Here is a 54866-nt window from a genome sequence, read left to right as displayed (position 1 = left end):
TACGAGGTGCAGGCCGGTGCCGAGCTGAAGCTTGGCCAGCGCTGGGGCGCGTGGGGCGGCGTGAGCGTGCAGCGTGGCGACGGCGGCTATCGCAACGTAGGTGGCCAAGTGGGTTTGCGCATGGCTTGGTAATCGGGCGTGCAGCGGGGTCGGATCCCATTGCCACGGCAATGGACTCTGACCCCTGGCTGCTGCCGTAGAGCCGAGCCTATGCTCGGCTCATCGCGATCTGAACGAAGAGCAGCCGAGCATGGCTCGGCCCTACAATCGCGTCACTCCGGGACCGGACCTGAACGATGTCCATGTCTGTCGCGATCGTCCATTGAATGACTGCGCAAACGGTAGCGATGCTGCCGGATCGCTCGCTGCCGGTCACCCGCATGTCTGCTCCCGAACGCTCCCACAACGCTGCCATCGACGGCCTGCGTGCATTGGCGGTGCTGGCCGTCATCCTGTTTCACACCAACGCAGCCTGGTTACCGGGTGGCTTCACCGGTGTGGATCTGTTCTTCGTGGTCTCCGGTTTCGTGATCAGCCAGTCGTTGGCTTCGCGCGCCCATGCGTCGCTGGGCGCGATGCTGCTCGATTTCTACCGGCGCCGCGTGCTGCGCCTGCTTCCCGCGCTGCTGGTGATGTTGATGGCCACCTTCGTGCTGTCGGCGCTGTTCATTCCCCGCGCGTGGCGCAATGAACAGTTCGACCAGACCGGCTGGGCCGCGCTGGTCGGCTTCAGCAACATCGTGCTGGCTGGCCAGCAGGACGATTACTTCTCACCCGGCGCGGAACTGAACCCGTTCCTGCACACGTGGACGCTGGGGGTGGAGGAGCAGTTCTACCTGGTCTTCCCGCTGCTGTTCTTCGTCTGGCTGCGCGGGCGTGAGCGCTGGCCGTGGTCGCGTTGGCTGTTGCCGGGGCTCACCGTGCTGTCGCTGGCGTGGGCGGGCTGGCAGGCGCAGACGGCACCGGCGGCAGCGTTCTATCTGCTGCCGGCGCGGTTCTGGGAGCTGGCTGCGGGCGCGCTGCTGTACCAGTGGATGCGTACTCGTACGCCGGGCCAGAACGGTGGTGCGGTTGCAGCGGCCGGCCTGACGCTGCTGGCCGCAGGCGTGGTGATCGCCCCGCAGCTGGCGATGCCGGTGCCGGGTGTGCTGGCCACCGTGGCCGGTACCCTGCTGCTGTTGGCAAGCGTGTCGGCGCCGGGGACATCGCGCCTCGCCCGCGCGCTGGGCTGCGCACCGCTGGCCTACCTGGGCCGGTTGTCCTATTCGCTGTACCTGTGGCATTGGCCGCTGCTGGTGCTGCTGCGCTGGACCTACGGCCTGCACGGTGCTGCGCTGTGGCTGTATCCGGTACTGCTGCTGGCGGTGTCGGCCGCGTCCTACCACTTCGTCGAACGCCCATTGCGCAGTGCGGCGCCGCTGCTGCGGCTGGCACCGGCCAAGGTGCTGGCGATGGCATTGCCGCTGGTGGCGCTGTGTGGTGCGGGCGCATGGGCCATGGTGGAGTACCACGAGCAGGTCTCGCTGAGCGTGACCCGCGACGGCTATGCGTGGCAGGCGCGTCGCTACCCCGCGTGGCGCCCATTGGAGCCGGTGAGTGCGCCGGCGCTTGAAGGGCGGCGACTGTTCGTGTCCGGCGATTCGCACGCGGCGGCGTATCGCACCATGACCAGCATGGTCGCGCGCCAGACCGGCATGGAGGTGCGCCAGCAGGATCGCGGCGGCTGCAGCTTCGTCAACCTGCTGCGGGCCAGCCCGTCCGACTGCCAGGGCTTCATTGAGGACGCGTTGTCGACCATCGAGCGCGAGGCACGCCCCGGTGACATCGTGCTGCTGGCGGCCTTGCGCATGCCGGAGCTGCGTGGATTCGACTGGCAGCGTCAGGATGCGCAGGAAATCTATCGTCAACTGCTCGCCGAGCGCACCCCGACCGATGCGCAGGCCGCGCGTGATGAGGCTGATCATGTTCTTGGACGCCTGCAGAAGCTGGGCGTGCAAGTGGTTTTGGATGCACCGCTGCCGTTGTTCAAGGCCGGTGCGTACCGCTGTTCGGACTGGTTCAACCGCCGCAACCCGGCGTGTGCCGGTGGCCTGAGCATGCCGCGCGATGATCTGGAGAGGCTGCGTGCGCCGCAGATGGCGTTGCTGGCCGAGCTGGCAGCGCGCTATCCATCGCTCACGGTGTGGGATCCGCTGCCGCTGCTGTGCGGGCCAACGACCTGTTCGGCGGTGGAAGACGGGGAGCCGCTGTTCTTCGACAACGACCACCTGAGTGGGCATGGCAACCGCGTGCTGTTGCCCAGTTTCCGGCAGACCCTGATCGATATTGCAGGCGACACGCCGGTGTAGAACCGAGCTCACGCTCGGCTTGCCACGCGGTGCGGGCTTCATCGCGATCTGGTCGAAGCGCAGCCGAGCATGGGCTCGGCTCTACAGGAGTGCGAAGGAGTGCGCGCGGTCTATGCCGGCGGCAGTACCTTGCCCGGGTTGAGGATACCGTCCGGGTCAAGCGCGGCTTTGATCGCGCGCATCGTCGCCAGCGTAGCCGGTGTGAACGCCCGCGCCATGAAATCGCGCTTGGCCAGGCCGATGCCGTGTTCGCCCGACAACGTGCCACCCAGTGCCAGCGTCAGCTCGAAGATCTTCGGCAGCGCGGCATGCGCGCGCGTGTTTTCATCTGCATCCTCCGGGTGATAGAGGATGTTGACGTGCAGGTTGCCGTTGCCGGCGTGGCCGAAGGTGACGATGGTGAGCGCGTAGTCCCGTGCCAGGGCCTGCACGCCGGCCACCAGTTCCGGAATGCGCGACACCGGAACCACCACGTCTTCATTGATCTTGCCCGGCGCGACGCTGCGCAGCGCAGGCGACAGCGCCTTGCGCGCCGCCCACAGCTGGTCGCGCGCGCGGCCTTCCATCGCCACGTCCAGCTCGATCATGCCGTTGCCTTCGGCGGCGCTGGCCAATGCCTGCAACAGATAGGGCAGGGTGTCGTGGTCACCATCGGCCTCGACCAGCAGCATCGCCCCTGCTTCCGGCACATCAGCACCATTCAGCCGCAGCAGTTCCAGGCTGCGCGCATCCATGAATTCCAGGCGGGTGGGTACCACCGGCTGCGACATCAACCGCGACACGGCGGCCGCAGCAGCATCGGCATCGCGGTACAGCACGCGCAGGCCGGCCTGGCTGACCGGCAGCGGGGTCAGTTTCAGCGTGGCTTCCACGATCAGTGCCAGCGTGCCTTCGCTGCCTACCAGCAGGTGGGTGAGGTCGTAGCCGGTGGCATCCTTGGTGTAGGCGCCACCGCAACGGATCACGTCGCCGGTTCCGGTCACCGCCACCAGGCCCAGCACGTTGTCGCGGCTGGTGCCGTACTTCACCGCGCGCGGGCCGCCCGCATTGCAGGCCAGGTTGCCGCCGATGCTGCAGATTTCGGCGCTGGACGGGTCCGGCGCCCAGAACAGGCCGTGCGACGCCAGCGCCTGCTGCAGCGTGCCGTTCAACACGCCCGGCTGCACGACCGCGCAGCGATCACCGGCGCGGATCTCGACGATGCGGTCCATGCGGGTGAACGAGAGTACGATGCTGCCCGGCTGCGGGACCGCGGCACCGGCGGTACCGGTGCCGGCACCGCGCGCGACCAGCGCCACGCCATGCGCGCGGCATGCACGCACCAGCGCCTGCACCTGCTCGATGTCCGCCGGAAACGCCACTGCAGCCGGCCGCTGATGGCGCCATGAGTTGTCCTGTGCGTTGGCCTCCAGCGCGCCGTCATCCATGCGCCAGCCCTCCGCGCCCAGCAGGGTGGACAGTTCAGTAACCAACGCGGTGGGCAGGGCAGGACTCATGACGGATCTCGTGGGGCAGCAGGAACGGGTTGGATCAGTTTCCAGGCGACAACGGCGCCGGCCAGTGGCAGCCACACCCAGCGCAGTTCGGAGAGCAGGGTAGCCACGCCGCGTGCGCTGAAGAACTGTGGCGCGAACGGTGACACGCGGATGGGGCGCCACGGCGCGAAGAAGCGGTGTTCGCTCCACGGCCAGGCCAGCGCAACGCCCAGGCCACCGGAGGTCATTGCATCCAGCAGCGGATGGCTGGCGGCGCAGACGAAGACGAATACCGCCGCTTGCACGGTAGATGCCAACCTTGGTTGGCACACATCCGCCGACCAAGGTCGGCGACTGCCCAAGAACGCCAACGCCGCGGCCAATGCTGCCAGCACGCCGGCGAACAGCAGTGAGTGGCTGGCGCCGCGATGGCCGAAGGCATCGGCATAGGGAATGTGCAGGGCAAAGGCCAGTACATCGGCATCGGGCAGCATGGCGGCGATCACGCCGGCGGCCAGCAGGCGCGGCGGGATGCGGCCACGATCCGCGGCGCACCACAGCGCCAGCGGCACAGCGGCATGGGTGATGATCGAAGGCATCAGTCACGCACCGTGGTCGTGCCGGCCGAGGGCCGGCTGCAGGTCCGACGGGTAGTGCCGGCCGCTGGCCGGCAAAGAGTAGCCATCAGCAGTCATCCAATCGGAACGCATCCCGCAGCCAGTGCAGCTGCGGCGGTTCGCCGGTGGCTTCCACCACATCGAAGCGGCAGGGTGCATTGGCCAGCGCCGGGTTGTCCTGCAGGTACAGTTGCGCGGCATGGGCCAGGCGCCGGCACTTGCGCGCATCCACCGAGGCCGCGCCGCCACCGAAATCGGATCGCGCGCGGTAACGCACTTCCACGAACACCACGGTGCCGGCATCGTCCATCACCAGGTCCAGTTCACCGCCGCGATAGCGCACATTGCGCGCACGCGGCTGCAGTCCGGCCTGTTGCAGATGCTGCTCGGCGGCGGCTTCCACCGCCGAGCCCCGTTGGCTGCGTTCAGCGACCACCGACGATCGGCATCGGCCGGCCGCCATTGAAGGTCGACCAGGCCGGCTGGCGCAGGATGTTGCCGTTGCTGTCCAGGAACAGGGTGCCGGTGGCACCGTCCAGGCCGCCTTCGTTGGACAGCTTGTCCAGGTAGGCGGTGATCTTCCAGGCGTCGGCACCGAAGGCGAACAGGCGGCCGGCCGCACCGCGTGCGCTCGGCAGGGTGCTGGCCACCTGGCTGGCCGACGGCAGGCCGGACACGCTGCGCACGTTCCAGGCTTCGTTCGGGTAGACAATGCCGTCCAGCGCCACGTCTTCTTCCACCTTGCCGCTGCCAACGGTCAGCTGCGAGGTGCCGACGCGGGTCGCGCCGCCTGCACCGGCCAGCGCCAGCTGCGGCGCCAGCAGGCGCGCCTGCGGCGCACGCACGGCGAGGAACACGGCATCGACCTGGCCGGCGTTGCGCACCTGCGCGCCGACATCGCCGACGGCATCGGTGACGCCGATCGTGGCCACCACCTGGCCACCGCGCTGCGCGAAGCGCTGGGCAAAGGCGGCGGCGGCACGGCGGCCGGTGTCGTCAGCGCTGTTGATCACCAGCGCCTTGCCGCGCTCGCGGCCACGCAGGTACTCGGCGGCGACGATGCCATCGTCTTCCGGTGCCAGCGAGAAGCCGGCACTGCCAGCCGGCGGTGCGTCCTTGCCGCGGTTCAAGGCCAGCACCGGCACCTGCAGCTGCTGGCGGCCGTACACCGCGTCCACTTCGTCGCGGCCCAGCGGGCCGACCACGAAGTCGGCACCGGAGGCGACGGCCTTGTCATAGGCGGCCAGGGCACCGGCCGGGGTGCCGGCGGTGTCGAAGAAGTTGATGTCCGGGCGGCGCCGGCTTTCACCGTAGTAGGCGCTCAACAGGCCATCGCGCACCGGCTGTGCGGCAGTGGCCAGGCGGCCGCTGAGCGGCAGCAGCACGGCCAGCTTGGCCGGCGGGCGGTAACCGTCGCTCATCGCCGGCGGGCGCTTGCTGGTGTCGAACTGGGCCGCGCCATCGCGGTCGAACGGGCGCGGCAGCGGCAGGCCGCGCGCGATCAGTGCACGGCCGGCGAAGTTGTAGAGCGGGTCGTTGGCCGGCAGGGCGGCGGCACGGCTGCGCAGGGTGGCGTCGTCGAGGGTGCCGAGCAGGCCGGCAATGGCGGCCTGGTTCTCGCTGCGCGCGCTGCCGGTCAGGCTGGAATGGGCGCGGGCCCGTTCGGTGGCGGCACCGAAGGCATCGCCGGTGCCCTGCAGGGCACTGGCACGGGCCAGGTACCAGCGTGTGCGCAGGGCCGGCAGCACGTTGTCGCCGTGGTCCTTCAGCAGGGCCAGCGCCTGCGCCGGCTGCTTGTCGGCCAGGGCCAGCTCGGCACTGGTCAGCTGGTAGCGCTGCAGGCTGGCGCCGGACAGCTGGCGTGCGGTGAGCTGGCCGAGCAGGCTGCGCGCGCGGGCACTGTCGCCGGCGAGGTGCCAGGCCCAGGCCGCATCGGCCAGTGCGTTGCTGCGGGCGCCGCCGCGCAGGGTGGAGGCCAGGCCTTCCAGCTGCAGCGCGGCATCGCGCGGCTTGCCCTGTTCGATCAGCGCCAGCGCCTGGCTCTGGGCCGGCGACTCGGGCGTGCTGGTCAGGCTGGTGGTGGCACAACCGGCCAGCAGCATCAGCGACAACGACAGGGCGGAGATCCGTGCGGCGGGCTTGTTCATGATCGGGTCCATGCGATGGGGGCAGCGGCCTTGGCCGGGTACACGCTACGATTCTACCCTTGCCCCGTGAGTACCGCTGAAATGAGTGTGCCAACCCTGTACGTCGTCGCCACGCCGATCGGCAACCTGGCCGATCTGAGCCCGCGCGCGCAGGAGGTGCTGCGTTCGGTGGCGGCCATCTGTGCCGAGGACACCCGCCGCAGCGGCCAGCTGCTGTCCCATTTCGGCATCCAGCAACCGCTGGTGGCCCTGCACGAACACAATGAAGAGGCCCTGGCGCAACGCCTGGTTTCGCGATTGCAGGCCGGCGAGTCGCTGGCGCTGGTCAGCGATGCCGGTACCCCGCTGGTCAGTGACCCCGGTTTCCGCCTGGTGCGTGCCGCGCGCGCGGCGGGCATCAAGGTCAGCCCGGTGCCCGGCGCCTGCGCCGCCATTGCCGCGCTGAGCGTGGCCGGCCTGCCCAGCGATCGATTCAGCTTCGAAGGTTTCCTGCCGGCCAAGGCCAGCGGTCGCCGCGACCGCCTGCAGGCGCTGGCCGGCGAAGTGCGCACGATGGTGTTCTACGAATCCTCGCACCGCATCGCCGAATCGCTGGCCGACATGGAGGCGATCTTCGGCGGCGAGCGCCCGGCGGTGCTGGCCCGCGAGCTGACCAAGCTGTTCGAGACCGTGCTTGATGGTGACCTGGCGGGCTTGTTGGCCAAGGTCGAAGCCGACGACAACCAGCGCAAGGGCGAGTTCGTGGTGATGGTGCAGGGCGCCGGCGACGACGAGGAAGCGCAGCTGGCGCATGGTCGCCGCGTCTACGCGAAGCTGAGCGAGCACCTGCCGCCGTCGACCGCCGCCAAGCTGGCCGCGGAACTGACCGGTGCGCCGCGCAAGGCGCTGTACGGCAGTTGATCGCTCGCTCCGGGCCATGCCCGGGCAGCGCGCGGCGCGAAATGCAAAACGGTTCGGATCCGCCGGAGGGTCGCCGATCTCTGGCGCGTGAATGTGCTCACGTGCGCAGCTGAGGGGCGAATCAGGGGCTAGGGAATGTCGTGATGAGCATCAATGACCGACCCACTGATGATCGTACGAACCCAGCAGCCTTTGGCAGTACGGGACGTCCTGCAGAGCGACATTGAGATCAGTCGAGCCCGCGCGGATACTCCCGATGCGGAAGGGTGTCCGTAGTGTGACCCCATTTCCGAGGCCTCTGACGCGTGAGGACCGGTGCTCGGGATGTCTTCAAATGCCTGTCCTGGGCGAAGACGCTCCGGCACACGCCTCTTCATTCCCCACTTGGGAGCAATTGTTCGAGATGGCATTGACAGCCTACCTTCAGGCTCATTTCCTGCCAAAGGATGTGTTCGCCGCATTCTGTAATGTGTCAGAAGAAAGGCTAAGTCGCCTGATTGCAGTGGGCGCGGTGCCGGAGCCCACCTGCACCTGCGAGGAAGGCACCATCTATGCGCGTGCGTCGATGCCGTTCTCGCCGGCCGAGTATGACCGTAGCAGTAGAAAGCGGTTGGTCGACGATCTTCGCCGGGAGCTGGGCGAAAAGTCCTGAGAAGCGTGCAGGCTGCATGGGTCATTCACAGCCTGGGACGCTGGAATGCGAATGAGCGGCGGAATTCTGGGGGGGGAAGAAATGAAGCTCTCAAATTTACTTGAGGGAGGGAAGACAGATGCTGGAAAAGGGACTGTTCCTGCTGTTCGCTCTGGCCGACGTGCCAGCTCCTGCAGCTGAAGCGCCGCCACCTGCAGCCATTACCGAAGCCGATCTGGGCCCGGACTATGTCGGCTACCTGCTGTTCGATCCGGGGTTGGTCGAGTTCAATCGGCTGCAGTCGGTTCGCGATTACGGCAATTACCTGACCTACCGCGCGGCACGTGACGCGTTGGAGAGCTACGAGGCATGTCTGCAGGTGGGGGCCGACAACCACGCACAGATCGAGGCGGCCTACCAGCAGTTGGTGAACAGCCAGCAGCGGTACGTCAGCGCGGCGCAATGGCGCGACCTGCGGCAGGCCCTGCGTGCGAGGCGCGAGCCGGTGCCCGAGCGCGCGTCGTGGCAATGCGCCGCATTCGTGGACAACGCGCCCTATTTCGATGCGGGGTTGGACGATGCACTGCTGGGCGCCACCGAATTGGCGCGCGAGCAGGCCGGGGAAGGGGATTCGCGTAGCGACGCGCTGCGCCCGGTCCTCGGCGTTCAGATGGGGGGCGCGACCGTGATCGAATCCGAGCCTGACGAGGGTCCGGCCCATCGCGCCGGCCTGCGCAAGGGGGATGAGGTGCTGGCCGTGGCGGGTACCCGAGTGAAGACCGTCTTCGGTGTCGGCCAAGCATTGAAAGCCTACGCGCCGGGCGATCGCGTGGACGTGCGCGTTCGCCGCATTGAATGGGACGGTTCGCAACCGCAGGTGCGGGAATTGATCGTAGGTGTGGTGCTGGAGTCGCGGGCGGTGGTGATGGCGAGGGCGAAGGGTCGCTAGAGCCACGCCACGCGTGGATGAACCGGCCGCCGCGATCGGCACGGCAGGAAGGGCGTGCGTACGCTAGAATACGCGCTGGCGGAGCCGGCCAGACAGTCGCGTCATCCCTTCGGGGGTGCCGAGGAAAGTCCGGGCTCCATAGGGCAAGGTGCCAGGTAACGCCTGGGCGGCGCAAGCCGACGGAAAGTGCAACAGAAAGATACCGCCTACGTCTTCTTCGGAAGGCCGGTAAGGGTGAAATGGTGCGGTAAGAGCGCACCGCGAGTCTGGCAACAGACCGGCACGGCAAACCCCACCTGGAGCAAGACCAAATAGGGATCCTTTGGCGCGGCCCGCGTTGGATCCGGGTAGGTTGCTTGAGCGTTGCGGTGACGTAACGCCTAGAGGAATGACTGTCCACGACAGAACCCGGCTTATCGGCCGGCTCCGCCTCTTTTTCCGGTAAGCCGAGCACGGCTCGGCTCTACAGTACAGCCGAGGCATGCTCGGCTGCTTTCCGTCCAGACGCTCGGGATGTTGTTCAGCCCGGCGTGCGGTACTGCCCGGCGGAAATGAACTGCGAGAAGCGCTCGCACCACACCACCACCGTGGTGTAGTCGTCCACGTCCACGTTCGCGGGCACATCCACCAGGAAGCGGTTGAAGGTCTTCACCTCGCCGATGCGTTGGGCCTGTGCCTTGATCTTCAGGAAGTCGGCCTTGTTGTCGACGAAATCGCGGACCAGGTACACCTTGTAGTCAGGGCCCGGGCCCATCTTGCCGTCAAAAGCGACCTGACCCGAGCTGACGCTGATCTTGCCTTCCGCCCAATGCACTGCATCGCTGCCCTTGAGGTCGCGGCGAAACGTGGTGCGGTAGGGGGCCTCATCCATGGCGGCCTGCACCTGCGCGACCGGCGGGTCATCGGGGGCGATCAGGATCGGCAGCAGATAGACGCCCAGGCCGAAGCCAAGGCCGAGGGTGAGCAGGTGGGTGGCAAGCAGAATGAGGATGCGGCGCATGGGGCCTCCTTGGGGTTGCGGTCGATTTGCGCGGCGCGGTGCCGGGCGCGACCACCCTGGGAGGTCGAGGGCGACATTTATAGACACAGTGCCGATTGCGAAAAGGGCACAGTCGGGTGGCGGCGATACTGAAACCCCTGGGGTGCGGACGGATCGTGGTCGCGGCTGGAAGCTGAATGACGTTTCAGGCCCGCTGCGATGGCGACGGCCGTCACGTGGATCGCGACAGCAAGCTGCGGGTAGTGCCCTCCGCTGGCCGGCAGCTTCATGGCGAATCCGAGCATCCAAAGGTTGCCGGCCAGCGGCCGGCACTACCCCGCTGGCAAGAGAATCCGCCCAGTGGCCGGGACGGCCTGGTCAGAAAATGACGTGGCTTTGTCCGCTCGGTGCACCCTGCGGGCCGAAACGGCGTTCGTGGATCTCGCCGTGGCCGTCGGCGTCGATCAGCAGTACGGTGCTGGCGCGGGTGCCGTAGTCGTCGCCGCGGATGAAGGCCGGGCTCAACCAGCGCTCGCGTTCCAGGCCAATGCCGGTGTCGGGCAGGTCGCTGTCGGCAGGGCGGTGTTCGTTGGCCAGCGCATTCCAGAGCGGGGTCAGGTTCGGGGTCAGATCCCTTTCGCGCTGCGAAAGGGATCTGACCCCATCTTCCTCAAGCCACGCCGAGAGCGCAGCCATCAACCTGCGGGTCTTCGGCCAGGGCGCGTCCAGCGCGCCGTTGGACATGCCGTGGACCCCCGGGCCAAGCGTCTGCCGTTCGGCGGGATGGTTGCCCAGGTACTCCAGGCTGTCGCCATCGGCCAGCAACAGATTGAATGGGGCGTAGGCACCCGCCACGGTTGCCAGCCGCTCGATATGCACGGCGGCCGGGTCGCGGCCGCGCAGGAAGTCGGCCACCAGCGCGCCCCGCGACGGTCCGGTCTGGGCCGCCAGCGGGTCGCGGACGTTGGTGACCACCGCCATCCGGCCCGAGGCGCCGACCCCGGCCCAGCCACCGCCGGAGCGCAGGTCGCGTCCCCCGATGACGGAGGTCTCATCCTGCCAGGGGGCCAGCGCCGCGGTGGGGCGGGCGTGGAACTCATCACGGTTGCCGGTCATTACCAGCCGCCAGCGCGGGTGGTGCATCCAGCCAAGAGCGAGCAGGCACATGGCCTCATTGTGCACCGTTTGCGCATTACGGCGCCGTTTCCGGCCAGGCCGGGATGAATGCGCGGTCGATGTTTCACGCCCCGTCCACGCCCCTGAACTTCCGTTCAATCTCAAAAATTGAGACGGATCAGCAACTTGTGGATAAGCCTTGAACAATTCTCTAAAGGTTGTTGCAAGCCATTGATGCGGCTGGCGATTTCCCTGCTGAAAAGTTGTTGACAACCCTCGGCCCGCTGCTAAGGTGGGCATCAGAGGGAAATCCGGGTGTTTTGTGGGTTTTCGTGGTTCAATGTTTCACCGGGCGAAGGACAAGGTGCAGGCGTCGTGTTCCAGGGCGAGACGGCCATCACAGTTGACGACAAGGGGCGCATGGCGGTTCCCACCGCTTACCGCGACCTCGTCGCGCGCGCCAGTAACAACCGTCTCGTGCTGACCTACAACCCGTTCGAAGCCGGCTGCCTGTGGCTGTACGCAGAGTCGGAATGGGAACGGGTCCGCGACGATGTGATGTCCAAGCCCAACACCCAGCGCGTCGTGCGCCTGTTGCAGCAGAAGCTGGTCGGCTCGGCCGCCCATCTGGAACTGGACGGCAACGGTCGCATCAGCATCCCCGCCAGCCACCGCGGTGCGGTGGGCATTGAGAAGAAGGCGGTATTGCTCGGCATGGGCGACAAGTTCGAATTGTGGAGCGAGCAGGCGCATCGGGCCCTGATCCAGCAGACGTTGTCTGACGAGGATCTGGGTGATGGGTTGCTCGACCTGAAGTTGTGAGCCGGGGTGCCCGGATGCGCCCAGAAGCGCAGACCGGTCACCTTCCGGTGTCGCAGTCGCCGGCGGTGCACCTGCCGGTCCTGTACACCCAGGTCCTTGAAGGCCTGAGGGTGATCGAAAACGGACGTTATCTGGATGGCACGTTCGGTCGTGGCGGTCATGCACGTGGCGTGCTTACCCAGCTCGGTCCCGAGGGGCGCCTGCTGGTCATGGACAAGGATCCGGAAGCCATCGCCGTTGCCGAGCGCGATTTCGCGCCGGATCCGCGCGTGTCCATCTTCCGTGGCAGCTTCGCCCAGCTGCTGCAGTGGGATGCCACGGCCGAAGGCCTGGACGGCGTGCTGTTCGACCTGGGCGTGTCGTCGCCGCAGCTGGATGTGGCCGAACGTGGCTTCAGCTTCGGCAAGGACGGCCCGCTGGACATGCGCATGGACCCGGACAGCGGTGAAAGCGCCGCGCAGTGGATCAACCGCGTGGAAGAGCGCGAGATCGCCGATGTGCTGTGGACCTACGGCGAAGAGCGCCAGAGCCGGCGCATCGCCCGCGCCATCGTGGCCCGCCGCGAGAAGCAGCCGTTCTCCCGCACCGCCGAACTGGCCGAGCTGATCGCCTCGGTGATGCCGCGTGGCAAGGACAAGATCCATCCCGCCACGCGCAGCTTCCAGGCCATCCGCATCCACATCAACCGCGAGCTGGCAGACCTGGAAGCGGGGCTCGATGCGGCGGTGGAACGGCTCAAGCCCGGTGGCCGTCTGGCGGTGATCAGCTTCCATTCGCTGGAAGACCGCATCGTCAAGCAGTACATGAACCGCCTGGCCAAGGCGCCACCGGCCAACCGCCGCCTGCCCGAGGCCGTTGCGTTCGTGCCGACGCTGGACCTGATCGGTGGGGCCATCAAGGCCACCGACGAAGAGCTGGCCGCCAACCCGCGCGCCCGCAGCGCGGTGCTGCGCGTGGCCCAGAAGCGGGAGGCCGACGCATGAGCCGGTTGCTGCTGATCATCCTGTTGGCCTGCACCGTGGCCTCGGCGATCGGCGTCGTGTTCGTGCGTCACCGTCATCGGCAGACGTTCATCGAGCTGTCGCGCGCCGAGCGCAAGCGCGATGACATCAACCTGGAATTCGGCCGCCTGCAGCTGGAGCAGGCCACGTTGGCCGAAGCCAACCGTGTCGATCGCATCGCCCGCGAAAAGCTCGGCATGAAGTTCCCCGAGGCCGCCGACATCGTGGTGGTGCGCCCATGAGCAAGGCCGGTCGCAACCGTCCACGCAATGCCTTCAACCTGCGCCAGCGCCTGCGCTGGGTCGCGCTGGCGCTCGGCCTGTGCTCGGTGTCGCTGGTCGGCCGCGCGGCCTACGTGCAGATCATCAACAGCGACTTCTACCAGCGCCAGGGCGAGGCCCGCTATCTGCGCGAGCTGCCGATCAAGACTTCGCGCGGCATGATCACCGACCGCAACGGCGAGCCGCTGGCGGTGTCCACGCCGGTTGCCTCGATCTGGGTCAACCCGCAGGACCTGCTGCGTTCGCCCGAGCGCATCCCCGAGCTGGCCCAGGCGGTCGGCATGTCGGTGGATGAGCTGAGCAGCCGCCTGTCGCAGAAGTCGGACAAGGAATTCATGTATCTGCGTCGCCGGATCAATCCGGACGAGGCAGAGAAGGTGGTCGCGCTGAAGATTCCGGGCGTGGCGGCTCAGCGCGAGTTCCGCCGCTTCTACCCGCAGGGTGAGGCGATGGCGCACGTGCTGGGCTTCACCAACATCGATGATCGCGGCCAGGAAGGCCTGGAACTGGCCTTCGACGAATGGCTGCGCGGCAAGCCCGGTGCGAAGCGGGTGATCCGCAACCGCAAGGGGGAAACCGTCGAAAGCGATCTGCTGCGTGCCGCTGAGCCGGGCAAGGACCTGACCCTCAGCATCGACCGCCGCATCCAGTACCTGGCGTTCAAGGAACTGCGCAACGCGCTGGTGGCCAACAAGGCGGCCGGCGGCTCGATGGTGATCATGGACGTGACCACCGGCGAGATCCTGGCCATGGTCAACCTGCCGACCTACAACCCGAATTCGTTGACCGGCGCGATCCCTGATACGCGCCGCAACCGTGCGGTGACCGACCTGGTCGAGCCGGGTTCGACGATGAAGCCGCTGACCATCGCCACCGCGCTGCAGGCCGGTGCGGTGACCAAGGACACCATCATCGACACCAACCCGGGCTACATGACGCTGGGTCGCTTCACCATCCGCGACGTGCCACGCAACAACGGCGTGCTGAACGTGACCGGCGTGATCACCCGCAGTTCGAACGTGGGTGCAGCCAAGGTTGCGGCGAAGATGCCGGACCAGACCTTCTATGACGGCGTGCGCCGCTTCGGCTATGGCTCGGCGCCGCACAGCGGTTTCCCCGGTGAATCGGCTGGTGTGGTGATGCGTCCGGCGCGCTGGTCGGGGACCACCAAGACCACCATGTCCTACGGCTACGGCCTGTCGGTCACGCCACTGCAGATTGCCACCGCCTACTCGGCGCTGGCCAACGGCGGGCGCCTGATCGCGCCGACCTTCGTCAAGGGCCAGCGCAACGAAGGCCAGCAGATCATCGACGAGAACGTCGCCAGGCAGGTGGTGGCGATGATGGAAACGGTGGTCACCCAGGGCGGCGCCAAGCAGGCGGCGGTGCTGGGCTACCGCGTGGCCGGCAAGACCGGCACTGCACGCAAGGCTGGCCCGGGCGGTTACGAGCGCGGGCATTACAACGCGCTGTTCGCCGGCGTGGTGCCGGCCACCAACCCGCGCTTCGCCACCGTCATCGTCATCAACGATCCGCAGGCCGGCAAGTTCTACGGCGGCCTGGTGTCGGCGCCGGTCTATCACAACGTGATGGAAGGCACCCTGCGCCTGATGGACGTGCCGCTGGATGACCTGCAGTCGTGGCTGGCCGCACAGCAGTCGGGCAAGGTCGGCCATTCGGCCTCGATCCTGCCCGCACCGCCGGCCGAGACCGCGCTGCCGGTCGATGCCGCCGCTGAATTCGATGCTGCGCTGCCGAGCGCGCAAGCCCAGACGCCGCCCGTTACGGGAGGCACGCAATGAGTCCTTCGATGTTGCTTTCGCAGTTGCTTCCGGACGTGGCCCTGGCGGGCCATGATCCCGTTCTGACCGGCCTGGTGCTGGACAGCCGCGCCGTGCGCCCCGGCAATGCCTTCGTCGCGATCGCCGGCTTCGGCGCGCATGGGCTGGGCTTTGTCGAGCAGGCCCGTGCGGCCGGTGCCAGCGTCATCCTGTTCGAGCCACCGGCACCGGCCGAGCTGCCGGCGCCGGCCGATGCGATCGCCGTGCCGGGCCTGCGGGCGCGCATGGGGGCGATGGCCGACCAGTTCCATGGCGCGCCGTCGCGGGCGATGGCGATGGTTGGCGTGACCGGTACCAACGGCAAGACCTCCACCGTGCAGCTGCTGGCCCAGGCCTGGCACCTGCTCGGAACGCCCAGTGGCAGTATCGGCACGTTGGGCGCCGGACTTTATGGTGCGGTCGAGCCGACTGGTTTCACCACGCCGCTGGTGCTGCAGATGCATGCGCTGCTGGCACAGCTGCGCGACGCCGGTGCGCGCGCGGTGGCGATGGAAGTCAGCTCGCACGCGCTGGACCAGGGCCGCGTGGATGCCGTGCACTACGACGTGGCGGTGTTCACCAACCTCACCCGCGATCATCTGGACTACCACGGTGACATGGCCAGCTACGGCGCGGCCAAGGCGCGGCTGTTCCATCGCCCGGGCCTGAAGGCGGCGGTGGTCAACCTGGACGACGCCTTCGGTCGCCAGCTGTTCGCTGGCCTGCCTGCTGGCGTGCAACCGATCGGCCTGAGCTCGCGCGCTGCCGCTGACGCCAGCGTGCGCGCCGAGGCGCTGCAACTGGATGGACGCGGCATTGCCTTCGAGCTGGTCATCGACGGCCAGCGTGCTGCGGTGCAGTCGCCGCTGCTGGGCCGCTTCAACGTGGACAACCTGCTGGCCGTGGCCGGTACTCTGCATGCGCAGGGCCAGCCGCTGCCGCGCATCGCCGAAGTGCTGTCGGCGCTGCAGCCGATCCGTGGCCGCATGAACCGCCTGGGTGGTGAAGACGGTCTGCCGACAGTGGTGGTCGATTACGCCCATACCCCGGACGCGCTGGAGCAGGCGCTGGACAGCCTGCACGGCCATCTGCAGGGCACGCTGTTCTGCGTGTTCGGTTGCGGTGGCGAGCGCGATACCGGCAAGCGTCCGCAGATGGCGGCGATTGCCGAGCGCCTGGCCAACCAGGTCATCGTCACCGACGACAACCCGCGCGGCGAGGATGGCGACGTGATCGTGGCCGACATCCTGGCCGGCTTCCAGCACGCCGATGCCGTGACCGTGCAGCGCAACCGCGCGCGTGCGATCGGCCTGGCGGTGAAGCGTGCCGGTGCCGGCGACATCATCCTGATTGCCGGCAAGGGCCATGAGCCGTACCAGGAAGTGAATGGCGTGCGCCATGACTTCGACGACACCGAAGTGGCTGCGGCTGCACTGGCGGCCAAGGCCGGTGTTCTGCAGGCAAAGGCCGGGGAGGGCGCCGCATGAAGCGCACTCTGCTTTCGCTGATCGCACACTGGGCCGGCGGCGAGATCCATGGCGACGACGTGGCCATCGATGCAGTCAGCAATGACACCCGTAGCCTGGGCCCGGGCAGCCTGTATGTGGCGCTGCGCGGCGAGCGTTTCGACGGCCATGACTTCGCTGCCGACGCGCAGGCGCGCGGTGCCAGTGCGCTGCTGGTCGAGCGGCTGCTGCCGATCGAGCTGCCGCAGGTACTGGTGGCCGACAGCGAGCTGGCACTGGCGAAGATCGCCACCGGCATGCAGCGTGACCGTGGCACCGAGGTGTTCGCGATCACCGGCAGCAATGGCAAGACCAGCGTGAAGAGCCTGCTGCTGTCGATCCTGCAGCAGGTGGCCCAGCACGCGCACAAGGTGGTCTACGCCAACCCGGGTAACCGCAACAACGAGATCGGCCTGCCGCTGGCGGTGATCGACGCGCCGGAAGATGCCGACTACGCCGTCTACGAGATGGGCGCTGGCAAGCCTGGCGATATCGCCTACCTGACCGACATCGCCCGCCCGCGCTATGCGCTGGTCAACAACATCGCCCCCGCCCACCTGGAGCGGATGGGCAGCCTGCTCGGGGTGGCGGTGACCAAGGGCGCGATCTATGCCGCGCTGCCGGCCGATGGCGTGGCGGTGATCAACGCCGACGATGCCTACGGCCGCTGGTTCGAGCAGCACTTCGTCGGTCGCCCGCAGCGTTGCCGCGTGCTGCGCTATGGGCTGGAACACTCGGCGGACGTGACCGCGCGCGACATCCGCGCCGGTGCACAGGGCAGCCAGTTCACCCTGGTCGCCCCGACCGGCGAAGCCCGCGTGGTGCTGGGCCTGCCGGGTCGCCACAACGTCAGCAATGCGCTGGCCGCCGCCAGCCTGGCGCTGGCGGCCGGTGTCGATCTGGCGCTGATTGCGGCCGGTCTGGCCGAGGCGCAGCCGGTACCGGGCCGCCAGATTGCCCATCAGCTGCGCAACGGCGCGGTGCTGGTGGACGACAGCTACAACGCCAATCCCGGCTCGCTGGCTGCGGCCATCGATGCCCTGGCCGCTGCCCCGGAAGAGGGCTGGCTGGTGCTGGGTGACATGCGCGAGCTGGGCCCGGACGCCGAGGCGCTGCATGCGCAGGCCGGCATCCGCGCACGCGCCGCCGGCCTGAAGCGCCTGTACGCGCTGGGCCCGCTCAGTGCCGCCGCCGCCACCGCCTTCGGCGACGGCGGCCGTCGTTTCGCCACCCACGACGCGCTGTCGCAGGCGCTGAAGGACGGGCTGCACGCCGGCGTGCGCTGCCTGGTCAAGGGTTCCCGTGGCAGCGCCATGGACACGATTGTCAAAGCGCTGCTGGCGCAAGGAGAGGAATCCCCGCATGTTGTATGAACTGGCTCGATGGTTGCAGCAGTTGGAGAGCCTGTTCGGGCTGTTCAACTACCAGACGTTCCGCGCCATCCTTGCCGCGCTGACGGCCCTGTTCCTGTCGCTGTGGCTTGGCCCGGCGATGATCCGCAAGCTCGCCCAGTTCAAGGGCGGCCAGCCGATCCGCCAGGACGGCCCGCAGACCCATTTCTCCAAGGCCGGCACGCCGACCATGGGCGGTTCGCTGATCCTGCTCACCATCACCCTGTCGGTGCTGATGTGGGCCGACCTGCGCAACCGCTACGTGTGGCTGGTGCTGGCGGTGATGCTGTGCTTCGGCGCCATCGGCTGGTATGACGACTGGATCAAGATCGTCCGCCGTGACCCGAACGGCCTGAAGTCGCGCTGGAAGTACCTGCTGCAGTCGATCTTCGGCCTGGCCGCGGGCCTGTTCCTGTTCTACACGGCCGACGTGCCGGCAGCGCTGACCTTCTACATCCCGATGTTCAAGTCGGTCGCGCTGCCGCTGGCCGGCATCGGCTTCGTGGCCATCGCCTACTTCTGGATCGTCGGCTTCTCCAACGCGGTGAACCTGACCGACGGCCTGGACGGCCTGGCAATCATGCCGACCGTGCTGGTGGCCTGCGCGCTGGGCGTGTTCGCCTATGCCTCGGGCAACGTGGTGTTCGCCAACTACCTGCAGATCCCGCAGATCCCGGGCGCCGGCGAGCTGGTCATCATCTGCGCGGCCATCGCCGGAGCCGGCCTGGGCTTCCTGTGGTTCAACACCTATCCGGCCATGGTCTTCATGGGCGACATCGGCGCGCTGGCGCTGGGTGCGGTGCTGGGCACCATCGCGGTGATCACCCGCCAGGAACTGGTGCTGGTGATCATGGGCGGCGTGTTCGTCATCGAAACCCTGTCGGTGATGATCCAGGTCGCCTCGTTCAAGCTGACCGGCAAGCGCGTGTTCCGCATGGCGCCGATCCACCACCATTTCGAACTGAAGGGCTGGCCGGAGCCGCGCGTGATCGTGCGCTTCTGGATCATCTCCGTCGTGCTCGTGCTGATCGGCCTGGCCACGTTGAAGGTGCGCTGAGATGAACGACCTGTCCCGCCAGGCAACACGCCTTGAAGCCATCGAAGGCAGCTACGACAAGTGGCTGCTGGGCGCGATCATCGCGCTCACCGGCGTGGGCGTGGTGATGGTGGCGTCCAGCTCGATCGCCTTGATGAGCAGCCCGTTCTACTACCTCAACCGCCACCTGATCTTCCTGGCGGTGGGTATCGTGCTGGCGGTCATCGCCGCCCGCACCGAGCTGAAGTCCATCGAGCAGTACAACCAGATGCTGCTGCTGGGCTGCTTCGTGCTGCTGCTGGCGGTGTTCGCGCCGGGCCTGGGCAGCACGGTCAACGGCGCACGCCGCTGGATCAACCTGGGCATCTCCAAGTTCCAGACGGTCGAGGCGGTGAAGGTGCTGTACATCGTCTGGCTGTCCAGCTACCTGGTGCGCTTCCGCGACGAGGTCAATGCGACCTGGCCGGCGATGCTCAAGCCGCTGGGCGTGGCCGGTGCGCTGGTGGTGCTGCTGCTGCTGCAGCCGGACTTTGGTTCTTCGACCCTGCTGCTGGCGATCACCGCCGGCATGCTGGTGCTGGGCGGGGTGAACATGCCGCGCATGTCGATGCCGGTGGTCATCGGCCTGGTCGGCATGAGCGCGCTGGCGATCATCGAGCCGTACCGCATGCGCCGCATCACCTCGTTCCTGGACCCGTGGGCCGACCAGCAGGGCGACGGCTACCAGCTGTCCAACGCGCTGATGGCGGTGGGCCGTGGCGAGTGGACCGGCGTCGGCCTGGGCAATTCGGTGCAGAAGCTCTACTACCTGCCGGAAGCGCATACCGACTTCATCTTCTCGGTCACCGCTGAGGAATTCGGTTTCCTGGGTACCTGCGTGATCGTGGCGCTGTACGCGCTGCTGGTCGGCCGTACCTTCTGGCTGGGCATGCGCTGCGTGGAAATGAAGCGCCACTTCTCCGGCTACATCGCCTTCGGCATCGGCCTGTGGATCAGCATGCAGACCTTCGTTTCGATCGGCGTGAACCTGGGTATCCTGCCGACCAAGGGCCTGACTCTGCCGCTGATCTCCTCCGGCGGCTCGTCGGTGCTGATGACCTGCGTGGCGATGGGCCTGCTGCTGCGCGTGTCCTATGAGCTCAAGCGCGCCGAGCGTCGCCAGGCCGTGCGCATCGGTGGCGCCGAAGAAACCGCTGCCGAGCCGATGGACGCCGCCGCCACGCCGGTGGCCGCCAGCGTGCCGGCGAGCGCCGAGCCGACGGCTGCCGCTGCGGCGAACGCAGCGCGCGGCACCAGCCGCCTGCAGTCGCGCATCGAACCGACCTTCGGGAGGCTGTCATGAGTGCAGCCAACGAGAAGGTGCGCCCGGTGATGATCCTGGCCGGTGGTACCGGCGGTCACATCTTCCCCGGCCTGGCCGTGGCCCGCGTGCTGCGCGAGCGTGGCGTGCCGGTCACCTGGATGGGCGCCGAAGGCGCGATGGAAACCCGCCTGGTGCCGCAGCACGACATCGCCATCGACACGCTGGCGATCACCGGCCTGCGCGGCAAGGGCAAGCTGGCGCTGCTGGCGGCGCCATGGCGGCTGATGCGCGCGCTGCGCGCGGCCGGCATGATCATCCGCAAGCGCCAGCCGCGTGCGGTGGTGGCCTTCGGTGGCTTCGCCTCCGGCCCGGGTGGCATGGCCACGCGCCTGCATGGCCTGCCGCTGATCGTGCATGAGCAGAACCGTGCACCGGGCCTGACCAACCGCATCCTGTCGCGCTATGCGCGCCGGCTGCTGACCGGCTTCCCGGGCACCTTCGCCCAGCGCGAGGAGTTCGTCGGCAACCCGGTGCGTGCGGAGATCGCCGCCATCGCTCCGCCGGAACAGCGCTTCGCCGACCGCAACGGCCCGCTGCGCGTGCTGGTGGTGGGCGGCAGCCAGGGTGCGCGCGCACTCAATGCCGGCGTGCCGCAGGCGATTGCCGCGCTGGGTGCCGGCGTGCCGGTCCAGGTGCGCCACCAGAGCGGCGAGAAAATGCATGCCGAGGCGGTCGAGGCGTATGCCAAGGCCGGCGTGCAGGCTGAAATCACCCCGTTCATCGCGGACATGGCCGAGGCCTTCGCCTGGGCCGATCTGGTCGTGTGCCGCTCCGGTGCGTCGACCCTGGCCGAGCTGTGCGCGGCCGGCGTCGGCAGCGTGCTGGTGCCATTCCCTGCTGCCGTCGACGATCACCAGACCCGCAATGCGGAGTACCTGGTCGAGCGCGGCGCGGCGGTGTTGCTGAAGCAGGACGGAACGCTGGCCGACGGCATTGCCGCACTGCTGCGCGATCTGTCCGAAAATCCCGCCCGCCGCATGCAGATGGCGCAAGCCGCGCGTGCCCTGGCCAAGGTCGATGCCGCCGAGCGCATCGCCGATATCATTCTCGAGGAAGCTGTATGAAGAAGGCATGCCACCGCGCCTGCCCTGCGCGAGGCCGCGCATGATCCGTCGCCTGCACGACACCAACGACCTGGTGCGCGCGTTCCCGCGCGTGCATTTCGTCGGCATCGGTGGCACCGGCATGAGTGGCATCGCCGAAGTGATGCTGACGCTGGGCTACGAAGTGTCCGGCTCGGACAACGCCGACAACGTAGCGACCCGCCGCCTGGCCAGCCTGGGTGCGCGCATCATGCGCGGCCACTCGGCAGCCAATGTGCTGGGCACCGACTGCGTGGTGGTCTCCAGCGCCATCCGCGAGGACAACCCGGAGCTGATGGAAGCGCGCAGCCAGCGCATTCCGATCATGCCGCGCGCGGCGATGCTGGCCGAGCTGATGCGCTTCCGCCGCGGCATCGCCGTGGCCGGTACCCATGGCAAGACCACCACCACCAGCCTGACCGCAGCGGTGCTGAGCGAAGGTGGCCTGGACCCGACGTTCGTGATCGGTGGCCAGCTGCTGGCTGCCGGTGCCAACGCCAAGCTGGGCGGTGGGCAGTGGCTGGTGGCCGAGGCCGACGAAAGCGATGGCAGCTTCCTGCGCCTGAACCCGCTGATGTCGATCATCACCAACATCGATGCGGACCACCTGGAGAACTACGGCAACGACTTTGCCCGCGTGCAGGCGGCGTTCGCCGAATTCCTGCAGCGCCTGCCGTTCTACGGCCTGGCGGTGCTGTGCATCGACGATCCGGAAGTGGCCGCGCTGGCTGCCAGGACCCCGCGCCACGTGATGAGCTACGGCATGAGCCCGCAGGCCGACGTGCGCGCCGAGAACGTGGTGCAGGAAGGATCGCGCATGCGCTTCACGCTGCGCCTGCCGCAGGGCACCAGCCAGGAAGTGGTGCTGGCGCTGCCGGGCAGGCACAACGTACTCAACGCGCTGGCCGCCGCCGCGGTGGGCTGGCAGCTGGGCGTGGCACCGGACGCCATCGCGCGCGCGCTGGAAGGCTTCGCCGGTGTCGGCCGCCGCTTCAATGACCTGGGCGAAGTGACCACCGCCAGCGGTGCCAAGGTGCGCATCATCGACGACTACGGCCATCACCCGAGCGAGCTGGAGGCGGTGTTCGCCGCCGCTCGCGGCGGCTGGGCTGACAAGCGCCTGGTGGTGGCCTTCCAGCCGCACCGCTACAGCCGCACCCGTGACCAGTTCGACAAGTTTGCCGCAGTGCTGTCCAGCGTCGACGCGCTGGTGCTGAGCGAGGTCTATCCGGCCGGTGAGGAACCCATTGCCGGTGCCGACTCGCATGCGCTGGCCCGCGCCATCCGCGCGCGTGGCCGCAGCGAGCCGGTGGTGGTGGGCAAGGCCGCCGAGCTGGCCAGCGTGCTGCCGGACGTGCTGCAGGACGGTGACCTGCTGCTGATGATGGGGGCCGGCGATATCGGTGCCGTGGCCGCCCATATCGCGGTGGAAGGCTTCCAGGGGGAGGGCCAGGCGTGAGCGCGCTGACTTTCCCGCCGCTGCGCGTGACCGACCCGGCCGTGTTCGGCCGCGTCGCCGTGCTGCTCGGCGGCAGTTCCAGCGAACGCGAGGTGTCGCTGGATTCGGGCCGCAACGTGCTCGAAGCCCTGCAGTCGCGCGGCGTCGATGCGTTCGCCGTCGATGGCATTCCGGCGCTGGCCAGCGCGCTCGCCGCCGGTGGCATCGACCGCGTGTTCAACATCCTGCATGGCCACAACGGTGGCGGTGAGGACGGCATCGTGCAGGGCCTGATGGACGCCTTCGGCGTGCCGTACACCGGCTCGGACGTGCTGGGTTCGGCGCTGAGCATGGACAAGATCCGCACCAAGCAGGTGTGGCTGTCGCTGGGCCTGCCAACGCCGCAGTACCGCAAGGTCGACGCGTCGAACGTGCATGCGCTGGCCGCCGAGCTGGGCCTGCCGGTGGTGGTGAAGCCGGCCAACGAAGGCTCCAGCGTGGGCATCAGCCGGGTCACCGACGAGGCCGGCCTGGACGAGGCCGTGGCCCTGGCCGCGCGCTACGACGGCCAGTTGCTGATGGAGCAGATGGTGGTGGGCGATGAGCTGACCGTCGCCATCCTTGGCGACGTTGCCCTGCCGTCGATCCGCATCGTGCCCAAGGGCCAGTGGTACGACTACAACGCCAAGTACATCGCCGAGGACACCCAGTACCTGTGCCCGGGCCTGGACGGTAGCGACGAAGACGAGATCCGCCGCATCGCGCTGGCCGCATTCCGCGCCGCCGGCTGCCGTGGCTGGGGCCGCGTGGACGTGATGCGTGACCGCGCCAGCGGCCGTTTCTTCCTGCTGGAAGTGAACACCGCGCCGGGCATGACCAGCCATTCGCTGGTACCCAAGGCGGCCCGCCAGGCCGGCATCGGTTTCGAGGAACTGGTGTGGCGCGTGCTGGAACAGACCCTGGAGGCCACGCACGCATGAACGCGCTGCTGCGCATCTTCGTCTGGCTGTTGGCACTGTCGGTGGTTGCACTGCCGGTGGTGGCCGTGGTCAATGGCTGGGTCGGCGCCGAGCGCTGGCCGCTGGCGAAGCTGCGCGTGCATGGCGAGTTCAAGCGGGTACCGGCCGAGCAGCTGCAGCAGGTGCTGCTGCCGTACGCGCGCGCCGGGTTCTTCGCGGTCAAGCTGCAGGATGCGCAGGACGCGCTGGAAAAGCTGCCGTGGGTGGAAAGCGCGCAGGTACGCAAGCAGTGGCCGGATGTGCTGGAAGTGACCCTGGTCGAGCACAAGCCGTTCGCACGCTGGGGCAACGACCGCCTGGTCTCCGAGCAGGGCAAGCTGTTCCCCACGCCGAAGAAACTGTCCGACCTGGAACTGCCGGAGCTGGATGGCCCGGACAGCCAGACCCAGGAAGTGATGAAGCTGTACAGCGACTCGCGTGCCTTGTTCGCACCGGCCGGCGTCGACGTGCGCCGGGTGACGATGGATGCTCGCGGCAGCTGGTCGCTGGTGCTGAGCAACGGCACCGAAGTGGTGGTCGGCCGTGACGACGCGCGCTCGCGCATGCAGCGCTTCGTCAAGGTGCTGCCGCAGCTCAACCGCCAGGACGCGCCGATCGAGCGCGCCGACCTCCGTTACACCAATGGTTTCACGCTGAGCTGGGGTACCCCGGCCACGCCGGCGAAAACGCCGGCGACCCCGGCCAGAAGCACGCAGGAAAGGACATGAATCGCAAGGGTGACAAATCGCTGATCGTTGGCCTGGACATTGGCACCTCCAAGGTGGTGGCGCTGGTGGGCGAGTATTCGCCGGGCAACCCGATCGAAGTGATCGGCATCGGCTCGCACGAATCGCGCGGGCTGAAGCGTGGCGTGGTGGTGGACATCGAATCGACCGTGCAGTCGATCCAGCGTGCGGTGGAAGAAGCCGAGCTGATGGCCGGCTGCGAGATCCGTTCGGTGTACGCCTCGATCTCCGGCAACCACGTGCAGTGCAAGAACTCGCCGGGCATCGTGCCGATCCGCGACGGTGAAGTGACCTGGGGCGACCTGGATCGCGTGCTCGACGCAGCCAAGGCGGTGGCGATCCCGGCCGACCAGAAGATCCTGCACGCGATTCCGCGCGAGTACGTGCTGGACGATTCGCAGGAGGGCATCCGCAACCCGGTCGGCATGACCGGCGTGCGCCTGGAGGTACATGCGCACCTGGTGGTGTGCGCGCAGTCGGCGGCGGCCAACATCAGCAAGTGCGTGCAGCGCTGCGGCCTGCAGGTGGACGACCTGGTGCTGTCCTCGCTGGCCTCCAGCGTGGCGGTGCTGACCGCCGACGAGCGCGAGCTGGGCGTGGTGCTGGTCGACATGGGCGCCGGTACCACCGACATCGCGGTGTTCGTGCAGGGCGCGATCTGCCACACCGCCTCGCTGCCGATCGCCGGCGACCACGTGACCAACGACATCGCGCACATGCTGCGCACGCCGACCCCGGAAGCCGAGCAGATCAAGGTGCGCTATGCCTGCGCTCTGGCCCAGCTGGCCACGGCCGAGGAGAGCATCCAGGTGCCGTCGGTCGGCGACCGCCCGCCGCGCCGCATGCCGCGCCATTCGCTGGCGCAGGCCGTGCAGGGCCGTTACGAGGAGATCTTCGAGATGGTGCAGGCCGAACTGCGCCGCTCCGGCTTCGAGGAACTGGTGCGCGCCGGCATGGTGCTGACCGGGGGCGCATCGAAGATGGAAGGCGTGGTCGAACTGGCCGAGGAAATGCTGCAGATGCCGGTGCGCGTGGGCATCCCGCAGCACGTCACCGGCCTGGGCGAAGTGGTCGGCAACCCGGTGCACGCCACCGGCGTGGGCCTGCTGCTGATGGGCAGCCAGATCGAGCACCCGCGGCGGCCGTCGCTGCCGACCGGGCGCGCTGGAAGCATGTTCAAGAAACTCAAGACCTGGTTCCGCGGCGAGTTCTGACGCGGAACCCGTAACTCCGGGCCCGGCCCGGCGCAACACCCGCAGTACCCGCATCACAACGCAACAACGCACTACACAACCCACACAGCCGCAACGGCAACATGACACGCGAAGGCAGGAGGCCCGACCGTCCATGCCACCGACAAGCGGATACAACGAGGACACGGACATGGCGCATTTTGAACTGATCGAAAAGATGGCACCCAATGCGGTGATCAAGGTGGTTGGCGTGGGCGGCGGCGGCGGCAATGCCGTGGCGCACATGGTCAACTCGGCGGTGGACGGCGTGGAGTTCATCACCGCCAACACCGACTCGCAGGCCATCAAGAATTGTGGTGCCAAGCTGCAGCTGCAGCTGGGTACCAACGTGACCAAGGGCCTGGGCGCAGGCGCGAACCCGGAAGTCGGCCGCCAGGCCGCGCTGGAAGACCGTGAGCGCATCATGGACGCGCTGCAGGGCGCGGACATGGTGTTCATCACCGCCGGCATGGGCGGCGGCACCGGCACCGGCGCTGCGCCGGTGGTGGCGCAGCTGGCCAAGGAAATGGGCATCCTGACCGTGGCCGTGGTCACCAAGCCGTTCCCGTTCGAAGGCCGTCGCCGCATGCAGGTGGCGCTGAAGGGCATCGAGGAACTGAGCCAGCACTGCGACTCGCTGATCACGATCCCGAACGAGAAGCTGATCACCGTGCTGGGTCGCAACGCGACCATGATCCAGGCCTTCCGCGCCGCCAACGACGTGCTGCAGGGCGCCGTGCAGGGCATCGCCGACCTGATCGTGCGTCCGGGCCTGATCAACGTCGACTTCGCCGACGTGCGCACCGTCATGTCCGAAATGGGCCTGGCGATGATGGGTACCGGCACCGCACGGGGCGATGACCGCGCCCAGGCCGCTGCCGAATCGGCGATCCAGAACCCGCTGCTGGACGATGTGAACCTGGCCGGTGCCAACGGCATCCTGGTCAACATCACCGCCGGCGCCGACTTCACCATGGCCGAGTTCGACGAGATCGGCCGCACCATCGACGGTTTCGCTTCGGAAGACGCCACCGTCGTGGTCGGCACCGTGCTGGACCCGGACATGCAGGACGAAGTGCGCGTGACCGTGGTGGCCACTGGCCTGAACCGCGTCTCGGCCAGCAAGACCCAGCGTCCGGGCGAGCGTGCACCGATCAAGCTGGTCCGTAACGCCACCACTGGCCAGCCGGAGTTCGGCGAGTTCGACAACGGCGGCGATGCCGTGTCCAAGGCCGTGGGCGGCATGGGCCTGGGCCTGCGTCGCGCCAGCAGCGATACCGCGGCGGCGTCGGCCCCGTCGGCCCCGTCGGCCCCGGCGGCTTCGGCCCCGGCAGCGGCGGAACTGCCGAACGACTACCTGGACATCCCGGCCTTCCTGCGCCGCCAGGCGGACTAAGCGGGGCGGCCCGGGGTTGTCCTCCCCGGGTTGCGCCACCATGTCCTGAAAATGCGGGCGCCGGGCCAGGATGGGCCCGGCCGCCCTGCTTCACGCGCTTTCCCAGCGGCGTGCCGGTGTGTCCTGCCGGTGGCTGTCACTGGCGTTTCAGCCAGGGTAGGGGAGTGCGCGTGTTAATCTAATGTGTCACTTCCGGTCCATCCCCATGATCCAGCAACGCACCCTCAAGAACACGATCCGCGCCACCGGCGTTGGCCTGCATAGTGGTGACAAGGTCTACATGACCCTGCGCCCGGCACCGGTCAACCATGGCATCGTGTTCCGCCGCGTGGACCTGGACCCGGTGGTGGAAGTGCCGGCCAAGGCCGAACTGGTCACCGAAGTGACCCTGTGCACCGGCCTGACCTGCAACGACGCCAAGATCCAGACCGTCGAACACCTGATGTCGGCGCTGGCCGGCCTGGGTGTGGACAACATCATCGTCGAGCTGTCCTCGGCCGAGCTGCCGATCATGGACGGTTCGGCCGGCCCGTTCGTGTTCCTGCTGCAGTCGGCAGGCATCGTGGAACAGGATGCGCCCAAGCGCTTCATCCGCGTGCTGAAGACCGTGGAAGTGACCGAGGGCGACAAGGTGGCCCGCTTCACCCCGTACGAGGGTTACAAGCTGGGTTTCACCATCCAGTTCAACCACCCGATGATTCCGGCCAAGCAGTCGCGCCAGGAAATCGAGTTCTCGACGCTGGCCTACACCAAGGAAATCTCCCGCGCGCGCACCTTTGGTTTCATGCGCGACCTGGAGTACATGCGCGAGCGCAACCTGGGCCTGGGCGGTTCGATGGACAACGCCATCGTGCTGGACGAGTTCCGCGTGCTCAACGAAGACGGCTTGCGCTACGCCGACGAATTCGTGCGCCACAAGATCCTTGACGCCATCGGCGACCTCTATCTGGCCGGTGGCCAGGTGTTGGGTGCCTACGAAGGCTTCAAGTCCGGCCACGCGCTCAACAACAAGCTGGTGCGGGCCCTGATGGCCGATGCCAGTGCCTGGGAATGGGTCAGCTTCGACTCGCCGGCCACCCCGGATCCGGTGGAATACGCCACCCCGGCGTACGCATGATTCCATAGGTTGTTGAATTTAAAGATAAAAACGCCGCCTTCCTGGGCGGCGTTCTTGTTTCCGGCGTTGGCGACGCATTCAGCGTGCTTGAAAGACGTCAAGGCTGGTTCAAGGTCACGGTTTTGTGAACCTGTTGGATCAGAAGCCTGAATTTAACGCAGTTTTAACAACAATCTAACGACAGGCCCCCGGATGGCCGCTAGGATGCGACCCGGCCCCCGAAATGTTTCACGCCGTGGTGACACGCGCGACGGGGAGCGGAGCCGGATGCTCCGTTGCCATCAGGACCGTTTCTTCGGCTTCGAGGGAACGTCCTGCAGGCAAGCCAAGGCGTCGCGTAGCCCTTTGTGCGTGGCGGCTGAAACTGCGTGGGGTCCATTCCGGTTGTCGAGCGCTGGGGAGCGCGTGGGAGTGGGAGACGCAGTCTTGATGGTCACCCTGGTGGCCTTCAGCCCGATGGAACGGGCCGCGTCGAGCAGCTGGGCTTCGGCAAGCCGCAACTTGGCATGCCAGACCGGGGACTCGACGAGAAAAACGAGGTGTTCCCCGTCCACATTGGCCAGCCGGCAACGGCTGCGCAGAGGTGGCGGCAACTGGGGGCGCAACTGACGGTCCAGCGCGTCGAGCCACAGGGCACGCCGCAGCGGGTTCCCGCTTTTGTCCGCCATTACCGCATCCAGCGCCGGTTTCGGTGCCGACGCGGGGCGAACGCTGGATTTCGGCTCAGACATGAAAACTCACTGATGGCATTCAAAAAGATCGTAATCAAAACGCGTGAAGGACAGGCCAAATCGTCGCCGATCACGCGTTTGCGGTTCTATTTCGAGGACCGCCCCCGCGCCCTGCTGGGCAGCGTGCTCGGGGTAGGCTGCATTATCGGCCTTGCTGGCGGCATTGGCGCCAGCGCGCTGAATGATTCCCGGCTGCAGGCCAAGGTCGAGCGCCAGGATGCGGAGCTGGCCAAGGTCAAGCGCGATGCGCAGACCCAGGTCAATGCGCTGGCGGCCCGCCTCGGCGAGCTGCAGGCCCAGGCGACCCGCCTCAACGCCCTCGGCGAACGGCTGACTCAGATGGGCAAGCTGGAGGACGGCGAGTTCGACTTCAACGAGACCCCCGGCCTCGGTGACGGTGACGCAGGCGGCCCGACCAGCGACATCCCGGTCAAGGACGTCAACGCCGACTTACAGGTGCTGGAGCAGCGCTTCGCTGCTTCAGGCCGCCAGCTGTCGGTGATGGAATCGCTGATGTTCGACCACCAGCTGCAGCAGAACGCCGTGCCGTCGCGCATGCCGATCCGCAACAGCTATGTGACGTCCGGCTTCGGCACCCGTGCCGACCCGTTCGGCCGCGGCGCCGCCACCCACAAGGGCATGGACTTCCACGCAAAGGTCGGTGACCCGGTGATGGCCGTGGCCGAGGGCGTGGTCAGCTTCGCCGGCGTGAAGGGCGGCTACGGCAATGTCGTCGATGTCGACCATGGCAATGGCTATGTCACCCGCTACGCGCACAATTCGCGCCTGGTGGTGAAGGCCGGCGACCTGGTCCGTGCCGGCCAGGAAGTGGCCAAGGCCGGTTCCACCGGCCGTTCGACCGGTGCCCACGTGCACTTCGAGGTGTGGGAGAACGGCAACGTGGTCAACCCGCGCAAGTTCCTCGGCGACGGCGGCAACACGCCGGTCGGGCGGGTCAGCCGCGGTTGATCCCCGGGTCGGATCCCTTCCGCGCCGCGCAAGGGCTCTGACCCGACTCGGTTGATCTGGTAGTGCCGGCCGCTGGCCGGCAACCTCATGGATTTCGGCAGCATCGCGGATTGCCGGCCAGCGGCCGGCACTACCGGGAATGTTCGGATGCCATTGCCGCCAAAGGGTTGAAACCCCTTGCGGCCGTCCCAAGCTACAATGGGTGTTGCCATCGACAGGGCGCCAGGCGCCCTGTTTCGTTTGCGGCGGACGGATCCCCAAGGGGAGGCCGGGCGTCGTGTCCATCCAACCCGGTTCCTTCAATGATCAACAGCCTGCTTACCCGCGTATTTGGCAGTCGTAACGAACGACAGCTGCGCCAGCTCAACCGCATCGTCGCCAAGATCAATGCGCTGGAGCCGGAGATCGAGAAGCTGTCCGACGAGCAGCTTCAGGCCAAGACGCCGGAGTTCAAGCAGCGCATTGCTGGCGGTGAAGCCCTGGACAAGGTGCTGCCGGAAGCGTTCGCGGTCTGCCGCGAAGCCGGTCGCCGCGTGCTGGGCATGCGCCACTACGACGTGCAGCTGATCGGCGGCATGGTGCTTCACCTGGGCAAGATCGCAGAAATGCGCACCGGTGAAGGCAAGACCCTGGTGGCGACCCTGCCGGTGTACCTCAACGCGCTGGAAGGCAAGGGCGTGCACGTGGTCACCGTGAACGACTACCTGGCCCGCCGCGACGCCGCGCAGATGGGCAAGCTGTACAACTGGCTGGGCCTGAGCGTGGGCGTGGTGTACCCGGGCATGCCGCACAGCGACAAGCGCGAAGCCTACGCTGCGGACATCACCTACGGCACCAACAACGAATTCGGTTTCGACTACCTGCGCGACAACATGGCGCTGTCCAAGGCCGACCGCTACCAGCGCGGCCTGCACTACGCCATCGTCGACGAAGTCGACTCCATCCTGATCGACGAAGCGCGCACCCCGCTGATCATCTCCGGTCCGGCCGATGATTCCCCGGAGCTGTACATCCGCGTCAACCGTGTCGTGCCGCACCTGGTCAAGCAGGAAGCGGAAGACGGCGAAGGCGATTTCTGGGTCGACGAGAAGGGCAAGCAGGTGCACCTGTCCGAAGCGGGCATGGAGCACGCCGAGCAGCTGCTGGTCGAGGCCGGCATCCTCGATGGCGAGACCGAAGGCCTGTACGCGGCGCAGAACCTGACCGTGGTGCACCACCTCAACGCCGCCCTGCGCGCGCACGCGATCTACCAGCGTGACGTGGACTACATCGTGCGCGATGGCGAAGTGGTCATCGTCGACGAATTCACCGGCCGTACCCTGGCCGGCCGCCGCTGGTCCGATGGCCTGCACCAGGCGGTGGAAGCGAAGGAAGGCGTGCCGGTGCAGCGCGAGAACCAGACGCTGGCGAGCATCACCTTCCAGAACCTGTTCCGCATGTACAAGAAGCTGTCCGGCATGACCGGTACGGCCGATACCGAAGCGTTCGAGTTCCAGAGCATCTATGGCCTGGAAGTGGTGGTGATCCCGACCAACCGCCCGACCATCCGCAAGGACAGCCCGGACCAGGTGTTCCTCAACCGCAAGGGCAAGTTCAATGCGGTGCTGGCCGACATCGAAGAGTGCGCCAAGCGCGGCCAGCCGGTGCTGGTGGGTACCACCTCGATCGAAACCTCAGAAATGCTGTCCGAGCACCTGAGCAAGGCCGGCGTGAAGCACGAAGTGCTCAACGCCAAGCAGCATGACCGCGAAGCGACCATCGTCGCCAACGCGGGCCGCCCGGCGGCGGTGACCATCGCCACCAACATGGCCGGTCGTGGTACCGACATCGTGCTGGGCGGCTCGCTGGAAGCCGAGATCCACGCTCTGGGCGAGGACGCAACCGACGAGCAGAAGGCGGCGGTCAAGGCCGAATGGCAGAAGCGCCACGACGCAGTGAAGGCCGCTGGCGGCCTGCATATCGTCGGCACCGAGCGCCACGAGTCGCGTCGTATCGACAACCAGCTGCGCGGCCGTTCGGGCCGCCAGGGTGACCCGGGTTCGTCCCGTTTCTACCTGTCGCTGGAAGACAACCTGATGCGCATCTTCGCCTCCGACTGGGTGCAGAAGGCCATGCGCATGATGGGCATGAAGGAAGACGACGTCATCGAGGACCGCCTGGTCAGCCGCCAGATCGAAAAGGCGCAGCGCAAGGTCGAGGCCCACAACTTCGACATCCGCAAGAACCTGCTGGACTTCGACGACGTCAACAACGATCAGCGCAAGGTGATCTACGCCCAGCGCGACGAGCTGCTGGACGCCGAATCGGTGAAGGACAACGTCGACGGCATCCGTGACGACGTGATCTTCGACATCGTTGCGCGCTTCGTGCCGCCGAACTCGATCGACGAGCAGTGGGACCTGCGTGGCCTGGAAGCGACCCTGGAGTCGGACTTCGGCCTGCAGATGTCGCTGACCGACCTGGTCAAGCAGCATGAGGAACTGGACGCCGAGGCCATCGCCAGCAAGGTCCAGGAGCGCGTCAACCAGCACTTCGCCGAGAAGGAAGCCAGCCTGGGCGAAGAGACCATGCGCGCGCTGGAGAAGCACGTGATGCTGACCGTGCTGGACCAGAGCTGGAAGGAGCACCTGGCGCGCATGGATTACCTGCGCCAGGGCATCTACCTGCGTGGTTACGCGCAGAAGCAGCCCAAGCAGGAATACAAGAAGGAAGCCTTCGAGCTGTTCTCGGACATGCTGGAGAACGTCAAGCGCGAAGTGGTGACCCTGCTGGCCCGCGTGCGTATCCGCAGCGACGAGGAAGTGCAGGCCCTGGAGGCCGCCGAGCGGCAGCAGGCGCAGGCTCGCCTGAGCCAGTCGCAGTTCCAGCACCAGGATGCGGGCGGCTACAGTGCCGACGAGGAAGCCGCGCAGGTGCAGGCTGCGCAGCAGGGCGTCGCGCAGATGCAGCGCGACGAGCCGAAGATCGGCCGCAACGATCCGTGCCCGTGCGGCAGTGGCAAGAAGTACAAGCACTGCCACGGCCAGCTGAGCTGATCCCGAAGAGCCCCGCGAAAGCGGGGCTTTTCGTTTGTTGCGGGGGAGTTGCACCGGATCCGTGATTGCGCCGGCCGCACTGTTCTGGGCATGCTTCCCCCATGCCTTCCCCCACCCGATCGATCCACGTCGTGGCCGCCGTCATCACCGACGCCCGTGGCCGCGTGCTGCTCAACCGCCGTACCGAGAACCGCGACATGGCCGGCCTGTGGGAGTTCCCCGGCGGCAAGCGCGAATCCGGCGAGACCTCCGAACAGGCGCTGGCGCGTGAACTGCGCGAAGAGCTGGGCATCGAGGCCGATGTCGGGCCCTGGCTGATGGACGTGCCGCAGCGCTATCCGGACAAGCACCTGACCCTGGAAGTGCGCCATGTCCGCAGCTGGAAGGGCACCCCGCGCGGCCGCGAAGGCCAGGCGATCACCTGGGTGGCGCAGGACAAGCTGGGCCGCTATTCGATGCCGCCGGCCGACCTGCCGGTGGTGGCCGCACTGCGCCAACCGGACCGCTACCTGATCACGCCGGCGCCGGCTGACGATGCCAGCGGCGTGCAGCACTGGCATGACTGCCTGCAGCGCGCGGTCGCGGCGGGCCAGCAGCGCATCCAGCTGCGCCTGCCACCGGAACACCCGCAACGGCAGGCAATGATCGAACAGGCCGTGCGCGCGCATCGTCGCGGCGTGCAATGGCTGGTCAACCGCGATGTCGCGCTGGCACGCGCACTGGGCGTGGGTGTGCACCTGGGCAGCGAGCAGCTGCAGGACCTGCAGGAACGGCCCTTGCCGGAAGGGCAGCTTGTCGCCGCGTCCTGCCACGACCTGGAGCAGCTGCAGGCGGCGCAGCGGCTGGGCTGCGACTTCGTGGTGCTCGGCCCGGTGCAGGCCACGGCCAGCCACCCCGGGGCAGTGCCGCTGGGCTGGGAGGCCTTCGCCGCGCTGCGCGCGCAGGTGTCGCTGCCGATCTACGCGTTGGGTGGGATGGTTGCCGGCCATATCGCCGAAGCCCGTCGCCACGGTGGGCAGGGTATCGCTGCGATTGGCGGGTTGTGGCCGGCGTAAAGCCGCGTCGGTCGCCGGGCATCGCCCGGTGCTGGCGTGGAAGGGAGGCAGTAGATCCACGCCATGCGTGGATGGATGCCTGCGATCACAACGTGATCCAGAAACACCCGTACTGCCGCCGTAATCCCACCACCGTCGAGGCACGCGCCACGCTGCCTGGCAGGGTCTGCTCCAGACGCAGTCCGACCGGATGGCGAACATCCGTCGGCTCAGGGGCGGATCCCTGCGCAGCAGGGCCCTGACCCTCGTCAGTCACTGCGTCCTGGCCCTGTCCTGGATACACCGGTACCACGTCTACCAGCGGCCGCCGCGCCAGCGATTCCAGTTGACCGAGGATGCGCTGCGCACCGGCATCGGAGACCGCGCCCCACAGGTACAGCGACGACAACCGGTTCACATCGTTGCTGAGGATGCCGATGCGCAGCGCGTCCACCAGCTCGCTAAGGCGCCGTGGGCAGCGCGCCCCCAGGGTGTCTCGCCGCAGGGTGCTGCCGGTGGGCGCGGGCGGTGGCAATCGTGATCGGGCGCCGACGCTGTCGCAGGGCCGGTCGGTATACACGCTCTGGCCCTGCGCATCGGTGCAGCGGTTCAAGCGCGTGGACTGCGCATGGACAACGCTCGATGCCGAGCACAATGACAGCAGCAACAGCAGGAAGGAAAGCCGGTTCATCGACGCAGGGTAGCGCCGATCGCGGTGGCATGGCGTGCTTTCAGCCGTGCAGCAGCTTCAGCACCGACGTGGTCGGCTTGGCCAGGTTCAGGGTGTAGAAGTGCAGGCCCGGCGCGCCGCCCTCGACCAGGCGCTGGCACAGCCTGGCGACCACTTCGGTACCGAACGCCCGCACCGATTCGGCGTCATCGCCATAGGCCTGCATCTTGCGGCTGATCCAGCGCGGGATCTCCGCACCGCACTGCTCGGAGAAACGGCGCAGCTGGCTGAAGTTGGCGATCGGCATGATGCCGGGCGTGATCGGTACCTGTACGCCGAGCCGGCGCACGGCATCGACGAAGTGGAAGTACGCATCCGGGTTGTAGAAATACTGGGTGATCGCCGCGTCGGCGCCGGCATCGATCTTGGCCTTGAAGTGCTTCAGGTCGGCCAATGCATCGGAGGCCTGTGGGTGGGTCTCCGGGTAGGCACCTACCTCGATGCGGAACGCATCGCCGTGTTCGGCGCGGATGAACTCGATCAGCTCGGCGGCATAGCGCATGTCGCCGGGGAAGCCCATGCCGGAGGGCAGGTCGCCGCGCAGCGCGACCAGGCGATGGCAGCCGATGGCGCGGTACAGCTTGAGCAGTTCGCGGATTTCCTGGCGGGTGCCGCCGACACACGACAGATGCGGTGCGGCCTCGAAGCCATGGTGCTGGTTGAGATGGCGCACGGTCTCGGAGGTATAGCTCAGCGTCGAGCCACCAGCGCCGAAGGTACAGGACACGTACTCGGGGCCGTAGTCCTTCAGCTTGGCTGCGGCGCGATCGAGCTGGCTGCGCTGTTCGTCGGTCTTGGGCGGATAGAACTCGAAGCTGATGGCAGTCATGGCACGGGCGGCGGCGGCGGGTGTGGATCAGTATATCGCTTCATCAAGATGGATGTGCGCGAATATGTGGAAGCGTGGCCGCTGCCGGGCGCTCGCGCGGGACAGGCTGCTACAGCTCAGCGCTGACCGGGCTGGTGATGAAGCCCCACAGCAGGCGCGCCATCACCGCCGGCGAGCGTGCCTGTGCACGGGCGTACGCCCACAGTGCGTCCAGGCGCGGGCGGTCGTACAAGTGCCCGGCCAACAGCACGGCGTGGATGCGGCGCGTGTTGCCGGTGTCCAGCAGCGGATCGCCATCGAGCAACACCAGGTCGGCGGCCCGGCCGACCTCGACGCTGCCATGCGATGCCTGCAGCTGCAGATGACGCGCGGCCTGCAGCGTGGCCGCACGCAGCACGTCGGCCTGGCTCAGCCCCGCCTGCCGCAGCCACTGCAGTTCGTCGTGGTAACGCAGTCCACCCAGTCCGGTATCGGTGCCGACCAGTACGGTCACGCCAGCCCGATGGGCGGCGCCGGTGAGCGCCAGGCCATGGGTGAAGTAGGCCTTCAGCGCCTGTTCGCCGCGCGCGCCGGGATAGCGCGCCACGGTGGCCTTCAGATCGTCGCGCCATGCCCAGCGCGAGAGCGGATCCAGGTAGGCCAGGCGCGGGTCGTCGACGAACGCCGGATCGCGCGCGCGTGCATCCTCTTCGCGGGTGACATGGGTCGGTACGAACGCTGCACCGCTGGCCTGCATCAGGTCGAACGCCTGGGCGCAGAGGGCGGGCTGGTAGTCACCCACCATGGCTTCGGCGAGCGCGGTCGGGTTCCTGTCATCGAGCGAGCCTTCGCGCCAGGCGGCGGCACTGTCCACGCAATGGCGCACGAACAGATGGCCGTGCTCGAAGCTGCGCTGGCCCGCGTGCAATGCGGCTTCCAGCGGGACCGCCCTGGGCAGGTGTCCGACCAGGGGCAGATGCAGCTGCCGCGCTTCGCTGGCCAGCCGCTGGTAGGTCTCGGCGCGAAGGCGGTTGTAGACCTTGAACGCATCGACGCCGCGTGCGCGGTACGCGTGTGCACGTTCGCCCGCTGCATCCGGCGTCAGCGCCGGGTCTTCAAAATAGAAGCTGGCGATCTGTACGAAGCGCGGTGCAACCTGCTGCCCGGCAATGGCCTGTGCGGTCCAGCGGCGCTTGTCGGCCACGCAGGCGATCAGCGGATCGGTGGCCTGTGGGCAGTCCATCATGTCGCGGGTACCGGTGATGCCGTTGGCCAGCATCAACGGAAACTGCAGTTGCGGTGACAGCTGCAGTGCATGGGTGTGCATGTCCCAGAAACCGGGCAGCAGCCAGCGTCCGCCCGCATCGAGAACCGGCAACGTGGTCTCCGGCGGGTCTTCACCGATGGCGGTGATGGTGCCGTTGCGCACGGTCACCGTGGTGGGTTCGCTGGCCTGGCCGCGGGCGATGTCCACCACGCGTGCGTTGACGATCACGTGACTGTTGCCGGGGTGGGGCAGCGGTGGTGCAGACAGCGGCCAGAGCAGGGCGGCGGTGAACAACAGGGGTGGGACCAGCAGGAGCACGGCCAGCACGCGCGGCCAGCGGCGACGACGGGCGGAGCGGGGTAGTGCATCCATGAACCGGCAATCCTTGCATGGGGTCGCCTGCAGGGTGCGCCAACACGGGTGCCGATGCCAGTGACCATCGGCATCCCGCCCTCCATGCCGCGTGGGCAGGTACCCTGTGCAGCAGATTCCCTGATCACGCCGCGCCATGTCCATCGTTCTCACCGATTTCGCCCGTCCCCGCCTGTTCCCGCGCGTACCGCGTGGCAACACGATCCAGGACTGCACTGCCGAACAGTTCGAAGCGCACCTCAACGCGCACGCGCCGATGAAGGTACTGGACGGCTATGCGCCGTTCTGCAAACTGTTCGTCTACGAGAACTGGACCAGCACGCGCTGCCTGACCGTGCCGATCACCGAGGCCAACCGCCATCTGCTGCGCAGTGGTTACGAGGCACGCAATCGCGACGAACTGCCGGTGCTGGTGCGCTGGTTCGAGGGCGTGGAGTCGCCGCGTGCGAACTATCTGGTGGTGATCCTGTACAGCGCCGAGCAGCTGGCGAAGGAAGGCTCGCCGATCGAGGCCGACTGGGGCATCGTCGGCTGTATCTATACCGCCGAGCCGGAAGAGGTGCCGATGGCGCCGATCACGATGATGCGCAATGCGCTGGGCGTGGAAGAGGGCGGTTCCGGCGTGCCGTTGGACCGCGATGCCTACCGGCGTTCTGTCGAGTTCTGGGAGAGCAACGCGAACTGGCGGCCGTGAGCGATATTGGTCATCCACGCATCGCGTGAGTGTACGGACCGCAGTAGAGCCACGCCATGCTTGGCTGCCTGGCCTTCAGGCAGTTTTCCATTCCCACCACGGGTAGTGGTACTCGCGGTCGATGGCCTGCCAATGCTGGCCGCAGTGCATGCAGGCAACGTTGTGGCAATCGCCCCAACCATCCTCGGCCTCCTGCAACGCGAGCAGCTGCATCTGCCCTTGTTCGATCAGGCGGCGCGGATCGAAGAACGGGTAGCCGGGATTGAGCGCGCACAGGCAGCCTGCGTGCGCCTGCCAGTGACGCAGCCGTTTCAGGGCCGCCTCCAGATGCGCCTGGTTGCTGATCAGCATGCCGCCGAGGGTGATGCCGTGGCAGCTACGTTCAATCAGGTCCACATGCGCGGCCAATGCGTCCAGCGACGGTGCACTGAACAGTCGTGCGACGATGCGGGCGGCGTCGGTGATGCGCGTCGCGTCGCGCGATAGCAGGTCCTGCAGCAGCACATCGGCCTGCGCGTCTTCCAGCCTGGGCGGCGGTGCCGCAGACCACGGCCAGCGCATCAGCGTGCCTTGCCGATGGCAGCGTAGTGGCCGGCGGTCAGGCGCAGCAGGTCGGCCGGCGCCAGTTCCACTTCCAGGCCACGGCGGCCGGCGCTGACGTGCAGCGTGGGCAACACCTGCGCGCTGGCATCCAGGAACGTGCGCAGGCGCTTCTTCTGCCCCAGCGGGCTGATGCCGCCGACCAGGTAACCGGTCGCACGCTGCGCGGCGTCGGCGGCGGCCATCTCGCACTTCTTGCAGCCGGCCGCTTCGGCCAGCGCCTTCAGGTCCAGGTGGCCGGCCACCGGCACGATCGCCACCAGCAGTTCATGTGCTTCAGTGCTGGCCAGCAGGGTCTTGAAGACCTGGGCCGGGTCGAGGCCGAGCTTGTCGACGGCTTCGCCGCCATACGATTCGGCGTGGGCGTCGTGCACATAGCTGCGCACGGTGTGGGCGATCTTCTCGCGCTTGAGCAGGTTGATGGCCGGGGTCATGGACGCAATCCTAGCGCGGGGCAGGGGCGTTGCCTTGACCGAGACTCGCGCATCAACGCAGAACGGGCGCCCGAAGGCGCCCGTCCCGGCTGCGATCGGCTGCATCCAGCATCAGCGCGACATCGACTGCTGCGTCTGCATCTGTTCCTGGGTCTGTCGCTGCGACAGTTCGTTGTCCAGGGCCTGGCTCTGCCGCGTGCTGTCCTGCAGATTGTGGTTCACCGCCTGCGACAGGTCCACGTAGGTGCGATGCATGGCGGGATCGCCGAGCTGGCCCTGCACCGCGAACACGCCCTGGTTGTCCGGCCGCGCCAGCACAGTATCGACCTGGCTCATGCCGGCCAACTTTGCCTCGTAAGCCACCTGGCCTGCGGCGTTCTCGAGCTGGCTGCGGTCATTGAACAGCGGCGACAGGCCGCCCTGGCGCCGCTGTTCTTCCAGTGCTTCCAGCTTTTCCACGACCTGCTGGTAACGCGGGTTGTCGGCGTGGCCCGGGGAGGCCATGGTCGGTTCGGCAGCCGGTGCGCGCTGCTGCGTGGCCGCATCCAGTGCGGCCAGGGTAGTGCCGCCAGCCTTGCCGTCTACGGTGAGGTGGTGATCCCGCTGGAACTGCTTGACCGCTTCCAGGGTGCCGGGGCCGAAATCGCCATCGGCCACCAGCGGCTTGCCGTCCTTGCCCAGATAGCCCAGGTCGGACAGCTTCTGCTGCATGGCCTGCACCTCATCGCCCTTGCTGCCGTTGACCAGCACGCCGTTGCCCGCAGGCGTGCCCGGTGACCCGTGCGAGGGAGCATGGGTGGGGGTGATGCCGATCTGGACCATGGCCCGGTCGAAGCGCTCATCGCGGCTGGCTACGGCGGCCTGCGACTGGATGCCGTATTTGGTGGCATCGACGAAGTTCTGCACGTCGCCGCGCGTCGGCGGATTGCCGGCCTGGACCGTGCCGCCCTGCAGCTTTTCCGCATTGCCGGCCAGATAGCTGATGAACTGCGGGCCCATGCTGCCGAACTGGTTGTCATAGTCCGCCATGGCCAACTGCAACTCCGGGTTGGCGGCGATGGCATCGGCCGCGGCCGGATTGGTTGCACGCACCTTGGCGATGGCCTGATCGACACGCTCGATGGCGCTGTCCAGCTTGGCGTTGGTGAGCTCGTCCATCCTGGCCTGCGGAATGGCCTGCAACTTGGCGTCGAGCGCCGCCAGCTGCTGGGTGCTCAATCCGCCCTGCTGGGACAACAGTGCGATGTCACCATCGGTGAAGCCGTTGTCGCGCAGGAAGCGCCTGGCCTGCGGATTGCCGCCGACATCGAACTGCACCAGCCCGAACGAATAGGTGCTTGCGCCCTTCTGTGCGTATGAGAAGTGGTCCAGGTGGCGGGTGTCGCCGCCCAGCTCGGTGTTGAGGAACAGCGTGGACAGCTGTTCGCGCGTAAGGGTGGAATCCGTTGCCATGGTCATCGTCCTTCAATGAGAGAAAAGCGCCGGGCGTGCCCGGCGATTGTCAGCCGGCGCAGTGCTGCTGGGTGAAGCCGAGCAGCTGGCGGATAGCCTGGGTGCCGTAAGCAGCCGGCGCCGGTTCGAGGGCGAACTGGCCAACCATCTGGTTGCTGCACAGCTGTACGGTGCGCCTGCCGGCGGAGGTTTCCTGGGTGCAGTTGGCTGCGAGCAGGGCGTTGGCGCCGCCGCCCATGTTCGTGGCGGCCGTGCAGCCCAGCAGGCGGCCTTCCTGGCCGTTCTCACCCAGCAGCGCGTTGAAGTTAGCCAGCTGGCTGTTGGGATCGCGCAACACCAGCAGGTCCACGCACTGCTGCTGGCCGTCAGGGGCTTCGCATGCATCCTGATCGACCAGGCCGTCACGCGTAGCGGACAGCACCTTGAGGCGATCGGCGTACACCTGCCGCAGGCACTGTGCATCGGTGCACAGGTCGCGGGTGTGCTCCTGCCAGCGCTGCTGTTCGGCGTGCAGCTTGCTCTGCCCTGCTGCATCGAGCGTGGCCTGTGCGGCAGTGACCGCCTTGCCCATGTCCGCATCCAGGCCGGTCAGGGTCGGGTCCTTGCAGACCAGGGTCTGTGCCGGCGACGCTGCATCGGCGCAACCAGCGCTTGTGTCGGCAACCGTGGCGGGCGCGTCGGCGGCCTTGCCTGCGGGGCTGGCCTGTCCGCTGGCCGCAGCCGGAGCCGTAGCGCCGGCGTCGCCGGCAGGTGGGGTGCAGGCGGCCAGCAGGGCCACCCAGCACAGGGTCATCAGGGGCTTCATGGCCCGGTTCAGTCGTTCACGGTTGCGCGGCATGTCCTGTCCTTTGGTGTCTGCGTCCCGGCGCATGGCCTGCCGTTGGCAGCCCACGCGGGCGTAAAGCCTAGCAAGCAGCTTCTTAGTGCTCCGTGACAGGGTGCGCGGATCAGTTGCCGGGTGCCGCAACGCAGAACGGGCGCCCGAAGGCGCCCGTCCTGTCTGCATCCGTTGCCGGGGTCAGAGCCCTTTCATGCGGAAAGGGATCCGACCCCGCGTACGCCGGTAGTGCCGGCCGCTGGCCGGCACCCCATAGGCATCAGTAGCGGTAGTGGTCCGGCTTGAACGGGCCTTCCACCGGCACGCCGATGTAGTCGGCCTGGTCCTGGGTCAGGGTGGTCAGCTTCACGCCGATCTTCTCCAGATGCAGGCGGGCCACTTCTTCGTCCAGCTTCTTCGGCAGCAGGTAGACCTTCTTCTCGTAGCTGTCCTTGTTCGCCCACAGGTCGATCTGTGCCAGGGTCTGGTTGGCGAAGCTGTTGGACATCACGAAGCTCGGGTGGCCGGTGGCGCAGCCCAGGTTCACCAGGCGGCCTTCGGCCAGCAGGAAGATCGCGTTGCCGTTCGGGAAGATGTACTTGTCCACCTGCGGCTTGATGTTGACGTGCTTGATGCCCGGGTAGGACACCAGTGCGTCGACCTGGATCTCGTTGTCGAAGTGGCCGATGTTGCAGACGATGGCCTGGTCCTTCATCGCGCTCAGGTGCTCGATGCGGATAATGTCGCGGTTGCCGGTGGTGGTGACGTACAGGTCGGCACGGCCCAGGGTCGATTCGATGGTGTTGACTTCATAGCCTTCCATCGCCGCCTGCAGGGCGCAGATCGGGTCGATCTCGGTGACGATCACGCGCGCGCCGTAGGCACGCAGCGAGGCCGCGCAGCCCTTGCCGACGTCGCCGTAGCCGCAGACCACGGCCACCTTGCCGGCCAGCATCACGTCCATCGCGCGCTTCAGGCCGTCGGCCAGCGACTCGCGGCAGCCGTACAGGTTGTCGAACTTGCTCTTGGTGACCGAGTCGTTGACGTTGATCGCTGGGATCAGCAGGGTGCCGGCCTGGGCCAGCTGGTACAGGCGGTGCACGCCGGTGGTGGTCTCTTCGGAAACGCCCTTCCAGTCCTTGACCACGCGGCCCCAGTAACCCGGGCGCTCCTTGGCCACGCGCTTGAGCAGGTTCTTGATGACCTGTTCTTCGTGCGAGGCGGACGCGGTGTTGACCCAGTCGCTGCCGTTTTCCAGCTCGTAGCCCTTGTGGATCAGCAGGGTCACGTCACCGCCGTCGTCGACCACCAGTTCCGGGCCGGTCAGGGTGCCGTCGGCCAGGGTGAAGGTCAGCGCGTCCAGGGTGCAGTCCCAGTACTCTTCCAGGGTCTCGCCCTTCCAGGCGAACACCGGGGTGCCGGTGGCGGCGATGGCGGCAGCCGCGTGGTCCTGGGTCGAGAAGATGTTGCACGAGGCCCAGCGCACATCGGCGCCGATGTCCTTCAGGGTCTCGATCAGCACTGCGGTCTGGATGGTCATGTGCAGCGAGCCGGTCACGCGCACGCCCTTCAGCGGCAGCTCGGCCTGGTACTTGCGGCGGATCGACATCAGGCCCGGCATTTCGTGCTCGGCGATGTCCAGTTCCTTGCGGCCCCAGTCGGCCAGCGTGATATCGCGGATCTTGTAATCACCTTCGGTGGAGAAGGTCTTGGCAACAGCGTTCATTCGTGTGCTCCGGTTGTGGGCGAGCGGATGCTCGCATCTAGCCGGGCGCCGTTGTTACAAAGCCACCTTACCGAGCCTGGCCGGGCCTCGTGGGATCCGGTCGCAGCGCCCCTCGGCAGGGGAGAACCCCCATTATATCGCGGCCCCAGCGTGACATCGGCATGACCCAACCATCGGCAGATGGGGCCACGTGCACGGCCTGTTAAGGTCGGAGTTTTCACGCATCACACAGGTGGAACGATGAGCATGCACGCGCGCCGCACACGGCGCTGGACCGGCCTGGTCCTGTCGATGGGGCTGCTGGCGGTGGCCCCGCTGGCCTGGGCGGCCGCCTCGCAGCCAGCTCCGGCGCAGGCGCAGGGCGTCAATGGCTACGAACTGCCATCGGCCGCACTGCAGGCAGTGGTCGACGCCCCGCGCGCGCCGTCGCTGTTCCTGTCGCCGCGCCGCGACGTGGCCGCGATGATGCAGATGCCGTCGCTGCCGTCGATCCAGGTGGTGGCGCAGCCGGAACTGAAGCTGGCCGGCCTGCGCATCAACCCGCGCACGTTCTCCGACAGCCGCTTCAGCTTCGGTGAGAAGCTGTGGCTGATGAACGTTGCTGACGGCAAGGAGCGGCAGATCAGTGGCCTGCCGGCCACGCTGTCGATCGCCAGTGTGATGTGGTCGCCGGACCAGAAGTGGCTGGCGTTCAACCAGGTCGACGCCGCCAGCGGCGCCAATGAACTGTGGCTGGTGGATGTGGCCGGTGGCAGCGCCCGCCGCCTGGTTGCCGGCTTGAACACGGTGATCGGCAGCGGCTACCAGTGGCTGCCGGACAGCCGCGGGCTGGTGGTGTTCACCCGCCCGGCCAACCTGGGGCCGGCCCCGGCCGCCGACGGCGTCCCGACCGGCCCTGCCGTGCAGCAGACCAGCCAGGGTGGCGGCGTGGTGTCGATCCGTACCTATCAGGACCTGCTGAAGAACGAAGCCGACGCCCGCCAGTTCGATTACTACGCGACTACCCAGCCGATGGAAGTCGGCCTGGATGGCAGTACCCGCGCGATCAGTGCGGCCGGCATCTTCATGGGCTTCTCGGTGTCGCCTGACGGCCGCTTCGTGCTGCGCCAGCCGGTGCAGCGTCCGTACTCCTACGTGGTGCCGGTAAGCAGTTTTCCGCGCCGCATTGAAGTGATCGAGCGTGCCACCGGCAAGCTGGTGCATACCGTGGCGGTGCGCCCGCTGGTGGAAGGCCTGCCGACCGGCAACGATGCCGAAGTGACCGGCGTGCGCGACATCAGCTGGCGCGGTGATGCCGATGCCACCCTGGTCTGGGCCGAAGCGCAGGACGGTGGTGATCCGAACCGGGAAGCCAAGGTGCGCGATGCGGTGCTGATGCAGGCTGCGCCGTTCGACAAGCCGCCGGTGACCCTGGCCCAGCTTGGCAGCCGCCTGAGCGGCATCAACTGGGGCCGTGGCGACCTGGCCCTGCTGACCGAGTCGTGGTGGAAGACCCGCAGGACCAGGACCTGGCTGATCGCCCCGGACAACGCCGGTGCCGAGCCGCGCCTGCTGTGGGATCGTGACGCGCAGGACCGTTATGCCGATCCGGGGCGGCCGCTGCTGGCCAGCGATGAACGTGGTCGCTCGCTGCTGCAGACCAGCCCGGAAGGCAGCAGCCTGTACCTGGCCGGTGCCGGCGCTTCGCCGGAAGGCGACCGCCCGTTCGTGGACCGCTTCGACATCGCCACGGGCAAGGCGACGCGCCTGTTCCATTCGCAGGCGCCGAGCTATTCGCTGCCGGTGGCATTGCTGGACAACCAGGGCAATTCGCTGCTGCTGAGCCGCGAGAGCCCGGACGAACCGGCCAACTTCTACGTGCAGTCGCTGGCCGATGCCGGTGCCGCACCGCGCGCGCTGACCCGTTTCGCCCATCCGCTGCCGCAGCTGAAGGGCGTGCAGAAGGAGCAGATCCGTTACCAGCGCAAGGATGGCGTCGACCTGACCGCGACACTGCTGCTGCCGCCGGGCTACGATCCCAAGCGCGACGGCCCACGCCCGCTGCTGATGTGGGCCTACCCGGGCGAGTTCAAGAGCGCGGCCGCGGCCAGCCAGGTGACCGATTCGCCGTACCGCTTCAACGCGGTCAGCTACTGGGGCCCGCAGGCGTTCCTGGCCAAGGGCTATGTGGTGCTGGCCAGCCCGTCGATGCCGATCATCGGTGAGGGCGACAAGGAGCCGAACGACACCTACATCGAACAGCTGGTGGCCAATGCGCAGGCGGCGGTGGATGAAGTGGTGCGGCGTGGCGTGACCGATCGCGAGCACATCGCCATCGGCGGCCATTCCTACGGTGCGTTCATGACCGCCAACCTGCTGGCACACACCCGCCTGTTCAAGGCCGGCATCGCGCGCAGCGGTGCCTACAACCGCACGCTTACTCCGTTCGGTTTCCAGGCCGAGGAGCGCAACTACTGGCAGGCGCAGGACGTCTACCAGAAGATGGCGCCGTTCAATTACGCCGACAGGATCAAGGATCCGATCCTGTTCATCCACGGCGTGGACGACAACAACTCCGGCACGTTCCCGATCCAGAGCGAGCGCATGTTCGCCGCGGTGAAGGGCCTGGGTGGCACCGCGCGGCTGGTGATGCTGCCCAACGAATCGCATGCTTACCGGGCACGCGAATCGATCATGACCATGCTGGCCGAAAGCGAGCGCTGGCTGGAGCAGACCATCGGCCCGGCCGAGCAGGGCAAGGCGAAGAAGAAGCGCTGATACCTGCATGAGGGCGGCCCCTGTAACAGGGGCCGCCTGTGCGGCTGCGCCGCCGCCCGAGCGTGGGCTCGGGCGCTACACGGTGTCACGCGCCACGACGCTTGTAGAGCCGAGCCCATGCTCGGCTGCGTCCGCCAGGGATGCGTGCAGATGAAACCATTTTTGCATCGCAGCACGCTGCCCGTTCTGGTTTAGGCTTGGGGTCTGGATCCGTTGACCGAGGCCTGTGCGTCGCCGATGAACGAGTACCGCAGCAGCATCGAGTTTGCTTCCCCCGATCTTCCGCTTCGCGATGACGTGCGCCGGCTCGGCGCACTGGTCGGTGACCTGCTGGTCGAGCAGGTATCGGCGGCCTTCCTCGACGAGGTCGAGGACGTGCGCACCCGCGCCATCGCCCGTCGCGAGAACCAGGCGCCGCTGTCGGAGCTGGCCGAAGGGCTGGCCGGGCGCACGCCGCAGCAGGCCGAGACCATGGTGCGGGCCTTCAGCACCTACTTCCAGGTGGTCAACATTGCCGAGCGCGTGCATCGCATCCGCCGCCGCCGTGACTACCAGCGTGCCGGTACCGCAGGGGCGCAGCCCGACGGCCTGCAGGATGCGCTGCAGCACCTGAAGGCGCAGGGCGTGGGCCTGGACGAGCTGGCGCAGTGGCTGCCGCGCATCGACATCGAACCGGTGTTTACCGCGCACCCGACCGAAGCGGTGCGCCGTGCGCTGCTGGAGAAAGAGCAGCTGATGGTGGCCAGCCTGGTCGACAACCTCGACGGCCAGCGCACGCCGGGGGAAGCGGCCGCCGATGCTGCGCGCTTCCGCATGGCGCTGACCGCGTCGTGGCAGACCACTGATTCCTCGCCGGTGCGGCCCACCGTCGATGACGAGCGCGAGCACGTCGGCTTCTATCTGGTGCAGGTGCTGTACCGCGTGATTCCGGTGCTGTACGAATCGCTGCAGCAGGCGCTGCGCGATACCTATGGTGAAGAGCTGCCACTGCCGCGCCTGCTGCGCTTCGGTACGTGGGTGGGCGGGGACATGGACGGCAACCCGAACGTGGATGCCCACACCATCCGCACTACGCTGGATGCGCAGCGGCAGGCGGTACTGGCGCGCTATCAGAAGGAACTGCTGCAGCTGGCCAGCCTGCTCAGCCAGTCCACCGAGCGGGTGGGCGTGAGCGATGCGCTGCAGGCGCGCGTGGCGCACTACCAGCAGCTGCTGCCGCAGGTACAGTCGCGCCCGCGCCATGCCGACATGCCCTACCGCCTGCTCAACGATCGCATGCGCGCGCGCCTGCAGGCCACGCTGGAAGACGGCGAGGGCGCTTACGCCGGCCCGGATGAACTGATCGACGACCTGCAGCTGATCCTCGACAGTTTGCACGCCAATCGCGGCGAGCACGCTGGCGGCTTCGCCGTGCAGCGGCTGTTGTGGCGGGTGAAGACGTTCGGCTTCCATCTGGCGCGGTTGGACGTGCGTCAGGAATCGAGCGTGCATGCGCGCGCGCTGGCGGCGGTGCTGGGCGGCGACCCGGCGTGGGAGGGCCTGGATGCCTTGGGCCGCGCGCGCCTGCTGGCACCGCATGCCAGTGGCGAGGTGCCGTTGCCGAAAGGCGACGACGAAGGCAACCGGCGGCTGGACGCCGTGTTCGCTGCATTGGCCGATGCCCGTGCGCGGCATGGCGGCGATGCACTGGGCAGTTACATCATTTCGATGGCGCACGACCGCAGCGACGTGCTGGCGGTGCTGGCGCTGGCGCGGCGTGGTGGCCTGGTCGATGCCGATGGCGGCGTGCCGCTCGATATCGCGCCGCTGTTTGAAACTGTGGACGACCTCAAGCGCGGCACCGCCACGCTGCGCGACCTGCTGGAGGATCCGGTGTACCGCGCGCACCTGCGTGCACGCGATGATGTTCAGATGGTGATGCTGGGCTATTCGGACAGCAGCAAGGATGGTGGCATTGCTGCTTCGCGTTGGGGCCTTCAGCGCGCGCAGGTGGAACTGCTGGAGGTGGCGGCCGAGGCCGGCATCCGCCTGACCTTCTTCCATGGCCGGGGCGGCTCGATCAGCCGTGGTGGTGGCAAGACCACCCACGCCGTGGATGCGTCGCCACGCGGCAGCATCGATGGCCGCCTGCGGGTGACCGAGCAGGGCGAGGTGATCCATCGCAAGTACGGCATCCGCGCGCTGGCCCTGCGCTCGCTGGAGCAGGCTACCGGTGCAGTGCTGCGCGCCAGCCTGCGCCCGCGTGCCGCCGAACCGCGCGAGGATGCGTGGCGGCCGGTGATGGATGCGGTGGCTGCGGCCAGCAGCGAGGTGTATCGCGGGTTCGTTGGCCAGGCCGGTTTCATGGATTATTTCCGTACCGCCACGCCGATCGACGTGATCGAGCGGATGACGCTGGGCTCGCGGCCGTCGCGCCGGCTCGGCCAGGACGCAGCGCTGGGCAACCTGCGTGCGATTCCCTGGGTGTTCGCCTGGAGCCAGGCGCGTGCGGTGATTCCCGGCTGGTACGGCGTGGGCAGTGGCCTGCAGGCCGCGGTCGATGCCGGCCACGAACAGACCCTGCGCGATATGGCGCGGGACTGGCCGTTCTTCCGTACCTTCCTGGATGACATCGCGATGGTGCTGTCCAAGGGCGATATCACCATCGCCGAGCAGTTCTCGCTGTTGTCGGGTGAACTGCATGGGCGCTTCTTCCCGCAGGTGCAGCGCGAACTGGAGCTCACCCGGCGCTGGCTGCTGGCGTTGATGGACCAGAAGACGCTGCTGGACCACGACGCGCGGCTGGCGCTGTCGATCCGCCTGCGCAATCCCTACGTCGATCCGATCAGCGTGCTGCAGGTGGAACTGCTGCAGCGCTGGCGGGCCAGCGGGCGCGAGGATGACGATCTGCTGCGCGCGCTGGTGGCGTGCGTGAACGGCGTTTCGCAGGGCGTGCAGAACACAGGGTGACCTGGCGTTGGTAGTGCCGGCCGCTGGCCGGCAACCTCATGATGTTTGGCAGCACGCGCGAGGTTGCCGGCCAGCGGCCGGCACTACCTCATTCTTCCGGCGACGGCGGGTTCGACGCCAGCAGTTCCAGGTGGCGCTGTTCCATTTCCTGGCGCAGCTGGCGGCGGATCTGTGCTGCGGCCTGGCGGCGCTTTTCGTCGGACGTTGCCGGCTGCAAGGGCGGGACAGGCGTCGGCCGGCCTTCTTCATCCACTGCGACCATCGTGAAGAAGCAGCTGTTGGCGTGGCGCACGCTGCGCTTGAGGATGTCCTCAGCCACCACCTTGATGCCGATCTCCATCGATGAGGTGCCGGTGTAGTTCACCGAGGCCAGGAAGGTGACCAGCTCGCCCACCGCGATGGGCTGGCGGAACATCACCTGGTCCACCGACAGGGTGACCACGTAGCTGCCGGCATAGCGGCTGGCGCAGGCGTAGGCCACCTGGTCAAGCAGGCGCAGGATGGCGCCACCATGGACCTTGCCGGAGAAATTGGCCATTTCCGGTGACATCAGCACGGTCATGGACAGCTGGTGGGTTTTCAGTTCGGTCGACATGCGGCGATTGTATCGGCAACCGGTCGTGCCGGACGCTGGCCGGCAACCACGCGGTTGTTTCCGGAGGCCATGAAAAAGCCGGCCAGCGGCCGGCTCTACCAGAAGCAGAAGGGCCGCTTGCGCGGCCCTTCGTGTTGCTTACTTCAGCTTCGCATCGGCGCGCAGGGCGGCGGCGCGGTCGGTCTTCTCCCAGGAGAAGGCCGTGGCGTTGACGGTCTCGCCTTCGCCGTTGAGGTAGCTGAACTCCTTCGGCTTGCGGCCGAAGTGGCCATAGGCCGCGGTCTGCTGGTACATCGGGTGGATCAGGTCCAGCATCTTGATGATGCCGTACGGGCGCAGGTCGAAGTGCTTGCGGATCAGCTTCTCGATCTTGTCGTCGCTGATCTTGCCGGTGCCGAAGGTGGTGACCGAGATCGAGGTCGGCTCAGCCACGCCGATGGCGTAGGAGACCTGCACTTCGCAACGGTCGGCCAGGCCGGCGGCAACCACGTTCTTGGCGACGTAGCGGGCCGCGTAGGCGGCCGAACGGTCGACCTTGGACGGGTCCTTGCCGGAGAACGCGCCACCGCCGTGACGGGCCCAGCCGCCGTAGGTGTCGACGATGATCTTGCGGCCGGTCAGGCCGCAGTCGCCCACCGGGCCGCCGATCTCGAACTTGCCGGTCGGGTTGATGTGGAACTTGGTGCCCTTGTGCAGCCACTTGGCCGGCAGCACCGGCTTGATGATCTCTTCGCGGACGGCCTCGATGAGGTCCTTCTGCTTGATGCCCGGGGCGTGCTGGGTCGACAGGACCACGGCGTCGATGGCCGAGACCACGCCGTTTTCATAGCGCAGGGTGACCTGGCTCTTGGCGTCCGGGCGCAGCCACGACAGCGGCGAGTTCTTCTTCTTGCGGATCTTGGCCTGCTGCTCGACCAGGCGGTGCGACAGGTGGATCGCGGCCGGCATGTAGCTGTCGGTCTCGTTGGTGGCATAGCCGAACATCAGGCCCTGGTCGCCAGCGCCCATTTCTTCCGGCTTCTTGCGGTCCACGCCCTGGGCGATGTGCGGCGACTGCTTGCCGATCAGGTTCAGCACGCCGCAGGTGGCGCCGTCGAAGCCGACGTCGGAGCTGTCGTAGCCGATGTCCGTGATGACCTTGCGGGTCAGCGCTTCCAGGTCGATCCAGGCGCTGGTGGTGATTTCACCGGCCACGATGGCAACGCCGGTCTTGACCATGGTCTCGCAGGCCACGCGGGCGCGCTGGTCCTGGGTCAGGATCGCGTCCAGCACCGCATCGGAGATCTGGTCGGCAACCTTGTCCGGATGGCCTTCGGAGACCGACTCGGAGGTGAAGAGATAGCTGGACATCAGGCGTAATATCCCTTGATTCGGATGGAAAGATGGGCGCGCATGATACACGGGGTGCGCCGCCTGTGCATTGTGAACCGGTACCGGTTGCCGGTGGTTAAGCCCGCGTAGGCCCGGCAGGGGCCGTCACGACGGGATTGGGGGCCAGCCTCGAGGCCCAGTGTTCCACCAGCGTGACAACAACAGACGGGGCTGCCCAACCCCCGACCGCGCAGGCCGCGACCCGGCCGTCAAGGGGGCCGGCCGTCATCGTTCTGCCCCGAAACCGCCATCTGGCTGCCGCCTGCCGGGTGCAGGCTGTCGGCCAATCCGGCCGCCGGGCATCAGTGGATCCGCCATGCAGGAACTCGAACAGCGTCTCCAGCAACGTTTCCCCGATTGGTTCCATGGCCGTCGCGGCCAATTGGCGCGGCCGTTGCTGCGCAGCGTCGGCCGCTGGTCGCGCCTGGACCAGATCGAAGCCTTCCTGCAGCGCAGCTCAGGCCTGCGCGGCTTCGGTTTCGTCGCCGCCGGCCTGGAGTTCATCGGCGGCCAGTACCAGGTGGATCCGGCCGCGCTGGCGAAGATTCCGGCCACCGGCCGCCTGCTGATCGTCGCCAACCACCCTTCCGGGGCTCTGGACGCATTGGCCTTGCTGGACGCGGTCGGCCGTATCCGCCGCGATGTGCGGATCGTGGCCAACGACCTTCTGGGGGCGATCGCGCCGCTGCAGGATCTGCTGTTGCCGGTGCGCATCCTGGGCGGCAAGGCGCAGCGCGGCAGCCTGCATGCGGTGGAGCAGGCGTTGGCCGCCGAGCAGTGCGTGATCGTGTTCCCGGCTGGCGAGGTCTCGCGCCTGTCGCTGCGCGGCATCCGCGATGGCCGCTGGCAGCGGGGATTTGTCCGCTTTGCCCGCGCGGCCGGCGCGCCGGTGCTGCCGGTGCGGGTGGAAGCGCGCAACTCGGCACTGTTCTATGGCGCCTCGACCCTGTTCAAGCCGGCCGGTACCGCGCTGCTGGCGCGCGAGATGTTCACTCGTCGTGGCCGCCCACTGCGGCTGAGCATCGGCGAGCCGATGCGGCTGGGCGACGGCGGCGATCCGGGTGCCCAACTGCTGGCGGTACGCCGCGCACTCTATGCGCTGGGCCGCAATGGCGCGGCCGGCAATGCCGCTGCCTGCGCAGGCCCTGAGCCGCTGGCCGCTCCGGTGCCACCTTCGCAGGTCGCCGCTGGCATCGCAGCCGCCACCCAGCTGGGCCAGACCGCCGACGGCAAGCAGATCCTGCTGGCCACCTGCACTGCCGATTCGCCACTGCTGCTGGAACTGGGCCGCCTGCGCGAACTGACCTTCCGCCAGGTGGGTGAGGGCACCGGCCGCAGCCGTGACCTCGACAACTACGACCCGCAGTACGAGCACATCGTGATCTGGGACGCCGCCGCGCAGCGCATCGCTGGCGCGTACCGGATCATGCGTGGTGCCCACGCGTTGGCCCGGCACGGCCTGTCCGGCCTCTACAGTGCGTCGTTGTTCCGCTATTCCGACGACGCCATCAGCCACATCGCCGAAGGCCTGGAACTGGGCCGCAGCTTCGTGGTGCCCGACTACTGGGGCAGCCGCAGCCTGGATTACCTGTGGCAGGGCATCGGTGCCTACCTGCAGTGCCGGCCGGGGATCCGCTACCTGTTCGGCGCGGTGTCGATCAGTGCGGCGCTGCCGCGCGATGCGCGCGAGCAGCTGGTGGCGTACTACCAGCGCTATTACAGCGGCACCGCCGGCATGGCCGAATCGAACCGGCCGTTCCAGTACTTCGCCGCACCGCCCAGTTTCGGTGAGCTGGATGCAGGCGCCGCGTTCGACGTGCTCAAGGCCAACCTGGCTGCACTCGGTACCGGCGTACCCACGCTGTATCGCCAGTACACCGATCTGTGCGAACCGGGCGGCGCGCGCTTCCTCGCCTTCGGGGTGGATCCGGACTTCAGCGATTCGATCGACGGCCTGATCGAGGTGGATCTGTGTGCGATCCGGCCGAACAAGCGCAAACGTTACCTGCGCGACGCGGGGACGCCGGCATGAGCACGCTGGCGAACCTGTCGCCGCACCGGCGCGCAGTGTTCGTCTCCGACGTGCACCTGGGATCACGTCACTGCCATGCCACCGAGCTGGCGCGCTTTCTCTCGCAGCTGCGCTGTGAACGGCTGTACCTGGTCGGCGACATCATCGACCTGTGGTGGATGGCGCACCGCCGTGCCAACTGGCGGCAGTCGCACAGCGAGGTCATCCAGGCGCTGCACGCATTGCGTCGCGCTGGCACCGAGATCATCTACATCCCCGGCAACCACGATGCATCGCTGCGCCAGGTGTGCGGGCTGATGCTGCCGGCGATGCAGGTGCGCCGCCGCGCCATCCACGTGACCGCCGATGGCCGCCGGCTGCTGGTCGCGCACGGCGACGACTACGACGGCGTGACCCACTTCGGCGGCCTGCAGGAAAAGTTCGGTGACTGGCTGTATTACCGCATCCTCACCGGCAACCAGGCATTGAACGCGGTGCGCCGCCAGCTTGGCATGCGCTACTGGTCGCTATCGGAGTTCCTGAAGAAGCGCAGTGGTGCGGCTGAACGCTACATCGAGCGCTTCGTGCAGGCCGGCCTGGACGACGTGCGCCGGCGCGGCCTGGACGGCATCGTCTGCGGGCATATCCACCGCGCCGCGCTGGTCGAACGCGATGGCCTGGTCTATGCCAACGATGGGGATTGGGTGGAAAGCCTGACCGCGCTGGTCGAAGACCACGACGGCGCGCTGCGCCTGCTGGACCACAACGGCCAGACGCTGGTGGAGCTGCCGGGCGCGCGGTTGTCGCAGGCGGCATAGCCCGCGTGTGTCCCGCTGTAGAGCCGAGTCCATGCTCGGCTGTCGTTGCGCGCAACGAAGAGCAGCAGAGCATGGGCTCGGCTCTACATACACCGCGCGCAAGCCGCTAGCATCGGCCCATGGATTCATTGACCCAGATCGTGCTCGGTGGCGCCGTCGCTGCTGCCATCGCTCCGCCCGGCCATCGCCGCGCGGCCCTGCTGGCCGGTGCCGCGCTCGGCACCCTGCCGGACCTCGACGCCCTGTGGCTTGGCTTCACTGCGGCCGACCCGGTGGCGAACATGACCGAACACCGCAGCTTCAGCCATTCGCTGCTGGTGCTGCCCTGGGTGGCCGCACTGATCTGGTGGTTGTTCAAGCGCTTCGGCAATGGTCGCGTCGCGCAGTCACCGCTGCGCTGGTTCTGGGCGATCCAGCTGGCGCTGGTTACCCATCCCGTGCTGGATGCGTTCACCGTCTACGGTACCCAGTTGTGGTGGCCGCTGCGGCCACACCCAACCATGGGCTCCAGCGTCTTCATCATCGACCCTGGCTACACGGTGTGGCTGCTGCTGGGCTGCGTGCTGGCCTGGTTTGGTCGTGCGCGGCCCTGGGCGGGCAAGGTGCTGGGCGCGGCGTTGCTGTTCAGCAGTGGCTACCTGGGCTGGGGGCTGATCGCCAAGGCGCAGGTCGATCGGGCCGCCCAGCAGAGCCTGGCGGCGATGGGCCTGGGTGACGCGCCGCGCTTCTCGGTGCCGATGCCGTTCAATACGCTGCTGTGGCGGGTGGTAGCGATGACGCCCAATGGCTACGTGGTGGGTGATCGCTCACTGGTGGCCGACCATGGGCCGATGCGGTTCGAAGGCCATGCGTCCAACGTGCAGGCCTTGCGCGAAGCGCGGGCCATCCCGGCGGTGCAGCAGCTGCAATGGTTCAACCGTGGCTTCATGCGTGCGCAGGTCGTGGACGGAAGGCTTGTGCTGAGCGATCTGCGCATGGGGCTGGAACCGGACTACACCTTCAACTTCGTCGTCGCCGAGCAGGCGGACGGGCAATGGCGGGCGATCGTGCCCGAGCAGGTGCGGGCGGACTACAGCAGCCCGGCCGCGCGCGCTGATGCCGGGCGCCGGCTGGCGGCGATGTGGCAGCGGATCTGGCATGCGCCCGAGTAGATCCACGCCCTGCGTGGATGAAGGGACATCGGCGGTGGCAGCCACGCGTGGCGTGGCTCAACTGCGTCGATCAGCGCCCGCAGCCGGTGCCGTTGAGTAGATCCACGCCATGCGCGGATGAAGGGACATCGGCGGTGGCAGCCACGCATGGCGTG

The 54866-nt window shown here is 67.5% G+C and carries 45 protein-coding genes, 1 other RNA gene, 1 pseudogene and 1 riboswitch; of the genes and pseudogenes, 30 read left to right on the top strand and 17 right to left on the bottom strand.

The annotated features are described in order from the left end of the window. On the top strand, positions 1–132 hold a 132-nt coding region (locus tag ACM0PB_RS12295; RefSeq protein ID WP_495495122.1), incomplete at its 5' end, for an autotransporter outer membrane beta-barrel domain-containing protein. Positions 133–326: 194 nt separating this feature from the next. After that, a complete protein-coding gene (locus tag ACM0PB_RS12290; RefSeq protein WP_171956452.1) occupies positions 327–2348 on the top strand; it encodes an acyltransferase family protein in 2022 nt (673 codons plus the stop codon). A gap of 110 nt (positions 2349–2458) precedes the next feature. On the opposite strand, the gene ACM0PB_RS12285 is transcribed toward ACM0PB_RS12290, so the two are convergent. From ACM0PB_RS12285 to ACM0PB_RS12270, 4 genes are all read right to left on the bottom strand, one after another. Then, positions 2459–3844, bottom strand: a complete 1386-nt coding sequence (locus ACM0PB_RS12285; protein ID WP_414604727.1) for an FAD-binding oxidoreductase — start codon at positions 3842–3844, stop codon at positions 2459–2461. Continuing rightward, positions 3841–4422 (bottom strand): metal-dependent hydrolase, encoded by a 582-nt coding sequence (locus ACM0PB_RS12280; protein ID WP_065186666.1) that lies wholly within the window; start codon positions 4420–4422, stop codon positions 3841–3843. Before ACM0PB_RS12280 ends, ACM0PB_RS12285 begins: the two co-directional genes overlap by 4 nt. Before the next feature lie 85 nt (positions 4423–4507). Next, on the bottom strand, positions 4508–4876 hold the full coding sequence (locus ACM0PB_RS12275; protein WP_170944933.1) for a YraN family protein: 369 nt from the start codon (positions 4874–4876) through the stop codon (positions 4508–4510). After that, positions 4866–6587, bottom strand: a complete 1722-nt coding sequence (locus ACM0PB_RS12270) for a penicillin-binding protein activator (RefSeq protein WP_065196249.1) — start codon at positions 6585–6587, stop codon at positions 4866–4868. Before ACM0PB_RS12270 ends, ACM0PB_RS12275 begins: the two co-directional genes overlap by 11 nt. Before the next feature lie 81 nt (positions 6588–6668). On the opposite strand from ACM0PB_RS12270, the gene rsmI reads away from it, so the two are divergent. The 4 genes from rsmI to rnpB all read left to right on the top strand — a co-directional run bounded on the left by rsmI (position 6669) and on the right by rnpB (position 9499). After that, positions 6669–7487 (top strand): 16S rRNA (cytidine(1402)-2'-O)-methyltransferase, encoded by an 819-nt coding sequence (gene rsmI, locus ACM0PB_RS12265; RefSeq protein WP_164229397.1) that lies wholly within the window; start codon positions 6669–6671, stop codon positions 7485–7487. Positions 7488–7821: 334 nt separating this feature from the next. Then, the gene (locus tag ACM0PB_RS12260; protein WP_065178762.1) at positions 7822–8139 is read left to right on the top strand and encodes a DUF6058 family natural product biosynthesis protein; all 318 of its coding nucleotides are present in this window, start codon (positions 7822–7824) and stop codon (positions 8137–8139) included. A 118-nt stretch (positions 8140–8257) separates the two neighbouring features. Further along, entirely contained in the window at positions 8258–9067 is an 810-nt protein-coding gene (locus tag ACM0PB_RS12255) for a PDZ domain-containing protein (RefSeq protein ID WP_065178761.1), read from the top strand. 80 nt (positions 9068–9147) lie between these two features. After that, an RNA gene (rnpB, locus tag ACM0PB_RS12250) (RNase P RNA component class A) lies at positions 9148–9499 on the top strand. 88 nt (positions 9500–9587) lie between these two features. Here the strand turns inward: rnpB and ACM0PB_RS12245 are convergent. Together ACM0PB_RS12245 and ACM0PB_RS12240 are read right to left on the bottom strand one after the other, a co-directional pair. Continuing rightward, positions 9588–10067 (bottom strand): DM13 domain-containing protein, encoded by a 480-nt coding sequence (locus tag ACM0PB_RS12245; protein WP_065186665.1) that lies wholly within the window; start codon positions 10065–10067, stop codon positions 9588–9590. Positions 10068–10424: 357 nt separating this feature from the next. Further along, the gene (locus ACM0PB_RS12240) at positions 10425–11213 is read right to left on the bottom strand and encodes an NRDE family protein (RefSeq protein WP_065178760.1); all 789 of its coding nucleotides are present in this window, start codon (positions 11211–11213) and stop codon (positions 10425–10427) included. A gap of 324 nt (positions 11214–11537) precedes the next feature. Between ACM0PB_RS12240 and mraZ the strand changes: the two genes are divergently transcribed. The 15 genes and pseudogenes from mraZ (at position 11538) to lpxC (ending at position 28390) form a co-directional block, all read left to right on the top strand. Next, complete coding sequence (gene mraZ / locus ACM0PB_RS12235; protein ID WP_004143635.1) at positions 11538–11984, top strand: division/cell wall cluster transcriptional repressor MraZ; 447 nt, start codon at positions 11538–11540, stop codon at positions 11982–11984. A gap of 14 nt (positions 11985–11998) precedes the next feature. Further along, positions 11999–12967, top strand: coding sequence for a 16S rRNA (cytosine(1402)-N(4))-methyltransferase RsmH (rsmH, locus tag ACM0PB_RS12230; protein ID WP_012479154.1), 969 nt, complete (start codon positions 11999–12001; stop codon positions 12965–12967). Beyond that, complete coding sequence (ftsL, locus tag ACM0PB_RS12225) at positions 12964–13227, top strand: cell division protein FtsL (RefSeq protein ID WP_005415286.1); 264 nt, start codon at positions 12964–12966, stop codon at positions 13225–13227. The genes rsmH and ftsL overlap by 4 nt, the downstream gene beginning before the upstream one ends. Next, the gene (locus tag ACM0PB_RS12220) at positions 13224–15068 is read left to right on the top strand and encodes a peptidoglycan D,D-transpeptidase FtsI family protein (RefSeq protein WP_005415287.1); all 1845 of its coding nucleotides are present in this window, start codon (positions 13224–13226) and stop codon (positions 15066–15068) included. Before ftsL ends, ACM0PB_RS12220 begins: the two co-directional genes overlap by 4 nt. After that, positions 15065–16573: a UDP-N-acetylmuramoyl-L-alanyl-D-glutamate--2,6-diaminopimelate ligase gene (locus ACM0PB_RS12215; protein WP_065178759.1), complete on the top strand. Its 1509-nt coding sequence runs from the start codon at positions 15065–15067 to the stop codon at positions 16571–16573. The genes ACM0PB_RS12220 and ACM0PB_RS12215 overlap by 4 nt, the downstream gene beginning before the upstream one ends. Continuing rightward, positions 16570–17964, top strand: a complete 1395-nt coding sequence (locus ACM0PB_RS12210) for a UDP-N-acetylmuramoyl-tripeptide--D-alanyl-D-alanine ligase (RefSeq protein WP_065186664.1) — start codon at positions 16570–16572, stop codon at positions 17962–17964. The genes ACM0PB_RS12215 and ACM0PB_RS12210 overlap by 4 nt, the downstream gene beginning before the upstream one ends. Next, a complete protein-coding gene (gene mraY, locus ACM0PB_RS12205; protein WP_005415291.1) occupies positions 17954–19039 on the top strand; it encodes a phospho-N-acetylmuramoyl-pentapeptide-transferase in 1086 nt (361 codons plus the stop codon). Before ACM0PB_RS12210 ends, mraY begins: the two co-directional genes overlap by 11 nt. Before the next feature lies 1 nt (position 19040). Further along, the gene (ftsW, locus tag ACM0PB_RS12200) at positions 19041–20360 is read left to right on the top strand and encodes a putative lipid II flippase FtsW (RefSeq protein WP_005415292.1); all 1320 of its coding nucleotides are present in this window, start codon (positions 19041–19043) and stop codon (positions 20358–20360) included. Next, positions 20357–21445 carry an undecaprenyldiphospho-muramoylpentapeptide beta-N-acetylglucosaminyltransferase gene (gene murG / locus ACM0PB_RS12195; protein WP_005415293.1) on the top strand — a complete coding sequence of 363 codons (1089 nt, stop codon included), beginning with the start codon at positions 20357–20359 and terminating at the stop codon, positions 21443–21445. Before ftsW ends, murG begins: the two co-directional genes overlap by 4 nt. A gap of 40 nt (positions 21446–21485) precedes the next feature. Continuing rightward, positions 21486–22922 carry a UDP-N-acetylmuramate--L-alanine ligase gene (gene murC, locus ACM0PB_RS12190; protein ID WP_005415294.1) on the top strand — a complete coding sequence of 479 codons (1437 nt, stop codon included), beginning with the start codon at positions 21486–21488 and terminating at the stop codon, positions 22920–22922. Then, positions 22919–23881: a D-alanine--D-alanine ligase gene (locus tag ACM0PB_RS12185; RefSeq protein WP_065178757.1), complete on the top strand. Its 963-nt coding sequence runs from the start codon at positions 22919–22921 to the stop codon at positions 23879–23881. Before murC ends, ACM0PB_RS12185 begins: the two co-directional genes overlap by 4 nt. Beyond that, positions 23878–24555: pseudogene (locus tag ACM0PB_RS12180) on the top strand (cell division protein FtsQ/DivIB); the annotation flags it as partial. The gene ACM0PB_RS12185 and the pseudogene ACM0PB_RS12180, both read left to right, overlap by 4 nt. Positions 24556–24623: 68 nt before the next feature. Continuing rightward, positions 24624–25859 carry a cell division protein FtsA gene (gene ftsA, locus ACM0PB_RS12175; protein ID WP_005408083.1) on the top strand — a complete coding sequence of 412 codons (1236 nt, stop codon included), beginning with the start codon at positions 24624–24626 and terminating at the stop codon, positions 25857–25859. A 169-nt stretch (positions 25860–26028) separates the two neighbouring features. After that, positions 26029–27273, top strand: coding sequence for a cell division protein FtsZ (gene ftsZ / locus ACM0PB_RS12170; protein WP_414603843.1), 1245 nt, complete (start codon positions 26029–26031; stop codon positions 27271–27273). 205 nt (positions 27274–27478) lie between these two features. Then, positions 27479–28390: a UDP-3-O-acyl-N-acetylglucosamine deacetylase gene (gene lpxC / locus ACM0PB_RS12165; RefSeq protein ID WP_005415298.1), complete on the top strand. Its 912-nt coding sequence runs from the start codon at positions 27479–27481 to the stop codon at positions 28388–28390. 281 nt (positions 28391–28671) lie between these two features. Here the strand turns inward: lpxC and ACM0PB_RS12160 are convergent, their stop codons facing one another. Beyond that, the gene (locus tag ACM0PB_RS12160) at positions 28672–29121 is read right to left on the bottom strand and encodes a DciA family protein (RefSeq protein ID WP_049413132.1); all 450 of its coding nucleotides are present in this window, start codon (positions 29119–29121) and stop codon (positions 28672–28674) included. Positions 29122–29133: 12 nt separating this feature from the next. Here ACM0PB_RS12160 and ACM0PB_RS12155 point away from each other — a divergent pair, with 12 nt between their 5' ends. From ACM0PB_RS12155 to ACM0PB_RS12145, 3 genes are all read left to right on the top strand, one after another. Further along, positions 29134–30090, top strand: coding sequence for a M23 family metallopeptidase (locus tag ACM0PB_RS12155; protein ID WP_053498833.1), 957 nt, complete (start codon positions 29134–29136; stop codon positions 30088–30090). A gap of 302 nt (positions 30091–30392) precedes the next feature. Continuing rightward, a complete protein-coding gene (gene secA / locus ACM0PB_RS12150) occupies positions 30393–33125 on the top strand; it encodes a preprotein translocase subunit SecA (RefSeq protein ID WP_005415301.1) in 2733 nt (910 codons plus the stop codon). 101 nt (positions 33126–33226) lie between these two features. Continuing rightward, complete coding sequence (locus tag ACM0PB_RS12145) at positions 33227–34180, top strand: Nudix family hydrolase (RefSeq protein WP_065178756.1); 954 nt, start codon at positions 33227–33229, stop codon at positions 34178–34180. Between the two features lie 85 nt (positions 34181–34265). On the opposite strand, the gene ACM0PB_RS12140 is transcribed toward ACM0PB_RS12145, so the two are convergent. The 3 genes from ACM0PB_RS12140 to ACM0PB_RS12130 form a co-directional block, all read right to left on the bottom strand. After that, positions 34266–34850, bottom strand: coding sequence for a DUF4124 domain-containing protein (locus tag ACM0PB_RS12140; protein ID WP_171956445.1), 585 nt, complete (start codon positions 34848–34850; stop codon positions 34266–34268). Positions 34851–34890: 40 nt separating this feature from the next. Beyond that, on the bottom strand, positions 34891–35718 hold the full coding sequence (gene metF / locus ACM0PB_RS12135; RefSeq protein ID WP_005415304.1) for a methylenetetrahydrofolate reductase [NAD(P)H]: 828 nt from the start codon (positions 35716–35718) through the stop codon (positions 34891–34893). A gap of 109 nt (positions 35719–35827) precedes the next feature. Further along, the gene (locus tag ACM0PB_RS12130; protein ID WP_065186662.1) at positions 35828–37336 is read right to left on the bottom strand and encodes an amidohydrolase family protein; all 1509 of its coding nucleotides are present in this window, start codon (positions 37334–37336) and stop codon (positions 35828–35830) included. Positions 37337–37472: 136 nt separating this feature from the next. On the opposite strand from ACM0PB_RS12130, the gene ACM0PB_RS12125 reads away from it, so the two are divergent. Continuing rightward, a complete protein-coding gene (locus tag ACM0PB_RS12125) occupies positions 37473–38030 on the top strand; it encodes a DUF3228 family protein (RefSeq protein ID WP_188248401.1) in 558 nt (185 codons plus the stop codon). Between the two features lie 75 nt (positions 38031–38105). Here ACM0PB_RS12125 and ACM0PB_RS12120 read toward each other — a convergent pair whose 3' ends face one another. From ACM0PB_RS12120 to ahcY, 5 genes are all read right to left on the bottom strand, one after another. Next, positions 38106–38591 carry a hypothetical protein gene (locus ACM0PB_RS12120; RefSeq protein ID WP_065178753.1) on the bottom strand — a complete coding sequence of 162 codons (486 nt, stop codon included), beginning with the start codon at positions 38589–38591 and terminating at the stop codon, positions 38106–38108. Then, positions 38591–39064, bottom strand: a complete 474-nt coding sequence (gene ybaK, locus ACM0PB_RS12115; RefSeq protein ID WP_005415308.1) for a Cys-tRNA(Pro) deacylase — start codon at positions 39062–39064, stop codon at positions 38591–38593. The genes ACM0PB_RS12120 and ybaK overlap by 1 nt, the downstream gene beginning before the upstream one ends. 111 nt (positions 39065–39175) lie before the next feature. After that, on the bottom strand, positions 39176–40516 hold the full coding sequence (locus ACM0PB_RS12110) for a peptidoglycan-binding domain-containing protein (RefSeq protein WP_231109136.1): 1341 nt from the start codon (positions 40514–40516) through the stop codon (positions 39176–39178). A gap of 49 nt (positions 40517–40565) precedes the next feature. After that, a complete protein-coding gene (locus tag ACM0PB_RS12105) occupies positions 40566–41354 on the bottom strand; it encodes a lysozyme inhibitor LprI family protein (protein WP_065186660.1) in 789 nt (262 codons plus the stop codon). Between the two features lie 259 nt (positions 41355–41613). Next, a complete protein-coding gene (ahcY, locus tag ACM0PB_RS12100) occupies positions 41614–43059 on the bottom strand; it encodes an adenosylhomocysteinase (protein ID WP_005415311.1) in 1446 nt (481 codons plus the stop codon). Positions 43060–43095: 36 nt separating this feature from the next. Then, a riboswitch (S-adenosyl-L-homocysteine riboswitch) is annotated at positions 43096–43179 on the bottom strand. 120 nt (positions 43180–43299) lie between these two features. Here ahcY and ACM0PB_RS12095 point away from each other — a divergent pair. Continuing rightward, a complete protein-coding gene (locus ACM0PB_RS12095; protein WP_414604729.1) occupies positions 43300–45816 on the top strand; it encodes a S9 family peptidase in 2517 nt (838 codons plus the stop codon). A gap of 237 nt (positions 45817–46053) precedes the next feature. Next, a complete protein-coding gene (gene ppc / locus ACM0PB_RS12090; protein ID WP_414604730.1) occupies positions 46054–48765 on the top strand; it encodes a phosphoenolpyruvate carboxylase in 2712 nt (903 codons plus the stop codon). An 88-nt stretch (positions 48766–48853) separates the two neighbouring features. Here the strand turns inward: ppc and ACM0PB_RS12085 are convergent, their stop codons facing one another. Then, positions 48854–49360, bottom strand: a complete 507-nt coding sequence (locus ACM0PB_RS12085) for an acyl-CoA thioesterase (protein ID WP_005415314.1) — start codon at positions 49358–49360, stop codon at positions 48854–48856. A gap of 138 nt (positions 49361–49498) precedes the next feature. Further along, positions 49499–50710, bottom strand: coding sequence for a methionine adenosyltransferase (gene metK / locus ACM0PB_RS12080; RefSeq protein WP_005408103.1), 1212 nt, complete (start codon positions 50708–50710; stop codon positions 49499–49501). A 337-nt stretch (positions 50711–51047) separates the two neighbouring features. Here metK and olsF point away from each other — a divergent pair, with 337 nt between their 5' ends. The 3 genes from olsF to ACM0PB_RS12065 all read left to right on the top strand — a co-directional run bounded on the left by olsF (position 51048) and on the right by ACM0PB_RS12065 (position 54711). Beyond that, positions 51048–52763, top strand: a complete 1716-nt coding sequence (olsF, locus tag ACM0PB_RS12075; RefSeq protein ID WP_065178748.1) for a bifunctional ornithine lipid synthase OlsF — start codon at positions 51048–51050, stop codon at positions 52761–52763. Beyond that, positions 52760–53560 carry a UDP-2,3-diacylglucosamine diphosphatase gene (locus ACM0PB_RS12070; RefSeq protein WP_005415316.1) on the top strand — a complete coding sequence of 267 codons (801 nt, stop codon included), beginning with the start codon at positions 52760–52762 and terminating at the stop codon, positions 53558–53560. Before olsF ends, ACM0PB_RS12070 begins: the two co-directional genes overlap by 4 nt. A 119-nt stretch (positions 53561–53679) precedes the next feature. Next, positions 53680–54711, top strand: coding sequence for a metal-dependent hydrolase (locus ACM0PB_RS12065; protein ID WP_005415317.1), 1032 nt, complete (start codon positions 53680–53682; stop codon positions 54709–54711). Positions 54712–54866 lie beyond the last annotated feature (155 nt).

The organism is Stenotrophomonas sp. AR029, from assembly GCF_047520695.2.
Lineage (GTDB): Bacteria > Pseudomonadota > Gammaproteobacteria > Xanthomonadales > Xanthomonadaceae > Stenotrophomonas > Stenotrophomonas sepilia.
Note: the sequence above shows the minus strand (reverse complement) of the source record. Positions and strands in the feature narration are given on the sequence as shown.

Bases quoted from the DNA above. Each gene is read 5' to 3' on its own strand.
- ACM0PB_RS12280 (WP_065186666.1), bottom strand. From the start codon at position 4,422: ATGCCTTCGATCATCACCCATGCCGCTGTGCCGCTGGCGCTGTGGTGC.
- ftsA (WP_005408083.1), top strand. From the start codon at position 24,624: ATGAATCGCAAGGGTGACAAATCGCTGATCGTTGGCCTGGACATTGGC.
- murC (WP_005415294.1), top strand. From the start codon at position 21,486: ATGATCCGTCGCCTGCACGACACCAACGACCTGGTGCGCGCGTTCCCG.
- ACM0PB_RS12070 (WP_005415316.1), top strand. From the start codon at position 52,760: ATGAGCACGCTGGCGAACCTGTCGCCGCACCGGCGCGCAGTGTTCGTC.
- ACM0PB_RS12095 (WP_414604729.1), top strand. From the start codon at position 43,300: ATGAGCATGCACGCGCGCCGCACACGGCGCTGGACCGGCCTGGTCCTG.
- ftsZ (WP_414603843.1), top strand. From the start codon at position 26,029: ATGGCGCATTTTGAACTGATCGAAAAGATGGCACCCAATGCGGTGATC.
- ACM0PB_RS12105 (WP_065186660.1), bottom strand. From the start codon at position 41,354: ATGCCGCGCAACCGTGAACGACTGAACCGGGCCATGAAGCCCCTGATG.
- ACM0PB_RS12145 (WP_065178756.1), top strand. From the start codon at position 33,227: ATGCCTTCCCCCACCCGATCGATCCACGTCGTGGCCGCCGTCATCACC.
- ACM0PB_RS12125 (WP_188248401.1), top strand. From the start codon at position 37,473: ATGTCCATCGTTCTCACCGATTTCGCCCGTCCCCGCCTGTTCCCGCGC.
- ftsW (WP_005415292.1), top strand. From the start codon at position 19,041: ATGAACGACCTGTCCCGCCAGGCAACACGCCTTGAAGCCATCGAAGGC.
- metK (WP_005408103.1), bottom strand. From the start codon at position 50,710: ATGTCCAGCTATCTCTTCACCTCCGAGTCGGTCTCCGAAGGCCATCCG.
- lpxC (WP_005415298.1), top strand. From the start codon at position 27,479: ATGATCCAGCAACGCACCCTCAAGAACACGATCCGCGCCACCGGCGTT.
- ACM0PB_RS12240 (WP_065178760.1), bottom strand. From the start codon at position 11,213: ATGTGCCTGCTCGCTCTTGGCTGGATGCACCACCCGCGCTGGCGGCTG.
- ACM0PB_RS12155 (WP_053498833.1), top strand. From the start codon at position 29,134: ATGGCATTCAAAAAGATCGTAATCAAAACGCGTGAAGGACAGGCCAAA.
- olsF (WP_065178748.1), top strand. From the start codon at position 51,048: ATGCAGGAACTCGAACAGCGTCTCCAGCAACGTTTCCCCGATTGGTTC.
- ppc (WP_414604730.1), top strand. From the start codon at position 46,054: ATGAACGAGTACCGCAGCAGCATCGAGTTTGCTTCCCCCGATCTTCCG.
- mraY (WP_005415291.1), top strand. From the start codon at position 17,954: ATGTTGTATGAACTGGCTCGATGGTTGCAGCAGTTGGAGAGCCTGTTC.
- secA (WP_005415301.1), top strand. From the start codon at position 30,393: ATGATCAACAGCCTGCTTACCCGCGTATTTGGCAGTCGTAACGAACGA.
- ACM0PB_RS12120 (WP_065178753.1), bottom strand. From the start codon at position 38,591: ATGCGCTGGCCGTGGTCTGCGGCACCGCCGCCCAGGCTGGAAGACGCG.
- ACM0PB_RS12245 (WP_065186665.1), bottom strand. From the start codon at position 10,067: ATGCGCCGCATCCTCATTCTGCTTGCCACCCACCTGCTCACCCTCGGC.
- ybaK (WP_005415308.1), bottom strand. From the start codon at position 39,064: ATGACCCCGGCCATCAACCTGCTCAAGCGCGAGAAGATCGCCCACACC.
- ACM0PB_RS12130 (WP_065186662.1), bottom strand. From the start codon at position 37,336: ATGGATGCACTACCCCGCTCCGCCCGTCGTCGCCGCTGGCCGCGCGTG.
- ACM0PB_RS12215 (WP_065178759.1), top strand. From the start codon at position 15,065: ATGAGTCCTTCGATGTTGCTTTCGCAGTTGCTTCCGGACGTGGCCCTG.
- ACM0PB_RS12270 (WP_065196249.1), bottom strand. From the start codon at position 6,587: ATGAACAAGCCCGCCGCACGGATCTCCGCCCTGTCGTTGTCGCTGATG.
- ACM0PB_RS12065 (WP_005415317.1), top strand. From the start codon at position 53,680: ATGGATTCATTGACCCAGATCGTGCTCGGTGGCGCCGTCGCTGCTGCC.
- ACM0PB_RS12255 (WP_065178761.1), top strand. From the start codon at position 8,258: ATGCTGGAAAAGGGACTGTTCCTGCTGTTCGCTCTGGCCGACGTGCCA.
- ACM0PB_RS12220 (WP_005415287.1), top strand. From the start codon at position 13,224: ATGAGCAAGGCCGGTCGCAACCGTCCACGCAATGCCTTCAACCTGCGC.
- ahcY (WP_005415311.1), bottom strand. From the start codon at position 43,059: ATGAACGCTGTTGCCAAGACCTTCTCCACCGAAGGTGATTACAAGATC.
- ACM0PB_RS12290 (WP_171956452.1), top strand. From the start codon at position 327: ATGACTGCGCAAACGGTAGCGATGCTGCCGGATCGCTCGCTGCCGGTC.
- metF (WP_005415304.1), bottom strand. From the start codon at position 35,718: ATGACTGCCATCAGCTTCGAGTTCTATCCGCCCAAGACCGACGAACAG.
- murG (WP_005415293.1), top strand. From the start codon at position 20,357: ATGAGTGCAGCCAACGAGAAGGTGCGCCCGGTGATGATCCTGGCCGGT.
- ACM0PB_RS12260 (WP_065178762.1), top strand. From the start codon at position 7,822: ATGCCTGTCCTGGGCGAAGACGCTCCGGCACACGCCTCTTCATTCCCC.
- ACM0PB_RS12285 (WP_414604727.1), bottom strand. From the start codon at position 3,844: ATGAGTCCTGCCCTGCCCACCGCGTTGGTTACTGAACTGTCCACCCTG.
- ACM0PB_RS12085 (WP_005415314.1), bottom strand. From the start codon at position 49,360: ATGTCGACCGAACTGAAAACCCACCAGCTGTCCATGACCGTGCTGATG.
- ACM0PB_RS12110 (WP_231109136.1), bottom strand. From the start codon at position 40,516: ATGGCAACGGATTCCACCCTTACGCGCGAACAGCTGTCCACGCTGTTC.
- rsmH (WP_012479154.1), top strand. From the start codon at position 11,999: ATGCGCCCAGAAGCGCAGACCGGTCACCTTCCGGTGTCGCAGTCGCCG.
- ftsL (WP_005415286.1), top strand. From the start codon at position 12,964: ATGAGCCGGTTGCTGCTGATCATCCTGTTGGCCTGCACCGTGGCCTCG.
- rsmI (WP_164229397.1), top strand. From the start codon at position 6,669: ATGAGTGTGCCAACCCTGTACGTCGTCGCCACGCCGATCGGCAACCTG.
- ACM0PB_RS12160 (WP_049413132.1), bottom strand. From the start codon at position 29,121: ATGTCTGAGCCGAAATCCAGCGTTCGCCCCGCGTCGGCACCGAAACCG.
- ACM0PB_RS12140 (WP_171956445.1), bottom strand. From the start codon at position 34,850: ATGAACCGGCTTTCCTTCCTGCTGTTGCTGCTGTCATTGTGCTCGGCA.
- ACM0PB_RS12210 (WP_065186664.1), top strand. From the start codon at position 16,570: ATGAAGCGCACTCTGCTTTCGCTGATCGCACACTGGGCCGGCGGCGAG.